This is a genomic window from Sedimentibacter sp., assembly GCF_038562225.1.
In the GTDB taxonomy this organism is placed as follows: Bacteria; Bacillota; Clostridia; order Tissierellales; family Sedimentibacteraceae; genus Sedimentibacter.
The window spans coordinates 57,672-115,342 of the sequence record NZ_JBCFAS010000007.1 but is presented as its reverse complement, the minus strand read 5'-3'; the positions used below and the strand labels follow the sequence as shown (position 1 = coordinate 115,342).

General features: G+C 44.3%; 49 protein-coding genes and 1 riboswitch (1 of these 50 only partly in view). Of the genes, 22 read left to right on the top strand and 27 right to left on the bottom strand.

Annotation, left to right across the window (positions count from 1 at the left end; translation table 11 throughout):
* The 3 genes from AAGU76_RS18950 to AAGU76_RS18940 all read left to right on the top strand — a co-directional run.
* A protein-coding gene (locus AAGU76_RS18950) for a sodium/glutamate symporter (RefSeq protein ID WP_342487090.1) crosses the window boundary here: on the top strand, positions 1-447 show its 3' portion. It extends 942 nt beyond the left edge of the window; 447 of the gene's 1,389 nt are visible here — the last part of the coding sequence; the start codon falls outside the window, past its left edge; it ends in the stop codon at positions 445-447.
* A gap of 80 nt (positions 448-527) precedes the next feature.
* Complete coding sequence (locus AAGU76_RS18945) at positions 528-1,649, top strand: tyramine oxidase subunit B (RefSeq protein WP_342487089.1); 1,122 nt, start codon at positions 528-530, stop codon at positions 1,647-1,649.
* A 72-nt stretch (positions 1,650-1,721) separates the two neighbouring features.
* Positions 1,722-2,624, top strand: coding sequence for a DMT family transporter (locus AAGU76_RS18940; RefSeq protein ID WP_342487088.1), 903 nt, complete (start codon positions 1,722-1,724; stop codon positions 2,622-2,624).
* A gap of 221 nt (positions 2,625-2,845) precedes the next feature.
* On the opposite strand, the gene AAGU76_RS18935 is transcribed toward AAGU76_RS18940, so the two are convergent.
* On the bottom strand, positions 2,846-3,517 hold the full coding sequence (locus AAGU76_RS18935; RefSeq protein WP_342487087.1) for an AroM family protein: 672 nt from the start codon (positions 3,515-3,517) through the stop codon (positions 2,846-2,848).
* Between the two features lie 171 nt (positions 3,518-3,688).
* Between AAGU76_RS18935 and AAGU76_RS18930 the strand changes: the two genes are divergently transcribed.
* The 7 genes from AAGU76_RS18930 (at position 3,689) to pepD (ending at position 12,422) form a co-directional block, all read left to right on the top strand.
* The gene (locus tag AAGU76_RS18930) at positions 3,689-5,287 is read left to right on the top strand and encodes a PucR family transcriptional regulator ligand-binding domain-containing protein (protein ID WP_342487086.1); all 1,599 of its coding nucleotides are present in this window, start codon (positions 3,689-3,691) and stop codon (positions 5,285-5,287) included.
* A gap of 158 nt (positions 5,288-5,445) precedes the next feature.
* The gene (locus tag AAGU76_RS18925) at positions 5,446-6,099 is read left to right on the top strand and encodes an aspartate/glutamate racemase family protein (protein WP_342487085.1); all 654 of its coding nucleotides are present in this window, start codon (positions 5,446-5,448) and stop codon (positions 6,097-6,099) included.
* Between the two features lie 12 nt (positions 6,100-6,111).
* Complete coding sequence (locus AAGU76_RS18920; protein ID WP_342487104.1) at positions 6,112-7,047, top strand: DUF1177 domain-containing protein; 936 nt, start codon at positions 6,112-6,114, stop codon at positions 7,045-7,047.
* Positions 7,048-7,088: 41 nt separating this feature from the next.
* Entirely contained in the window at positions 7,089-8,675 is a 1,587-nt protein-coding gene (locus AAGU76_RS18915; protein ID WP_342487084.1) for an OPT/YSL family transporter, read from the top strand.
* Positions 8,676-8,758: 83 nt separating this feature from the next.
* Positions 8,759-9,823: a hypothetical protein gene (locus tag AAGU76_RS18910; protein WP_342487083.1), complete on the top strand. Its 1,065-nt coding sequence runs from the start codon at positions 8,759-8,761 to the stop codon at positions 9,821-9,823.
* 16 nt (positions 9,824-9,839) lie between these two features.
* Positions 9,840-10,904 carry a hypothetical protein gene (locus AAGU76_RS18905; protein WP_342487082.1) on the top strand — a complete coding sequence of 355 codons (1,065 nt, stop codon included), beginning with the start codon at positions 9,840-9,842 and terminating at the stop codon, positions 10,902-10,904.
* Between the two features lie 72 nt (positions 10,905-10,976).
* Complete coding sequence (gene pepD, locus AAGU76_RS18900; RefSeq protein ID WP_342487081.1) at positions 10,977-12,422, top strand: beta-Ala-His dipeptidase; 1,446 nt, start codon at positions 10,977-10,979, stop codon at positions 12,420-12,422.
* 18 nt (positions 12,423-12,440) lie between these two features.
* On the opposite strand, the gene AAGU76_RS18895 is transcribed toward pepD, so the two are convergent.
* Both AAGU76_RS18895 and AAGU76_RS18890 read right to left on the bottom strand, forming a co-directional pair.
* Positions 12,441-13,949 carry an AroM family protein gene (locus tag AAGU76_RS18895; RefSeq protein ID WP_342487080.1) on the bottom strand — a complete coding sequence of 503 codons (1,509 nt, stop codon included), beginning with the start codon at positions 13,947-13,949 and terminating at the stop codon, positions 12,441-12,443.
* Between the two features lie 8 nt (positions 13,950-13,957).
* Positions 13,958-15,028: a DUF917 family protein gene (locus tag AAGU76_RS18890; protein ID WP_342487079.1), complete on the bottom strand. Its 1,071-nt coding sequence runs from the start codon at positions 15,026-15,028 to the stop codon at positions 13,958-13,960.
* A 393-nt stretch (positions 15,029-15,421) separates the two neighbouring features.
* Between AAGU76_RS18890 and AAGU76_RS18885 the strand changes: the two genes are divergently transcribed.
* From AAGU76_RS18885 to AAGU76_RS18860, 6 genes are all read left to right on the top strand, one after another.
* Complete coding sequence (locus AAGU76_RS18885; RefSeq protein WP_342487078.1) at positions 15,422-16,486, top strand: hypothetical protein; 1,065 nt, start codon at positions 15,422-15,424, stop codon at positions 16,484-16,486.
* 18 nt (positions 16,487-16,504) lie between these two features.
* A complete protein-coding gene (locus AAGU76_RS18880) occupies positions 16,505-17,872 on the top strand; it encodes a hypothetical protein (protein WP_342487077.1) in 1,368 nt (455 codons plus the stop codon).
* 255 nt (positions 17,873-18,127) lie between these two features.
* Entirely contained in the window at positions 18,128-19,522 is a 1,395-nt protein-coding gene (locus tag AAGU76_RS18875; protein ID WP_342487076.1) for a C4-dicarboxylate ABC transporter permease, read from the top strand.
* A 29-nt stretch (positions 19,523-19,551) separates the two neighbouring features.
* Positions 19,552-20,550 carry an ornithine cyclodeaminase family protein gene (locus AAGU76_RS18870; RefSeq protein ID WP_342487075.1) on the top strand — a complete coding sequence of 333 codons (999 nt, stop codon included), beginning with the start codon at positions 19,552-19,554 and terminating at the stop codon, positions 20,548-20,550.
* Positions 20,551-20,553: 3 nt separating this feature from the next.
* Complete coding sequence (locus AAGU76_RS18865) at positions 20,554-21,711, top strand: pyridoxal phosphate-dependent aminotransferase (protein ID WP_342487074.1); 1,158 nt, start codon at positions 20,554-20,556, stop codon at positions 21,709-21,711.
* An 85-nt stretch (positions 21,712-21,796) separates the two neighbouring features.
* On the top strand, positions 21,797-23,551 hold the full coding sequence (locus AAGU76_RS18860; RefSeq protein ID WP_342487073.1) for a sigma 54-interacting transcriptional regulator: 1,755 nt from the start codon (positions 21,797-21,799) through the stop codon (positions 23,549-23,551).
* Positions 23,552-23,639: 88 nt separating this feature from the next.
* On the opposite strand, the gene uvrA is transcribed toward AAGU76_RS18860, so the two are convergent.
* The 7 genes from uvrA to rph form a co-directional block, all read right to left on the bottom strand.
* A complete protein-coding gene (gene uvrA / locus AAGU76_RS18855) occupies positions 23,640-26,456 on the bottom strand; it encodes an excinuclease ABC subunit UvrA (RefSeq protein ID WP_342487072.1) in 2,817 nt (938 codons plus the stop codon).
* 11 nt (positions 26,457-26,467) lie between these two features.
* Positions 26,468-28,459, bottom strand: a complete 1,992-nt coding sequence (gene uvrB, locus AAGU76_RS18850) for an excinuclease ABC subunit UvrB (RefSeq protein ID WP_342487071.1) — start codon at positions 28,457-28,459, stop codon at positions 26,468-26,470.
* A gap of 195 nt (positions 28,460-28,654) precedes the next feature.
* On the bottom strand, positions 28,655-29,506 hold the full coding sequence (gene lipA, locus AAGU76_RS18845; protein WP_342487070.1) for a lipoyl synthase: 852 nt from the start codon (positions 29,504-29,506) through the stop codon (positions 28,655-28,657).
* 2 nt (positions 29,507-29,508) lie between these two features.
* Positions 29,509-30,255 carry a lipoyl(octanoyl) transferase LipB gene (lipB, locus tag AAGU76_RS18840; protein WP_342487069.1) on the bottom strand — a complete coding sequence of 249 codons (747 nt, stop codon included), beginning with the start codon at positions 30,253-30,255 and terminating at the stop codon, positions 29,509-29,511.
* A 189-nt stretch (positions 30,256-30,444) separates the two neighbouring features.
* A complete protein-coding gene (locus tag AAGU76_RS18835) occupies positions 30,445-30,930 on the bottom strand; it encodes a YfcE family phosphodiesterase (RefSeq protein ID WP_342487068.1) in 486 nt (161 codons plus the stop codon).
* Positions 30,911-31,525, bottom strand: coding sequence for an RdgB/HAM1 family non-canonical purine NTP pyrophosphatase (gene rdgB / locus AAGU76_RS18830; RefSeq protein WP_342487067.1), 615 nt, complete (start codon positions 31,523-31,525; stop codon positions 30,911-30,913). Before rdgB ends, AAGU76_RS18835 begins: the two co-directional genes overlap by 20 nt.
* Entirely contained in the window at positions 31,522-32,265 is a 744-nt protein-coding gene (gene rph / locus AAGU76_RS18825) for a ribonuclease PH (protein WP_342487066.1), read from the bottom strand. Before rph ends, rdgB begins: the two co-directional genes overlap by 4 nt.
* A gap of 201 nt (positions 32,266-32,466) precedes the next feature.
* Between rph and AAGU76_RS18820 the strand changes: the two genes are divergently transcribed.
* Positions 32,467-33,240 carry an IclR family transcriptional regulator gene (locus tag AAGU76_RS18820; RefSeq protein WP_342487065.1) on the top strand — a complete coding sequence of 258 codons (774 nt, stop codon included), beginning with the start codon at positions 32,467-32,469 and terminating at the stop codon, positions 33,238-33,240.
* 38 nt (positions 33,241-33,278) lie between these two features.
* Here the strand turns inward: AAGU76_RS18820 and AAGU76_RS18815 are convergent, their stop codons facing one another.
* The 5 genes from AAGU76_RS18815 to pruA form a co-directional block, all read right to left on the bottom strand.
* On the bottom strand, positions 33,279-34,439 hold the full coding sequence (locus tag AAGU76_RS18815; protein WP_342487064.1) for an FIST N-terminal domain-containing protein: 1,161 nt from the start codon (positions 34,437-34,439) through the stop codon (positions 33,279-33,281).
* A gap of 44 nt (positions 34,440-34,483) precedes the next feature.
* A complete protein-coding gene (locus AAGU76_RS18810; RefSeq protein ID WP_342487063.1) occupies positions 34,484-34,720 on the bottom strand; it encodes a hypothetical protein in 237 nt (78 codons plus the stop codon).
* Between the two features lie 19 nt (positions 34,721-34,739).
* Entirely contained in the window at positions 34,740-36,587 is a 1,848-nt protein-coding gene (locus AAGU76_RS18805) for an aldehyde ferredoxin oxidoreductase family protein (protein WP_342487062.1), read from the bottom strand.
* A gap of 145 nt (positions 36,588-36,732) precedes the next feature.
* On the bottom strand, positions 36,733-38,820 hold the full coding sequence (locus AAGU76_RS18800) for a stalk domain-containing protein (protein WP_342487061.1): 2,088 nt from the start codon (positions 38,818-38,820) through the stop codon (positions 36,733-36,735).
* 93 nt (positions 38,821-38,913) lie between these two features.
* On the bottom strand, positions 38,914-40,506 hold the full coding sequence (pruA, locus tag AAGU76_RS18795; RefSeq protein ID WP_342487060.1) for an L-glutamate gamma-semialdehyde dehydrogenase: 1,593 nt from the start codon (positions 40,504-40,506) through the stop codon (positions 38,914-38,916).
* Positions 40,507-40,779: 273 nt separating this feature from the next.
* On the opposite strand from pruA, the gene ric reads away from it, so the two are divergent.
* Positions 40,780-41,499: an iron-sulfur cluster repair di-iron protein gene (gene ric / locus AAGU76_RS18790; protein WP_342487059.1), complete on the top strand. Its 720-nt coding sequence runs from the start codon at positions 40,780-40,782 to the stop codon at positions 41,497-41,499.
* 179 nt (positions 41,500-41,678) lie between these two features.
* Here the strand turns inward: ric and AAGU76_RS18785 are convergent, their stop codons facing one another.
* A complete protein-coding gene (locus tag AAGU76_RS18785) occupies positions 41,679-42,386 on the bottom strand; it encodes a Crp/Fnr family transcriptional regulator (protein WP_342487058.1) in 708 nt (235 codons plus the stop codon).
* A 219-nt stretch (positions 42,387-42,605) separates the two neighbouring features.
* Between AAGU76_RS18785 and AAGU76_RS18780 the strand changes: the two genes are divergently transcribed.
* Positions 42,606-42,785, top strand: a complete 180-nt coding sequence (locus tag AAGU76_RS18780; RefSeq protein WP_342487057.1) for a hypothetical protein — start codon at positions 42,606-42,608, stop codon at positions 42,783-42,785.
* 89 nt (positions 42,786-42,874) lie between these two features.
* Here AAGU76_RS18780 and AAGU76_RS18775 read toward each other — a convergent pair whose 3' ends face one another.
* The 10 genes from AAGU76_RS18775 to AAGU76_RS18730 form a co-directional block, all read right to left on the bottom strand.
* The gene (locus AAGU76_RS18775; protein ID WP_342487056.1) at positions 42,875-43,735 is read right to left on the bottom strand and encodes a DegV family protein; all 861 of its coding nucleotides are present in this window, start codon (positions 43,733-43,735) and stop codon (positions 42,875-42,877) included.
* The gene (locus AAGU76_RS18770; protein ID WP_342487055.1) at positions 43,728-44,297 is read right to left on the bottom strand and encodes a DUF1836 domain-containing protein; all 570 of its coding nucleotides are present in this window, start codon (positions 44,295-44,297) and stop codon (positions 43,728-43,730) included. Before AAGU76_RS18770 ends, AAGU76_RS18775 begins: the two co-directional genes overlap by 8 nt.
* 139 nt (positions 44,298-44,436) lie before the next feature.
* Positions 44,437-47,109 carry an S-layer homology domain-containing protein gene (locus AAGU76_RS18765; RefSeq protein ID WP_342487054.1) on the bottom strand — a complete coding sequence of 891 codons (2,673 nt, stop codon included), beginning with the start codon at positions 47,107-47,109 and terminating at the stop codon, positions 44,437-44,439.
* A 27-nt stretch (positions 47,110-47,136) separates the two neighbouring features.
* Positions 47,137-47,889, bottom strand: coding sequence for an ECF transporter S component (locus tag AAGU76_RS18760; protein WP_342487053.1), 753 nt, complete (start codon positions 47,887-47,889; stop codon positions 47,137-47,139).
* On the bottom strand, positions 47,868-49,556 hold the full coding sequence (locus AAGU76_RS18755; protein ID WP_342487052.1) for an energy-coupling factor transporter ATPase: 1,689 nt from the start codon (positions 49,554-49,556) through the stop codon (positions 47,868-47,870). The genes AAGU76_RS18760 and AAGU76_RS18755 overlap by 22 nt, the downstream gene beginning before the upstream one ends.
* Positions 49,529-50,419: an energy-coupling factor transporter transmembrane component T gene (locus AAGU76_RS18750; protein WP_342487051.1), complete on the bottom strand. Its 891-nt coding sequence runs from the start codon at positions 50,417-50,419 to the stop codon at positions 49,529-49,531. The genes AAGU76_RS18755 and AAGU76_RS18750 overlap by 28 nt, the downstream gene beginning before the upstream one ends.
* Positions 50,416-51,216: a DUF4430 domain-containing protein gene (locus tag AAGU76_RS18745; RefSeq protein WP_342487050.1), complete on the bottom strand. Its 801-nt coding sequence runs from the start codon at positions 51,214-51,216 to the stop codon at positions 50,416-50,418. Before AAGU76_RS18745 ends, AAGU76_RS18750 begins: the two co-directional genes overlap by 4 nt.
* A gap of 4 nt (positions 51,217-51,220) precedes the next feature.
* Positions 51,221-52,369, bottom strand: coding sequence for a prenyltransferase/squalene oxidase repeat-containing protein (locus AAGU76_RS18740; protein WP_342487049.1), 1,149 nt, complete (start codon positions 52,367-52,369; stop codon positions 51,221-51,223).
* 109 nt (positions 52,370-52,478) lie between these two features.
* Positions 52,479-52,695, bottom strand: a riboswitch (cobalamin riboswitch).
* Positions 52,682-53,473, bottom strand: coding sequence for a TIM barrel protein (locus AAGU76_RS18735; RefSeq protein ID WP_342487048.1), 792 nt, complete (start codon positions 53,471-53,473; stop codon positions 52,682-52,684). Its footprint overlaps the riboswitch before it by 14 nt.
* A 148-nt stretch (positions 53,474-53,621) precedes the next feature.
* Positions 53,622-53,804: a hypothetical protein gene (locus AAGU76_RS18730; RefSeq protein WP_342487047.1), complete on the bottom strand. Its 183-nt coding sequence runs from the start codon at positions 53,802-53,804 to the stop codon at positions 53,622-53,624.
* Positions 53,805-53,929: 125 nt separating this feature from the next.
* On the opposite strand from AAGU76_RS18730, the gene AAGU76_RS18725 reads away from it, so the two are divergent.
* On the top strand, positions 53,930-54,931 hold the full coding sequence (locus AAGU76_RS18725; RefSeq protein WP_342487046.1) for a zinc-dependent alcohol dehydrogenase family protein: 1,002 nt from the start codon (positions 53,930-53,932) through the stop codon (positions 54,929-54,931).
* A gap of 39 nt (positions 54,932-54,970) precedes the next feature.
* Here AAGU76_RS18725 and AAGU76_RS18720 read toward each other — a convergent pair whose 3' ends face one another.
* Positions 54,971-55,405: an Rrf2 family transcriptional regulator gene (locus tag AAGU76_RS18720; RefSeq protein WP_342487045.1), complete on the bottom strand. Its 435-nt coding sequence runs from the start codon at positions 55,403-55,405 to the stop codon at positions 54,971-54,973.
* A gap of 339 nt (positions 55,406-55,744) precedes the next feature.
* Here AAGU76_RS18720 and AAGU76_RS18715 point away from each other — a divergent pair, with 339 nt between their 5' ends.
* Positions 55,745-56,119 carry an iron-sulfur cluster assembly scaffold protein gene (locus AAGU76_RS18715; RefSeq protein WP_342487044.1) on the top strand — a complete coding sequence of 125 codons (375 nt, stop codon included), beginning with the start codon at positions 55,745-55,747 and terminating at the stop codon, positions 56,117-56,119.
* On the top strand, positions 56,116-57,576 hold the full coding sequence (locus AAGU76_RS18710; protein WP_342487043.1) for a ThiF family adenylyltransferase: 1,461 nt from the start codon (positions 56,116-56,118) through the stop codon (positions 57,574-57,576). Before AAGU76_RS18715 ends, AAGU76_RS18710 begins: the two co-directional genes overlap by 4 nt.
* Positions 57,577-57,671: the final 95 nt, after the last annotated feature.

Here is a 57,671-nt window from a genome sequence, read left to right as displayed (position 1 = left end):
AAGATAACAGTCATTATTAAATATGCAATTCCGCTTCTTATTTTATCATTGGCAGGAATTGTTTGTACATTTTTGGCTGTAATACCACTTGGTTACCGCTTTATTAAAGATAGTTGGTTTGAACACTCGATTTTCTGTTATGGATATCTGACCGGTGTCTTTGCAATCGGATTTGTTTTACTACGCATTGTAGATCCTGACAACAAATCAAAAACCATTGAGGACTCTGCAATGACTCCTCTATCAGGTTTTTTGGAAATTGCATGCTGGACATCATTTCCAATTATGCTTGTCAATGGCAACGGGTGGACCATAGTTGGTTTGACTTTAGCAGGATTTATTGCATGCATTATAATAGCTGTATCAGGAAAGATGTGGCATCGTGATTCACTTAAAGACAGACAGTTTATAGGAATTTCTGTAAGCAATAAAATAAAAGCTTCATAGTTAATTTAGGAGCTAATTGTTATCAAAGCGAAACATTTGTACTATTCATAATTGACATAAACTTAAAAGAGGTAAGAAAAATGGATGAAACAAGAATTGATTTTCTATATTTAAACGAACAAGATATGATACAGTCAGGTGTTACTGACATGGAGAAATGCGTAGAGGTTATGTGTGATGTTTATCGCCTTATGGGCGAAGGCGATTACCTTATGGGAGGCGGTAACAATAATTCTCATGGTCAACCAATATTTTTTCCAGATGAACCCAAGCATCCTGGCATGCCTAAAAATGGTCCTGACCGCCGCTTTATGACAATGGAAGCCTACCTTGGAGGGAAATACCATGTCTGCGGTGAGAAATGGTACGGTTCAAACAGAGAAAATTTATCAAAAGGACTACCCCGATCAATTTTGATGGTTATGCTCAACAATGTTGAAACAGGTGCACCTGAAGCCTTGATGAGTGCCAACTTAATTAGTTCTATGCGTACGGGCGCCATTCCTGGTGTTGGAGCAAAATATTTAGCTAGAAAAGAATCAAAAGTTTGCGGTCTAATTGGAGCTGGAGTTATAACAAAAACATCTTTTATGTCCATAGCTATCACATGTCCGAGCCTTGAAAAGGTAAAAATCTATGACGTATTTCCTACATCTGCAGAACGTCTTGCAAATTTCATACGCAAAAATTATCCTCATATAAAAGTCATTGAACTTTCAGAATCATTAGAGGCATGCGTACAAGACTCCGATATAGTTCATGCAGCTACGTCCGGTGCTATTGAGCCTGAATTCAATGAAGAGTGGTTAAAAAAAGGAGCCTATATCTCCCTTCCGGCGGGAATCAAATTACCTAAAGATTTTGTCATTAACCGAGCCAGAAACATTGTTGACAACTGGAAAACTTATGAAGCATGGGCTGAAGAATTAGAATATCCTTATAGTTCTCATATTCCACTTTTGGGCTGCTCCTTGCTTGACTACGTGCATGATAAAGTGCTTCCTCTAGAAAAAATTCAAAATCTGGGAGATATTATTGCCGGCAATATTCCCGGCAGGATAGATGATGACGAAATTATTTTATTTGCTCAAGGCGGCCTTCCCGTTTATGATATAGCATGGGCTTGGACCTGCCTTCAAAAAGCAAAGGAAATAGAAACCGGACAAATTTTAAATCTTTGGGATAAGCCTGCAATGGCTTAATATGATAAATTATGTTAAGAACAGCCTGTATTCTAAATACAGGCTGTAATACAATATATGGAGATGAAATTAATGTTAAAAGGTATACTCTCAATGACTGGTGCATCTGTAATCCTTGGTTCTTTACCAACAATTAACAAATATATTCTCAATAGCGGATTGTCATCAGGATGTATTGTTTTTTATTCTATGTTAACCGTCTCACTTTGGTCGTGTCTTATAACAATAGTAAGTAAAAAGTCCTTCAGAGTTTCCCCAAAAAAGTTCTACTTTATGTTCATACTTGGGTCAATGGGTATGGGAGGAACAGGATTCTTGCTGAATATCTCGTATGAATACATATCAGTTGGTTTAACCACAATGCTTCATTTTATGTATCCGAGTTTAGTTTGTTTCTTAATGATTTTCATGTTCAAACAAAATCTTACCTTCCTTAAGGCTGGAGCAATTGTTTTTTCAATTCTTGGAATGCTTCTAATCTTGGAACTCTCTTCAAGTGTAAATTTTATAGGTATAATTACAGCAATTCTATCCTCTATTTCTTATGCCTTTTACATTATCGCTAATGAAAAGGGCGAAATTAATGAACTCCCACTTATTGTTAAATTATTTTACATTTCATCAGCTGCGGCAATAGTTTTTGGAATTCAAACAATAGCATCAGGGAGTTTAAGCTTACCCTCAAGTAGTTTAGTTTATCTCCAATTGTTTGGTCTTTCAGGAACAGGATCTTTAATTGCTTTTTACTTGATGATATCAGGAATAAAAGTATTAGGAGCCAGTACTGCATCATTTTTTAATATGCTGGAGCCTTTAATAAGCTTATTTGTAAGTACGTTATGCTTCAACGAATATTTGAGTACTAAAACTATTTTCGGAAGTATTTTGGTTATTTCTTCAGTGCTTTTTATAGCTCTCGACGGTTTAAATAACATCAAGGAAACGGAAAGTCTAGGTACGACAATTCATTCATAGTGACTTTATACTATAATTTAATTTAATTTGAATAAAATTCTTATATAAATATCTGGATTATTTTTAGACCGCAAAAATGATTATGGCGGATATTTTTCATCAAAAGTAAACTTTAAGGACATTTTAGGCGGCAATGCAATTTAGACAAAATACCTCCCTAGTAATGTCCTTTTCAACTAACGATTTTTTCGCATGTCCGTATGAATTTTGTGCGTCCTGTTTTAAAACATCTCCTGTATTATTCTGAACATCAGCGTCCTGGTGGTCAGCACCATCTTTCCTGTTGCCGCTTCAACCTTCTTCTTCATTTCCCGGGAATATCCGAGGCATTCCATGAAAATGAAGCAGATGTCCTCACCCCTGAGCTTTTCTGCCTCTTCCTCCAGGCTGTCCTCCTGGTACGGTGATGCACCCACTGCTTTCACACATACTCCATACTTTTTCCAAAGTTCGGTTATTCCCTGCAGCTGAGACCTGTCAGGCATCATAACCCCCACATTCCTGCCTCCCGCCAGTCTTGCTGCCATGGAGTGCAGAACCTCTTCGGTCCTAAATAATAGCGTTCTGCTCTGAAATTCAGGAAAAACCTCATTGCAAAGAAGCACAATGATGTCTACATTTTCTTTATCCAGTTCATGAATCTTTTCCTGAATCAGCGGCAACACCTTGTCTTTGGCGATTCTCACCGGCCTCCCGTCTTGCATTCGGCTTACAAGAACCTCATCTTTTTCTCCAGGCGCAATGTGTTCTGCTATGTAGTCGTCATGCATGCCGTCCAGGGCACCCTTTTCCACCAGTACAAACCTTTCCCCAAGCATGGGACTTATTTCATCAGTTATGTCGGTCCTGGGCGATTGCCCGATTGTTACGGTTCCTATTCTTACCTTTTTCATCATAACACTCCTTACTAATAATAATTTAACTGCCGTTATAATTATTATAGACTGTTTTTTTGCTGTAATCGTTTACTTTTAGAAACAATTAAGTGTGCAGATGCATTAAAAGTATTGAATTCAATAAAATTTTCTGATAAAATGTCTTAATTATAATTTTGAGAGGCTGAAATGATTGTATCGGATATTTTTTCATTAAACAAGGATTTCAAGGACTTTAGGCTTTTAGCCGGCAAGGCCGGATTAAACAGGGAAATATTAAATGTCGACATAATGGAAGTGCCGGACGGCGTCTACTGGGTAAATAAAGGTGATTTCATCGTAACCACCGGATACTGCCTTAAAAACAATGACACCACTCTGGAAAACATAATTCAGATGCTTGCCACTAAGGAAGCTGCCGGACTGGGCATAAAAATAGGAAGGTACATCGACGAAATTCCGGAAAAAATCCTCATAATGGCTGAAGAACTGAACCTGCCCATCATAGAGGTTCCCATAGCCGCCAGCTACAACAGCATTGTCCGTCCCATACTGAACAAGATAATAGGTGATGAAAACTATGACTTCTACACTCTCAAGGAATTCAAGCAGGAGCTGAACAGGCTTACAAAGCACAACCTGAACATATCTGCTATCATCAACCTCATATCAAGGTATGTGAGAAACGACATATACCTTTTCTGGGAGAACAATCTTAACCTTGTCAGCGACGACAACAACCTCAAAACTCTGGGTGCTAAAAAAACAATAAGCCAGTACACCACAGAACTCATGTCTTCCGGCGAAAACATGACCATTGACAACAGTTCTAGAACCTATGAAATTTACAAAGTATACGGTATGAACATCGTCATAGCATTTTTGTGTGTTGACTTGAAAAAGGGAGCGTCTTTGACCAATACGGACAAGGAAATCATAAAGGAAGTAATGCCCTTCATCACTGTGTACCTGCTTTCAAACACGAAAAAGGCTGTGCTTTACCACAAGTCGCTGGAAGAATTTTTCTTCAGCATAATCGAGGGCAACTACAACGAGGATGAGCTGAAGCTGAAGGAGGAATCTTCATACAGGAACATAGACTTTTCAAAGAGCAGGTATGTATGGACCATTGAAAGCACAATCACCGATGAAAATGAGTATTTAAGGCTTGAAAAAAAGCTTGTTTCAATATTCCAGATGTACGATAACATATTCTGCCACAAACGGTACAGCAAAAACATCATGTTCATAATTGAAAACCAGAAGCTGCAAAGCAACACAAAACTTCTTGATTCGTTTTACGAGAAGCTGGTGCTGGATTTGAAGAAGAGTTTCAGGGACCAGGAATTCACCATAGGCATAAGCAAAATCTGCAACAGCCTGAAGTACCTGTACTTTGCAGGGGAAGAGGCCAACTTTGCGTTGAAAATAGGCAAAAAACTCAACAAAAATCCCGGCGGAGTGTACTTATACGATGATTACATGATTTACCACCTTCTGTATGAAATATCCGGCCATCCTACTTTGTCCAAACTTTACAAGAACACCATAAAGCGAATAAAGAAGCATGACAGCGAAAACAATTCCGAGCTTCTGAAGACGCTGGAGACCCTTATTGACTGTGACTTTTCAGTAAGCCACACGTCAGACAGGCTCTTTATTCACAGAAACACCCTCTACAAGAGAATCAACAAGATAAACGACATACTTGACAGCGACATAGATAAATCCGAAAACAGGCTCATACTTCAGATAGCTATGAAGCTCAATGAAATAATATCCGAATGACATACCGGCAGGGTCAGGCTTACAGCCAGACTCTGCCGGTGTTTTTTTCAGATATACAAAGTGCACACTTCAAAGACGTCATTTGTGGAATAAGATATACCCATATTAAATTTTTGCTGTGATATATTATATAAAACAAAGAAATAGGAGGTGAACAAATGAACAGATACAAAGTCGGCATTATAAGAGTATTGACCACAGCAGACGAAAATGTGCTTCTTGCACACCAGGAAAAATTAGGCGCAATGTTTCCTCAGTTTGAACTAGAAACCAGATGCATCCATGACCAGTATGAAGGCATTCATGATGATGAAACACATAATATTGCGGTTCCCAAAATAGTGAAGCTTGCACAGGAATGGGAAAAAGACCTTGACGGAATCATAATTAGCTGCGCAGGAGACCCTGCAGTGGACGTTTTATCCCGCCAACTGCACATACCCGTGGTGGGCGGAGGAAAATCAACGGCTGTCTTGAGCCTTGCCGGTTCAAATAAGGTTGGAATCATAGGAATAGAAGACGTTCCACCAAAAAAATATACCGAAATACTGAAGGATAAAATCATATCTTACGAAAAGCCCAGAGGAATAGTTTCCACGAACGATCTGCAGACAGAAGAAGGAAAGCAGGAAATAATCAATTCAGCCCTTCGACTTATTGAACTGGGTGCAGACACAATAGCTTTTGCATGCACAGGGCTCACCACAGCCAATGCTAAAAGCTTTCTTAAGCATCTTAACGTACGAATTCTGGATGCTGTGGAATCCGAAGGTATCATGATGCTGGCAGAATGTATAATCAGGTATCAGTAAATTAATGGAGGAATTATGTTAAAGCAGGTTATTGATTTATTTGAATTGTTGGACAAACCCAGCGCTAACGGCGAAGAGATCGCTGAAATATTCAGGCTGACTGGAATCAAGGATGTTTCCGTAAAAAAATACACGGGCAGCAAAGGGTCCACGGACTTCATAAGCATCAGGATACCGGGTAAAAACGGAAAATGTTCCGGCGGCAGCAGCCCCACGCTGGGGATAATAGGAAGACTCGGAGGTCTCGGAGCAAGACCGGAGCTCATCGGCTTTGTTTCCGACGGAGACGGTGCTCTGGCTGCGTTGTCGACAGGGCTGAAGCTTGCCGTAATGCACAAAAACGGCGATGTTCTTGACGGCGACGTCATAGTGGCAACCCACATCTGTCCAGATGCACCTACAAGGGAGCATTTTCCGGTTCCTTTCATGGACTCCCCTGTGGAGATTTCAGATATGAACGACTCGGAAGTAAGCGAGGAAATGGATGCCATACTGTCCATAGACACCACGAAGGGCAACAGCATAATCACAAACAGAGGATTTGCCATATCACCAACAGTCAAGGAAGGCTGCATACTCAAGGTAAGCGACGACATAGTGCAGATTATGATGAGGGTCACAGGACAGCTGGCAAAGGTGTTTCCGTTGTCTCAGCAGGACATAACCCCCTACGGCAACGGACTGTTCCATCTGAACAGCATTCTTCAGCCGTCAACTGCCACATCAAGTCCGGTAATAGGTGTTGCCATAACCACTGAGGTTCCGGTTGCAGGCTGCGCAACAGGAGCTACCCATCTCATCGATGTGGAATCTGCAGCGCGCTTTGCGGTGGAAGTTGCCAAAGACTTCGGAAGCAGCAAGTGCAAATTCTACGATGAGGATGAATTCAACCTTATGGCGAGACTTTACGGCAGCATGACAAAGTATCAAAAAGGCGGACAGCAATAAAAAAATCATAAAATTGAAATAACTAAATGAGGAGGTATTATATGAACAAAGAAAACAGACGACATCCGTCGGCTTTTGAACCCGGCATACTGCTGGTGAACATTTTGACATCAATCGTCGGCGTCATCATCGGTCTGGAACTAATTGTAAGAATAGGCATCAGCACCAATACATCAATCATCGGTGCTCTTCTGGCAATCATAGTATCCAAAATTCCGGTTAAATTTTTCAGAACTTTTAAGGATGTAAACAGCCAAAACCTTATCCAGACATCCATTTCAGGTGCGACTTTCTCAGCAGCAAACAGCTTGCTGCTTCCCATAGGAATTCCTTTCGTAATGGGAAGACCGGACCTGGTAATGCCTTTGTTTGTAGGTGTTTTTTTTGCAACAGTAATAGACGTAACCATAATGTACAAGTCATTTGACAGTCAGATGTTCCCTGCTGAAGAACCATGGCCGCCGGGAATTGCCACAGCTGAAACAATCCTTGCCGTTGCAAACAAGGGCAAGAAAGCAGTGCTTCTCATCGTAGGAGCAGTTGGCGGTATCGCAGGCAAGATGATGGGCATACCAACAGACCTGTTCGGAGTTGCCTGGATCGGAGACTTCTGGGCCCTTACGGCATTCGGCGCCGGCGCCCTTTTCATAGGCTATGCTCCTGGAGCCCTGGGAATTGATTTCAAATCCATGTACCTGCCTCACGGCATCATGATAGGTGCAGGAATGGTTGCTCTCATTCAGGCCGCAATCATCCTTTTCGTTAAGAAGGACGGTCAGGCCAGTGCCGCAGGCAAGTTCGGAAACAGCATGTCTTCGATGAAATCAGCCCTTTCCAAAGGTTTTGTTGCATACATCATCGTAGCCATGGTTCTGGCTGTAATCTCCGGACTCATGGATGATATGTCAGTGCCTATGCTCATATTCTGGGTTGTATTTGCAGCCTTTGCAGCCATAGCTTCCGAATTGATCGTTGGTCTTTCTGCAATGCATTCAGGCTGGTTCCCGGGCTTTGCAACAGCATTGATCTTCCTTTTGGTGGGCATGCTTTTAGGCTTCCCTCCAATGTCGCTGGCAATTCTCGTCGGCTACACAGCGGCTACAGGTCCTGCTTTCTCAGACGTGGGATACGACATGAAGGCCGGCTGGATTCTGAGAGGCCGCGGACAGGATATTGATTTCGAACTGGACGGAAGAAAACAGCAATTCTACTCCGAGCTTATCGGTATCTGCGTTGCAGGCGTAATGGTGTTTCTATTTGCCAACAAATACTTTGAGCAGGGTCTGTTCGCTCCCGTTGCCAAGACTTACAAGACAACAATCGAAGCAGGCGCAAGTCCGCAGATTGCCAAGTACCTGCTCATGTGGGCAGTTCCCGGAGCCATTATCCAGTTTATAGGTGGACCGTCCAAACAGCTTGGCGTTTTGTTTGCAACAGGTTTGCTGGTTGGAAACACCATGACTGGTCTCACAGTTCTCGGAGCTCTCGCTTTCAGGGCAATAATACTGAAAATAAAGGGCAAGGATGCTCAGGATACTTTGTACATCCTTGGTGCAGGCTTCCTCACAGGAGCTGCGCTTTACAGCTTCTTCACTTCAACATTCAAGCTGATAATGCCTAAAAAATAAATATTGATGCATGGATAGTCCTTGGTCATTGCCGAAATGCGTGATGACAAGGACTTATTCATGGCTGACAACAGGAGGTAACGATGGAATATCCCATAGGAATTGAAATGTCCAAGGACTATCTTTCATTTGAGACAGCAAAGGCTGCCATGAAGCTGGTCCGCGATGTAATGCTCGTGAAGGAAGGTGAGAATGTGGTTTTAACTGCAGACACTTCCTCAGACAGAAGAGTGGTTGAAGCCGTAGCCCAGGCGGTATATACCGTGGGGGCAAACCCGGTGATTCTCTATTACCCCACATCGGGCAAGGCATTTGAAGAGCCCATTAAGCCGGTTGCTGAGGCTGTTTCGGAAACTGATGTATGGATTGAGCTTGCATACTACTGCACCATGCATACGCCCTGTTTCAGAAAGTCCATTGAAAACGGCGCCAGATACACATGCCTTAACGGAATGGATGTCACAATGCTCACAAACACCGTGGGAAAGGTAAACTACGATGCCATGGTTGAATTCGGGGAGTATCTCACTCAGATGGTTCAGGATTCAGATGAGGTTATCATTAAGGACCAAAACGGAACATATCTCACAGCATACAACAGAGGAAGAAGAGTCAAACATTCCGGTCAGAGGGCAACGAAGAAGGGTTTCCCGGTTATGCTGGGCGGTCAGGTAAGCTGGTGCCCCATAGAAGAAACAATTAACGGAACTCTGGTGTTTGATGCTGCTTTGTTCCCACCGGCCGAAATAGGCATACTTCATGAAAACATCAAGCTCACCATAAAAGACGGTTCCATTGTAAACATCGAAGGAGGAAAGCAGGCGGAAACATTCAGAAACTGGCTGGACGGATTCAACGACCCAAACATGTACAGGCTGGCTCACTACTCCATCGGCTTCAATCCTGGCGTAACAAAGGCAACCGGCAGAATAGTGGAAGATGAAAGAATTTTCGGATGCATAGAATTCGGTTTCGGAAGCCAGGGAGCGAGCCTGATGGGAGCATTCTGGAACGCCGCATCCCACACCGATGGTGTTGTTTCAAAACCCACCATCATTCTTGACAGAAGAATCATCGAGGAAGACGGAATATATTTAGACGAAAAATCAAGAGAATATTGCAGAGCCTTAGGGGTAGCGGGCTATTAAAATCAGGAGGAATCAAATGGAATATCCAATAGGAATTGAAATGTCTCAGGACTATTTAAGTTTTGAACTGAGCAAATCAGCTTACACGCTGGTAAAGGACGTAATGCTTGTTAAGGAAGGAGAAAATGTAGTAATAACGGGAGATTCTTCTTCGGACAGAAGGGTTGTGGAGGCCACGGCCAATGCAGTATACACGGTGGGAGGAAATCCTGTCATCATATACTACCCCACATCAACCAAGCTTTATGCCGAACCGGTTAAACCCATAGGCAACGCCGTGGCCTGCTCGGATGTGTGGATTGAATTTGCCTATTCATCCATCATGCTTTGCGAGTCATTTCAAAAAGCCATGCAAAACGGCTGCAGGTACATAAACCTCACAGGCATGGACGTTACCATGATGACAAACACCATAGGCAAGGTTGATTACATGACCATGGTGGAGCTTGGGGAAACCATAAAAAGAATACTCTATGAGGCTGATGAAGTCATCATTCAGGATAAGAACGGAACAAACCTAAAGGCTTACAACAAGGGCAGAAAAATAAGGCACTCGGGACAGCTGGCCACTCAGAAGGGCTATCCGATCATGCTTGGCGGTCAGATAAGCTGGTGTCCCATAGAAGAAACAATAAACGGAACTCTTGTTTTCGACGCTGCATTGTTCCCGCCTACACAGCTGGGAATCCTGTCAGGCAACGTAGTCATAACCTTCGAGGAAGGCGTCGTAACCAAAATTGAAGGCGGCAAGGACGCAGAAGTCTTCAAAAACTGGCTTGACAGCTTCAACGACCCAAACATGTACAGACTGGCTCACTACTCTCTGGGATTCAATCCTGGCGTAACAAAGGCAACCGGCAGAATTGTGGAGGATGAGAGAATATTCGGATGCATGGAATTCGGCATAGGAAGTCAGGGAAGGGCCATAATGGGCAAGTTCTGGACTGCCGCATCACACACAGACGGAGTGGTTTCCAAGCCTTCCATCATTCTGGACGGAAACCCTCTGGAAATCGACGGCAAGTACGTTCATCCTGAAGTTGCTGCCTTATGCAAAAAACTTGGCGTTGCCGGATATTAAATTTGATATAGAATAAAATAGCAAAGGTGATCAGAAAAGATCCTTTGCTATTTTACCGAAAGGGTGTGAATTATGAACAGTATAGACAACGTTTTTATATATTTCAGAGAAATATCAAAAATTCCACGGGAGACGACAAAGGAAAAGCAAATCAGCGATTATCTGGTTGACTTCGCCCAAAAAAGAAATCTTGAGGTTCACCGGGACCAGCTGCTGAACGTGATAATCAAAAAGAAATCAAACATTGAAAATTATTCTGGACCCACAGTAATTCTTCAGGGACACATGGACATGGTTTATGAAAAATCTCCCGACAGCAGTCATGTTTATGAAAACGGAATAGAAATCGTTGAAAGGGATGGGTATGTGTATGCATCAGACAAAACAACCCTCGGAGGAGACAACGGAATAGCTCTGGCTTACTGCCTGGCCATACTGGATTCAGATGAAATAAAGCATCCCCATCTGGAAGTGATAATCACCACGCAGGAAGAAGGCGGTCTGGCAGGCGCCAACGCCCTAAACACTGACAGCTTAAAGGGAAAATATCTCATAAATCTTGATTCGGAAGAGGAAGGGGTCTTTTTCACAAGCTGTGCCGGAGGTGTCAGGAATAATGTTCTCATTCCAGTGGAAAAGGAAGAGATTGAGTGCAGGACGCTTCTTTCAGTCAATATATCCGGTCTTAAGGGCGGTCACTCGGGAATTGAAATAGACAGGGAAAGAGGAAACGCCATTAAACTTATGGGAAGGCTCCTATACAGCATTGACAGCCCTGAAATAAGCATGGTTTCCCTGCAGTGCCCGGGAAAGGCCAATGCAATTTCCAGCAGCGCATCTGTTCTTCTGGCAGTTCCTGACGAAATGACCGGGACAGTAACAAATAAAATAAAGGAAGTAGAAGCATCCTTCAAAAAGGAACTGCAGTTCACAGATACCATAAAAATCGAATGCTTTTCAGCAGCTCCCGTAAGCAGCGGAACTATAAATGCATACACCGGTGATGTGAAAAAAAAGATTATCAACACACTTATGCTTATTCCATATGGAGTTATGAACAAGAGCTATGCAATTCCCGGACTGGTGCAGACATCGGTAAACGTGGGTTCTCTTGAAGAAAGCGAACATTACATTTCAATACTGAGCTCAATTAGAAGCTCCGTCGAAAGCCAGAAGTACAATGTAGCCGACACTATCAGGGTGGTAGCAGAACTTTACGGAGCAAAGTGTGAGTTTTTCAATGACTATCCCCAATGGGAATACAAACAGGATTCGCATCTCAGAGACCTTGCCGTCAGAATGTACGAAGAGATCTTCGAAAAAAAAGCAAGACTGACTGCAATTCATGCGGGCCTGGAGTGCGGCTACTTCGACAGCAAGCTCAAAAATGCTGACATAATCTCCATGGGGCCTGATCTGTTTGAAGTTCACACACCAAATGAACATGCTTCAGTTCAGTCAATAAAAAACGTGTGGGTACTGCTTCTTAAAATATTGGAAAAGCTGGCCGAAGAATAATCTTCGCCAGCTTCTTTTTTATTCCAGTTCGTTGAGCACCCTTGCAACCAATGTCCTGGGGAGGAACACTTTCTTGCCGGTTATTCTTTTTACGGTGTCTTTCATGGCTGCCGTATATCCCATGCAGTCCATGAAAACCACATCCACATTCATGGATTTCAGGTGCTCAGCGGCATAATTGATGTTTTCGAAATCCCTGTAGGGTGAAGCAGCAACTATTTCCAGATCAACGTCTCCCCACCAATGCCTGATTTGCGGTTTCTGGCTCTCATCAGGTATGATGAGCCCGATCTTCTTGCCCTTGGCAAAGCTCTTTGCTATGTCCTGAAGCATCTTCTGCGGTGTAAGCAGTATGTTTTTATGTTCAAACTCAGGAAACTTTCCTGTACAAAGCATTACTATTATATCGTTTTTTTCATTTTCCAGATTGGTTATTGCATTCTGAAGAAGTCCGAGAATGTACTTTTCGGCAATCACCACCTGGGAACCGTCCCTCATTTTGGTCACAAGCACATCATCGTCTTCCTTCGGTGCGAAGTCCCTGCATATCTCCTCATAGGTGAAAGCATCCAGGGCTCCTGCTTCTGTTATCTCAAAATTCTTAGACAGAAGAGGGAATATATCCCTGGTCACGTCCGTCCGGGGAGATTGTCCTATTGTAACGAACCCAATTTTTGTTTTTTTGTTATCACTCATGTCCCTGGATTTGTAGCAGCAGCCAATATGGCTTGCGCACCTTTCGGATGGAAACGAGCATTCCCTCAGCGAATCAGGAAATCCAGAAACATTAATGGCTGTTGACTTTATCTGTTTGAATATTTTTACGGCTTCATCAAGACTTTCCCTGCTTCCCTGGATTTCAAGAGTAACAGCTCCGTTAGCTCCCTTGAGTCCTCCTGAACCCATGGCATATACTTCCACTCCGCTGCAGAGAATTTTAAGTGCCTCGATTTCAGTTATCACTTCACCTGCTATGGGAAACAAGCCTACGGACATGCCATATGAAAAACTCTTGTTCTTCCTTCCCGTCTCCTTTATGGTCTCTGTGAGATTTCCCGGAACCATCTTCTCAATGCCTGCAGGAATGATCACCTTGGCACCTTCGGAATAGAATCCTCCCAGCGCATTTCCTATGTCTCCGCCTCCCGGGCTTCCTGCCATTACTGCCGCATTGCCGAAGGCATCTATGGCATTGGCAGAAATCACTATTACATCTCCCCCGCCCATGGAGCATATGTTTTCTCTGAACCTGCTGTCTACATTTTCAAAGTTTTTGTTCTCAATCATTATGGAATGAGGATGTTTTGCATCTTTCATTGCTGCCACTGTTCCTCTTTCGGTCACTCTTCCGGAAATCCTCAGAGGGATTCCTGTTATCTTTTCACTTATTCTTGATACCGTGGTTCCTCCCTTGAGCAAGACTTTGCCGCAGTCCAGCGCCTGCTTTAAATCCCTGTGCTCAACCACTGCCAATGCTATCAGTTCCTTTGATTCTTCCACAGTTAATGTAATCTGTATTTTTTCCATCTATCCTCCTAAAAACTATACTTTATAAGTTCCTTTCCCGTCACTTTCTCTGCTTCCTCAAACAAGGATTTCTGGAACATTCCTCCTCCGAGCTTTATGTTGCTCCTGGGCACTTTCACAAGGACAACGTCCATATCTTCGCCTATCTCTGCGCTTGTAACAGGAACACCTGTTTTGGCGTCAAGGGTCGCTATGAGGTCCGGGAAAGTTGCCAGCCTTACGCCCCCGGCATCAACGGTCATGTATTCGTTCCAGAATGTTGTTTCATAAGTTGTACCGCCCTCTTCAATAAGAAGACTTCCCACGTCAAATCCTCCTGTTGAGGTTAGAGTGCACCTGATTACGGTACCCCTGCAGAGCACTTCAGCATTAACAAGATTTGAAAGCTTGTTCAGAATAACTTCCACATCTCCCTTGTTTTCAACAATTATTTCTCCTATTTCCACTGCCTGCCCTATGGCTCCCACTGCTCCATGCTGCTGTACATATGATTTCTGTACAGGGTTTCTCAGAACACATGCCAATCCTCCTGCTTCAACAGCAGCCTGTCTCACCAGCCTGGAGGTTGAAGAGATGCTTCCTTCAGCTATTAGTTCAATGTTTCTGCTGCCTCTGCCCCCTGCAGCAGCCTGGACTGTGACGAACCCTTCGATTTCAGTGAGCCCCATGCTTCCCATGGTTCCCGTAGGATGTGCCCTTCCGTTGCATGGAGCGTCTATCATGGGTATATTAGTAAGGGATGACAAAATCCAGCCGTTGGTAGTGGATGTGCCTCCGTTTTCATTTGTGATTATTCCCTTGATTTTCTTATCAGATTTGGCTTCAAACAGCTTTAAAGCTTTCTTCCAGTGCTCTGCAACCACATGCTTCTCCCTGGATGAAGGAGCTCCCACCATGGATGCGGTTATGACAGCATCATCATCCTCAAACTGGGACAAAGGGGCAAAGCAAATAGATTCACTATGCTTTAAGGCTTCCTCCAAAGCATCAATTCCTTCCTGCAAAGAGCCACCTCCGCCTCCGCCCAGGAAAAGCCCTCCGTACACAGCGTAAATTCCGTTATCTCTTGAAATTTTCATCTTCAAATCCTTCTTTATATTTTTTAATTATTATATATTAAATAAGCGTGTCCATGAGTATGCATTTATCCAATAAATTGCTCCAATAATTATGATATTTGCCATTATGTCCGATAGCATCCCGTACGATTATATATGCAACTGCACATACAACGTCTATTAATTATGTTAATCTACATATTGGCTTTTGTGCTATATTACTGAAAAATTAGTTTGTCAATCGAAACAATTTCTACAGACGGAATTATATAATTGCCTTATCCCCTCCATTAAAATTAAGGCAATGGAAACCAGGAATCCTGGTTTCTTTTTTGTTTCCGACCCTATTTTGCTTTAACATAATTATATATCATTCATATAATACACCATTAGTCTATGCAAGGGGGTTTTAATTTGAAAGAAAAGCACTTTTTTGCCGGCAGCAACACCGCCCACGGCTTTTTCAGCTACTTTGACAACATCATAAAAACTGACGAGGCAAAGCGAATCTACATCTTAAAAGGCGGCCCGGGTGTAGGAAAAAGCACATTCATGAAAAAATTTGCTGCCGGAATGCTTGAGAAGGGCCACTCGGCAGAATACATCCACTGCTCCAGCGACAACGAAAGCCTTGACGCGGTTGTCATACCCGAGATAAAAATTGCTCTCATGGACGGCACAGCACCGCACACCGTCGATCCTGTCCTTCCCGGCGCTGTTGACGAGATTTTGAATCTGGGTATTTTCCTGGACAGCACAAGGCTTGAAAAGCACAGGATGCAGATAACACAGCTCAAACAAAACATATCAGCCTTTTACAAAAGCGCCTACAGATTTCTTGAAGCAGCAGGCATTATTTCCGAGGAAATCAATTCCATCTACGACCAGCACATCGATCAGAATCATTTCACAGATTTAAAGAATCTTTCCACAAATCAGCTCTTTGGCAGCGATGAACCATCAGCCAAACCCGGAAAAATGAGAAAGCTTTTTTCGGAAGCCTACACCGCAAACGGATATGTGAGCCACACGCAGTCACTTAGCTCCGGCAGAAAAATCTGGGCAGTCGTGGGAGAAAACTCAAACTGCAATTCAAAGTTTCTCTTCAACATTGCAGAAGAAGCAATAAAAAAGGGCTGCGACACCGAATGCTTCTTCAGGCCCCTTGAACCCGACAAGCTCCAGCACATCCTCATTCCCAGCAAGAACCTCATGATCATAAGCGCTGAAAACCGCATGAGCATGGGCTACGATCAGGTGTTCGACCTTCACCAGGCAATGGACACAGAAAATCTCAAGACAAGAATTTCAGAAATCGAAAACAACCTTCACCTGCAGGACCTGCTGGTTAAAAATGCCCTTGAGAAACTGTCTGCCGCCAAGAAGGCCCATGAGCTCCTTGAAGTTTTCTATGTAAACAGCATGGATTTTAACGGTGTAAACCAGTTGTTTGACAGCATGATTTCACGTCATACATAAAATTCAAGGAGGTTTATTATGGTTTTAACATCGATGCACTACTTGTACATGGCGATGGTGGTCATCATTCTGGCTATCATGCTCATGAAAAAAGACATAGTTATCCCCTGCATCATAGGTATATTTGCAATGGGATACCTGTATTCCGGCAGCGTTGTGGTTGCTGTGCAGTCAATATTCAACACCCTCATTTACGCAGGAAATGAATTTTGGAGTATTATTGTAATTATATCACTTGTAGTGGCAATGTCAAAAGCTCTGCAGGAAATAGGGGCAGACGTACTCATAATGTCCCCCATTAAAAAGGTTATGGTCAATCAGACAATGGCTTTCTGGGGAATAGGCCTTACCATGATGGTCATTTCCTGGCTTGTATGGCCCAGCCCGGCAGTTCCGCTGGTTGGTGCAGTTTTGCTTCCTGCAGCCATGAAGGTTGGCCTTCCTGCAATCTACGCAGCCGTAGCCATGAACCTGTTCGGTCACGGAATCGCCCTTTCCAGCGACTTCTTCATCCAGGGCGCCCCAACCATCACTGCAGCCGGTGCAGGAATAGACGTAACGGAAATCATATCTGCATCCATTCCCATCTGGATCACTATGTCAGTTGTCACGGTGGCAGTAGCCTTTTTCATGATGAAAAGGGATATGAAGAAAAACTCCCTTGAAAACCTTAATGTTGAAAATCTTGAACAAGCAGAGCCGAAGCCTCTTGGAAGAGCAGCAAAGGCTATTGCAATATTCACGCCTCTGGCATTCATATTCGACATTGCAGCAATGCTTAAAATGGACCTGGCAGGCGGCGACGCCACAGCCCTTGTGGGCGGCACAGCCATCATCATAATGCTTGTGACAGTGCTGACCAGCTTCAGCATCAAGGACGGATTTGAACTTACCGTTGACTTCATCAAGAAGGGCTTCGCTTTTGGAATAACAGTATTTGCTCCTGTAATTTTCATAGGAGGCTTCTTCTTCCTTGGAAATCAGGGAGGCGCTACTGCAGTGTTCGGTGAAGGCGCTCCGGGCATTCTTAACGACATAAGCATATTCCTTTCTGAAAGCGTGCAGATGACTAAATTTTCAACCATATTAACCCAGACTGCAGTTGCCATAATCACAGGTCTTGACGGATCCGGATTCTCAGGACTTCCGATTGTCGGCACGCTGGCATACACCTTCTCAAACTTCATCGACATCAACATGGCAGGACTTGCTGCGCTGGGCCAGATTGTCACCGTTTGGTTTGACGGCGGAACCGTAATACCCTGGGCAGTTATACCCGTTGCCGCCATATGCAACGTTAACCCCCAGGACCTGGCAAGAAAGAACCTTATCCCCGTATTGTGCGGCATAGCAGCAGCGATGCTGATTTCAATGATAATACTGTGACAAAGAAAAATAAATATGCTTCAGCGCATAGAGCCCCAAATCGGGGCTCTTTCATATTGTCAATTTGACAATGTTTCCTTGCCGCCTATAATCGGATTCCAGCCCCTTATATTGTCAAAATGACAATTATATTGCTTCATTATTCTCATTTTAGGAATTTTTTGTGCTGAGTGCAGCAAAAACGTTGAAAATCAGCAACCTTATCCTTGGCACATTTATTGCTAATACCAAAGAAAAAACTAAAAGGAGAAAAACATGGTGGATGAAAAAAAAGTAAAATCATTTAAGCTCCGGCTTCCGGAAACAGCAACACTGCTCGTACTGATAATATTGATCATGGCAATGCTTACTTACATTGTACCTGCCGGCCGCTTTCAAAGGGCAGTTGATGAAGCAACTGGCAGGACACTTGTAGTTCCGGGAACATTTGCTTATATGGATCAAACCCCTGTAGGCTTCATGTCATTACTGTCGTCTGTATACAGAGGAATGGTAGGCGCAACGGAAATAATGTCTTTTATATTCGTAGTTGGCGGAGTATTCGGTATACTCACAAAAACCGGAGCCATTACTGCTGCACTGGGTAGCTTGATCAAAAAGTTCCAAGGCAGGGAAAATATCTTGATTATTATTATCATGACAGCTTTCGCTGCAGGCGGCATGTCTTACGGCATGGGCGAAGAAGTCATACCCTTTGTAACCATATTGGTTCCCATTGCAATTAAGATGGGCTATGACCCGATTGTAGGTGTTTCCATGGTAGTGGTTGCACTTTACAGCGGATATTCAGCCGGTCCACTGAACCCATTTAACACCGGAGTTGCACAGGGCATATGCCAGCTCCCTCTGTTCTCAGGCATAGGCATCAGGACTGTCCTGGGTATAGGAGCACTGGCCATTGCAATTGAACACACCTTGAGGTATGGCAACAAATATAAGAAATCCAGACTTGGCGAAATAGGCTCTCACGAAATTCAGTTTGCCGAGGAAAGACCTGTCAACAGCACCGACAGATTAATACTTGTCATTCTCATTGTTACAATCATCGTGCTGGTATTCGGCGTTTTGAAATATGAGTGGTATTTCACCGACATAGCTGGGCTCTTCATGCTCATGGGCATAGTCATAGGACTGATTTATTTCAAAGGCAATCTTGAAGAATGTATAAATGAGTTTATGGTTGGAACAAAGGATATTGCTGTAGCTGCCATATTGGTTTCTCTGTCCAGGGCAATACTGGTTGTGATGGAAGAAGGCAACATAGCGGACACCATGATATACTGGATGTCCATTCCTCTGTCAAGCATGAACAACATTTTTGCCGCATGGGGCATGTACCTTTCACAAGGCTTTGTCAATTTCCTGATACCTTCCTCATCAGGGCAGGCAGTTGTTGTAATGCCTATCATGTCCTCGCTTAGCGACCTGATAGGAGTGTCAAGACAGACTGCAGTTCTTGCATTCCAATCCGGTGACGGTTTCTGGAATATGATTACCCCCACCCACCCCATCCTTATGGCATCTCTTGGATTGGCAGGAGTTTCATTCAGCAAATGGTTCAAATTTTCTTTTTGGCTTGTGGTTAAATGGTCGATATGGGTGATTATCATTCTTACATATGCAACGCTGACTAACCTGGGACCGTTCTAAAAAACAGAAATAAACTATTGGAGGATTATATGAAAAACATTAAATTGATTTCAAGAGACCATATAAAAGAAAAACTAAACATATCAGATACCATGAATATTATGGAAAAGATTTACAGAGCACATGCCGGCGACCAGGTTCTAATGCCGTCCAAAATAACCCTTGATTTGGGTGAGAGCAATGAATGGCCCCCATATGGAGGCTCATACAACGCAATGCCTGCATACCTGGGAAATGATTTCGACATGTCAGGAATCAAGTGGGTGTGGGGCTTTAATGACAATCCTAAAAAAGGACTGCCTTATATCAGCGCTGTAATCATACTGAACGATCCTAGAACCGGTGAAGTTCTTGCCATAATGGACGGCAGCTACATTACGGACGTAAGAACCGGTGCATCTGCCGGTGTTGCAGTGAAATATCTGAAATCAAAAAACGCCCGAAGTGTCGGTATAATCGGAGCAGGGGTTGTTGGCCGCATGAATCTGAGAGCAATAAGCACAGTAATGGATATTGAAGAAGTAAAAGTTTATGACCTATATTCAAGCGCTAGCGAAAAATATGCAAAAGAACTGTCAGAGGAGTTGAACCTTAATATCACTCCAGTTAACTCCTGCATGGATGCATGCATAGGATCAGACGTAATGGTTACCGCCACCATAGCAAACGAACCGCTCATAATGAAAGAATGGCTGAAAAAGGGTGCGACCGTCCTATCGCTGGGCTCTTTCCAGGAACTGGACGAGAACATTCCGCTGACTGCAGACAAACTCGTAGTAGATAACTGGAGTCAGAATTCACACAGGGGCGAGCTGCTTAAACTGGTGCAGAGAGGATTAATTTCTGAAAAGAACATCCATGCTGAGATACCTGACATAATTGTAGGAAATAAAAACGGCAGAGAGAATGACGATGAAATAATCTGTGCCTGCATAATAGGAATGGGTTCAACCGACATCGGCGTTGCATCCCATCTTTATTCAGCACACTTCAAGAACTGCAGCACCGAAACATTCAGCTTGAGGTAAGATATGAAAGACAATTATATTTCAAAACGTTATTGGAAGGACCGGTCAACGCCTATGGGAAAGGTTGATGAACTGGCAAAAGAATTTTACGATGTAATTGATTTAAGTCTCGGAGATCCAGATCTTACAACTCACAAAATCGTGATTGAAGGAGCAATGAAAGATGCAATGGCAGGTCATACGAAGTATACCGACTTCAGGGGAGACCCGGAACTTCGCAGTGAAATATGCAAATTCTACCTTGATGAATACCATGTTGAAGTTTCAGACAGTGAAGTCTTTGTGGCTGCAAGCGGATGCCTTGCCATGTACCTGGTGCTGGAAGCCATACTGGACGACGGTGACGAAGTAATAATACAAGCCCCCTATTTCACTCCATACCCCCAGCAAGTAGAGCTTGCAAGAGGAATACCTGTTCCACTTGACACATTTGAAGAAGAAGACTTCAGAATCAATGAATCAAGATTGAAGAACCTTATTACGGAAAGGACAAAGGCAATAATAATAAACACTCCGAGCAATCCCACCGGTATGTGCCTATCCGAAGAAAACCTGCTTCAGATTGGTAAAATTGCAGCTGAACACGATCTTCTTATTATAGCTGATGACATTTACGGAGCTTTCAGCTTCGAAAGCCCGTTTGTTCCCATGATAAGTCTGAAGAAATTCAATGAGAGGCTAATTACCATCAACAGTTTCTCAAAAAATTTCACAATGACCGGCTGGCGCATAGGAAACATAATAGCACCCGAGAAAATAATCAAGACAATTCAGCTTATAAATGAAAACGTATTGTTTACTGCTCCTTCCATATCTCAAAGAGGTGCCATATATGCCCTTAAAAACAGGGAAGTCATTCAGCCTCCCATGATTGAGGAATATAAAAATAGGGTGATGTATTCCGAAAAGAGGATTAACACAATAGGCTGGATGTCGGTTCTTCCACCCAAGGGTACATTCTACCTGTTCATCAACATAAAGAAGACAGGTCTCAGCTCCGAGGAAGTAAGCGACATAATACTTAGAAAGGCCCATGTACTGACCATACCGGGAATATCATTCGGAAATTGCGGAGAAGGTTATATACGTATTGCATGCACCACAGGAATACCAAGACTGAAGGAAGCATTTGACAGAATAGAAAGCATTACTTTTGACTAGAGCTAAAAATAAGGCTGAACTGGTAAAACAGTTTGGCTTTATTTCTATATTGTGTTAAAATTGATTCAGTGTCGGGAGGTGTAAAATGAGTGAACTTATTTCAATCCACGAATATGTACATAAAACAGCCAAGATAATTGCCACAGTATTAGACATGGAAGTTCTGATCAGTGACAATAAAATGCGCATACTGGCCGACAGCAACATGGACAGCTGGGGCTGCACTGAAATGCTCAGCAATGAAGCTGTTTTGTCAAAAGCAATGAAGGAATGCCGGATGATAATGCTTAAGGACAGGGATTCCGAATATGAAGGATGCAGGAATTGTGAAAAAAAGCATGTATGTGACATCAAATCTTTTATTGCATTTCCAATAGTGAAAAACGATGAACCTATAGGCGGTATCGGCATATATGCAAACAAAAGGGAATCTCAGGACAGGCTGATTGGGAAATATGAATCATTCATGGATTTCATCTCAAAAATGTCTGACATGATAGTGAATAAGCTTGAGGAAAAGCAGGAGAACACTGAGCTGAAAGCACTGCACAAAAGGCTTTCGCTGATGGTGGAGTCCATAGATTCTCCTCTTATAGGAATAGACGAATCAAACAACATAATAAACTGCAACATGAAATTCAAAAGCATGTTCAGCCTGGAAGAGAAAAACTATGAAACATTCCAGGAGCTGTGTGATATTTTGGGCAGCAACGAGCTGAAGACTTTCACCGTGAACAATCATGAATGTTTTCAAAAACAAATGACTTTTTACATTGGAGGCAAGAAAACAAGCGTCTTTGTGAAGTTTGACCCTATTGTCATAGACAGGTCATATAAGGGAGCGCTCATTTATTTTAAAAAGACGTCCGACCTTTATGACGAGGTCAACAAAATCACAAATAACTTTTCCCATATTTACTTTGATGACATCATATGCAACAGCAATGTGATGAAAAGACTGAAGAATGATTCCATAAAATTTGCCCAGGGCTCATCCACTATACTGATACAAGGCGAAAGCGGTACCGGTAAAGAGGTGTTCGCCAGAGCAATCCACGGAGAAAGCAGTTTCAAAAACGGACCCTTTGTAACCGTAAACTGCGCCGCCATTCCGGACAACCTCCTGGAGAGTGAACTATTCGGACATGAGGAAGGTTCATTCACCGGATCTATGAAGGGCGGTAAAATAGGCAAATTCGAGCTGGCCAACAAGGGTACCCTTTTTCTGGATGAAGTCGGCGAAATGCCTATTCACCTGCAGCCTAAGCTTCTCAGAGCAATTCAGGAGAAAAAATTTCAACGTATCGGATCAAATAAGGACATCCTTGTGAAAACCCGAATAATAGCAGCTACGAACAGGGACCTTGAAAAGATGATTGATGCCGGAGAATTCCGCGAAGACCTTTACTATCGTCTGAATGTCATTCCTCTGATCATTCCTCCCCTGAGAGAGAGAAAGGAAGACATTTCAGTCCTGCTTAAATATTTTCTGAACATTTACAATGATATCCTCGATAAAAACATCCGGAGCTTTTCACCGGAAACGGAGCAGTTTCTTATTAATTACAAGTGGCCCGGCAATGTAAGGGAACTGCAGAATGTGGTTGAATATGCCGTAAACATTGCCAAGGATGACATCATCAAGGCAGAAGACCTTCCGAAAAGACTGCTGTCAGGAAAGTCCGGCGAAACAACCGTTATAAAACCCATAAAGGAAATTGAGCGTTTTTATATAGACGAAGCTTTGAGAATATACGGCGATGATCTGTCCGGAAAAGAAAAGGCAGCCAGAGAACTGGGTATAAGCTTGTCGACTCTCTACCGCAAATTGAGGGAATGAAAGCATTTAAAAGGGGATTTTGCACCAGCAAAATCCCCTCCTTTAATTTCTTAATTCTTCACTCTTAATTATTAATTGCTTTAGTTAATCACTTGTTTTTCATTACTTTCTTCAGATACTGGCCGGTGTAGGATTTTTTCACCTTGGCCACCTCTTCGGGAGTTCCCTGGGCTACGATTGTACCGCCGCCGTCTCCTCCTTCGGGACCTAAATCCAGTATATAGTCGGCTGTCTTGATGACATCCAGGTTGTGCTCGATTACAACCACTGAGTTTCCTGCATCCACAAGCTTGTTGAGCACCTCCACCAGCATATGGATGTCTGCTATGTGAAGGCCTGTGGTGGGCTCATCGAGAACGTAAAGTGTTCTTCCTGTTCCCTTCTTGCTCAGTTCATAGGCAAGCTTCACACGCTGAGCCTCTCCACCGGACAATTCCGTTGAGGGCTGACCCAGCTTGATGTATCCCAGTCCCACATCCTGCAGCGTCTTGATCTTGTTGTATATCTTTGGAATGTTCTCGAAGAATTCTATTGCTTCATCAATTGTCATATCCAAAACTTCAGAAATGTTTTTACCCTTGTACCTCACTTCCAGTGTTTCCCTGTTGTATCTCTTGCCCTTGCACACATCGCAGGGAACATACACATCAGGAAGGAAGTGCATTTCTATTTTTAAAATACCGTCTCCATGGCACGCCTCGCACCTGCCTCCCTTGACATTGAAGCTGAAGCGTCCCTTCTGGTAGCCTCTTTCCTTTGCTTCAAGCGTCATGGCGAACACGTCCCTGATATAGTCAAACACACCGGTGTATGTGGCAGGGTTTGACCTTGGCGTCCTTCCGATAGGTGACTGGTCTATGGTAATTATCTTGTCTAAATGTTCAACGCCCAACATTTCGTCATACCTGCCAGGACGGTTTGAGTTGCGGAACAGCTTCTGATGGAGGCCTTTTGACAGTATCTCATTTATGAGCGAGCTTTTGCCAGAGCCGGACACTCCTGTGACACAGCACAACAACCCAAGGGGTATCTTCACGTCCAAATTCTTAAGGTTGTTTTCCTTTGCTCCTTTGATTTCTATGAACTTCTCAGGAACCCTTCTCACTTCGGGAATCTCGATTTTCTTTTTGCCGCTTAAATACTGTCCCGTAATGGAATTTTCATTGTTTTTGATATCCTCGAACGTGCCGCATGCAACAACCTCTCCTCCGTGAACACCGGCTCCCGGACCGATGTCCAGAATGTAATCGGCATTTTCCATGGTTTCTTCGTCATGCTCCACCACGATGAGGGTGTTGCCTAAATCAGTGAGATTTCTCAGTGTCTTTATGAGCATGCTGTTGTCTCTCTGGTGAAGGCCTATGCTGGGTTCGTCCAGCACGTACAAAACTCCCACCAGGCTTGAACCTATCTGAGTTGCCAGCCTTATTCTCTGCGATTCCCCTCCCGACAGCGTGCCGGCGCTTCTTTCCAGCGTCAGGTACGTAAGCCCCACATCCGACAGAAACTGCAGTCTTGAATTAATTTCCTTGATTATCTGTCCGCCTATGATTCTGTTAATGGGGCTCAATTCCAATTCATCAAAGAACTTCAGGCTGTTTTTCACCGAAAGCTGGGTTACCTGATAAATATTTTTGTTTCCAACCTTTACTGCAAGGCTTATGGGATTTAATCTGGCACCGTGGCATTCGGGGCACAGGCTTTCATACATGTACTCCTCTATCCACTCACGCATTTCAGGAGACTTTGTTTCCATGTATCTTCTCTGAAGATTGTTCACGACGCCTTCGAATTCCCTTGTGTACGTCTTGTAGCCCTGAAACTTGCTGTTGAACTCTACAGACAGTTCCCTGCCGTTGGTGCCGTACAGAATTTCATCTATGAATTCCTTTGGTGCTTCGGAAAGGGGTTTCGATATGTCAAACCTGTGTTGGTCTGCTATGGTTTTGAATATCTGGTAGTAATATCCTTCCTCATCGGCTCCGTAAGGCGCGATTGCCCTTTCAGCCACGGTCTTTGAATAATCCGGTATTACCAGGTCAGGATCTATCTCTCTTTTGACTCCCAGTCCGTTGCATGTGGGGCATGCTCCTATGGGATTGTTGAAGGAAAACATCCTTGGTGAAATTTCACCGAAGCCTATACCGCAGTCCGTGCAGGCAAACTTCGTGCTCATAAGCAGCTCTTCCTGTCCCATGACATCAACAAGCACCATTCCCCCTGAAAGCTCAAGGGCGGTCTCAACAGAATCCACAAGTCTTTTCTGTATTCCTTCCTTTATGATTAGTCGGTCCACAATAACTTCTATGCTGTGCTTCTTGTTCTTGTCCAGATTCAGTTCTTCTTCCAGCTCCATGATTTCGCCGTCCAATCTTACTCTCACATAGCCGTCTTTTTTTATGTTTTCCAGAAGCTTTTTATGTGTTCCCTTTGCTCCCCTAACCATGGGAGCCAGAATCTGTATTTTTGTTCTTTCTTCGTATTCCAGAACCTTGTCTGTTATCTGGTCGATTGTCTGTGTAGTGATGGGCTTCCCGCAGTTGGGGCAGTGGGGAATTCCTATCCTTGCAAACAAAAGCCTGTAATAATCATATATTTCCGTTACGGTTCCAACCGTTGAACGGGGGTTTTTGCTGGTTGTTTTCTGGTCTATGGATATGGCCGGGGACAGTCCTTCTATTGATTCCACATCAGGCTTATCCATCTGTCCAAGAAACATTCGTGCGTAGGAAGACAGACTTTCCACATAGCGCCTCTGTCCTTCAGCATAAATGGTGTCGAACGCCAGCGACGTCTTTCCCGAGCCGCTGACTCCGGTGAAGACAATGAGTTTGTCCCTGGGAAGCTCCACGCTGACGTTCTTCAGGTTGTTTTCCTTGGCTCCCCTAATTATTATTTTATCCATTGTTCATCCTTTCACTCTGCAACTAATTCTATATTGTTCTGCATCTTTATATCCTTTATTTCATCCCTCAGATGGGCTGCTTTTTCAAATTCGAGGTTTTCAGCAGCTTTTCTCATTTCTTTCTCAAGCTCTATGATGTAAGCCTGAACAGACTGAATATCTCCTGCGCCTGCCTTGGTCCTGTAAGGCTTCTCATCCTCTGCTGCCTTGGTAGCCTCTATGATGTCACGTACTCCCTTGATGATTGATTTAGGTGTGATGTTGTGTTCCTTGTTGTATTTGTCCTGGATTTCCCTTCTTCTGTCTGTTTCCCTGATTGCCCTTTCCATGGAGCCGGTCATCCTGTCAGCATACATGATGACTCTGCCGTCAGAGTTTCTTGCGGCTCTTCCCACTGTCTGGATGAGCGATGTTTCCGAGCGCAGGAAGCCTTCCTTGTCGGCATCTAGAATTGCCACCAACGAAACCTCAGGAAGGTCAAGGCCTTCCCTCAAAAGGTTTATTCCTACCAGCACGTCGAATTCACCTATGCGCAGGTCCCTGATTATTTCCATTCTCTCCAGCGTGTCGATGTCCGAATGCAGGTATCTTACCCTTATGCCTGTGTTTTTGAAGTATGTGGTTAAGTCCTCTGCCATTTTCTTGGTGAGGGTTGTAACGAGAACCCTTTGGTTCTTTTCTGTGGACTTCCTGATTTCGTTGATGAGGTCGTCAATCTGGTTGTTCACCGGGCGCACGTAAATAGGCGGATCCAGAAGTCCTGTAGGACGAATAATCTGCTCTGCCACATTCTGCGAATGCTCTGCCTCATAGGGTCCCGGTGTGGCGCTTACAAACACAACCTGGCTGATGATCTTTTCAAACTCGTCAAACTTCAGAGGCCTGTTGTCCAGTGCCGATGGCAGACGGAAGCCGTAGTCCACCAGCGTGGTCTTCCTTGCCCTGTCTCCGTTGTACATTCCTCTTACCTGAGGCAATGTAACGTGGGACTCATCTATGATCATCAGAAAATCTTTCGGGAAGTAATCCAGCAGAGTAAAGGGCCTCATGCCGGCTTCAAGGTTGTTTATGTGCCTTGAGTAGTTTTCGATGCCGTTGCAGTATCCCATTTCCTGAAGCATTTCCACATCGTAGTTTGTTCTCTGCTCCAGACGCTGCATCTCAAGAAGCTTGTTCTCGCTTTCGAAACACTTCAGCCTGTCTTCGAGTTCTTCCTTGATGCTCACAACAGCCCTCTTGACGTTTTCTTCCGTTGTGGCATAGTGTGTTGCAGGGAATATGGAAATGTGGTTTCTCCTGCCAATAAGTTCTCCTGTGACTGTGTTGATTTCCGTTATCCTGTCTACCTCGTCTCCGAAGAATTCCACCCTGATGGCATTTTCTGAGGATGATGCAGGAAATATTTCAAGGGTGTCTCCCCTTACCCTGAACGTTCCTCGGGTGAAGCTTATGTCGTTTCTTTTGTACTGTATCTCTATGAGCTTTCGGATGGTCTCGTCCCTGCCCTTTTCCATGCCCGGCCTCAGTGATATAACCAGGTTTTCATAGTCCATAGGGCTTCCCAGTCCGTATATGCACGAGACGCTGGCAACAATGATTACATCCTTCCTTTCAAACAGGGATGCCGTTGCCGAGTGCCTGAGCTTGTCGATTTCGTCGTTGATTGATGCATCCTTCTCTATGAATGTGTCGCTGCTTGGAACGTACGCTTCCGGCTGGTAGTAGTCGTAGTAGCTTACGAAGTACTCCACGGCGTTGTCCGGAAAGAACTCCTTGAATTCCGAGCACAGCTGTGCAGCCAGCGTCTTGTTGTGAGCCAGCACCAGTGTTGGTTTTTGAACCTTCTCAATGATGTTGGCCATGGTGAATGTCTTGCCGGAGCCCGTAACCCCCAGCAGCGTCTGATATTTGAGTTTGTTATCTATTCCCCTTGCAATTCTTTCAATAGCCTCCGGCTGGTCGCCGGTGGGCTTGAATTCGGATTTTATTTTAAATTCTCCCATAACCGCCTCCACGCAGCAAAACGTATGTTCGTTTCATTATATATCTTTTGATATCCTAAGTCAACTATTATAACGATTCAATTTAAATACATACAATAAAAAACTGCCTTACCATTATACCCAATTTTTTGGTATTGAAAAGGCAGTTTAAATTAATAATCAGTACAACCATAAATTATATAAACATTATTTGTTTCATGCTTCCAGGGCCTTGTCTGCATGGTAGGAGCTGCGGACCAGCGGTGCGGAAGCAACGTACTTGAATCCCATTTCTTCTGCCCTCTCCTTGTACATGCTGAAAATGTCCGGATGGATATATTCAACAACAGGGTGATGCTGCGGGGAGGGAGCCAGGTACTGTCCGACTGTCAGTATGTCACAGCCGACAGACCTGAGATCCTTGAAAACCTCAATGACCTCAGACTCCTTTTCTCCAAGTCCGACCATGATCCCGCTCTTGGAAAGAATGGTTCCATCCATGTTTTTTATGTTCTCAAGCAACTCCAGTGAACGCCTGTAATCAGCCTTGGGGCGAACTTCCGCATAGAGTCTCTGCACGGTTTCAATGTTGTGATTTATTATTTCAGGCTTGGCAACAACCACCTTTTTCAATGCCGCCTCATTTCCTGCAAAGTCGGGAATAAGCACTTCCACTGTCACACTGCTGTTCAGCTCTTTTATTCTTTTTATTACATCTGCAAAATGACCGGCTCCTCCGTCCTCAAGGTCATCCCTGGTAACGGAAGTAACCACCACGTGCTTCAGCCCCAGCTTTCGCACAGCCTGAGCAACATGTTCAGGTTCATGAGGGTCTACATTTTCCGTCTTTCCCTTGGTGACATTGCAGAATGTGCAGTTGCGGGTACACATGCTGCCCAGTATCATGAATGTTGCTGTCTTTCTGTTGTAGCATTCCATCAGATTTGGACAGTTGGCATGTTCGCATACGGTATTAAGGTTAAGTGTCTTAAGCAAATCATTGACATAATTTATGTCCTGCGAAGACTTCACTTTAATTTTCAGCCAATCCGGATATTTTCTTTCCATAGTTACTCCTCAACGCTTATATTTTCAATTCTAGATAAAAAATGTGATTTTTCCTCAAAACAGCATTCAGCTTCAAACGTCCTGCAGAAGTATTCAGCCACCTGGTTGTTGATCTTTTCAAAATCCATATCATGCCCCAGAATCTTTTTAAGTGATGTAACGCCTCTGTCGGTGATTCCGCAGGGGTTTATCCATCTGAAATGTTCCAGGTCCGTATTCACATTGAATGCAAATCCATGCATGGACACCCATTTTCTCACAGCCACCCCAACAGCTGTGATTTTGTCGTTTCCAACCCAAACACCGGTATATTTTTTCTCATCCCTGTATGCTTCTACAAAATATTGTTCCCTGAGAAGGTGTACGAAGACATCTTCCATTCTCCACATGAATGAACGCAAGTCGCTTCCGTAATTTTTAAGGTTCATTACCGGGTATCCTACAATCTGCCCCGGACCGTGATATGTCACGTCTCCGCCCCTGTTGACCTCATATACGTCTATGCCGTTTTCCTTCAGCAGTTCCCTGGGCAGAAGTATGTTCGAAGCACTGCCGCTGCTGCCGATTGTAAGCACCGGATCGTGTTCAACCAGAAGCAGTGTGTCTTTAATTTTTTCCTGCTGTCTCAAGGCGAGAAGCTTCTGCTGCAGGGTTAAAGCTTCTGCATATTCAATTCTTCCAAGTTTCACTGCATCTATTTTCATATGATTCCTCTTGCAATTAATGATCTTGCCTTTATAAACCAACACAATTATAGTAACATTTATTTATTATAACAAAAACATCTGCATCTTTCTACATAAATCTCAGAAAAAAAAAGAGGGTTACCCCTCTCGTTGACGAAAAAGTAATTTTTGAACGTGTCATTCTGAGGACGCAGTCCGAAAGATGCCCTAACCCTATTTTTCAGGTTCAGCCTGACGCTCAGGATGACAAAATTAGTTCTGCAGAAGAATTATCCTTCCTCTGATTTCAGAGTCCGTAAATTCCACTACGCCAAAGCTTGGTTTCCCGTCCCTGGGAAACACTGTGCTGCCGGGATTGAAGTACAGAACATTGCCTATGAAGTCGTTCTGGGCGCCGTGGGTGTGTCCGTACAGCACCGCGTCTGCTCCATTATCCTCAGCATATGCTTTCAGAGCTTCAATGTTCAGCTTCACGTTGTGAAGATGGCCATGAGTAATCAGGACATTTCTCCCGCATATTTCCCTTAAGAGAATCTCCTCTTTGCCGCTGATGTCGTAGTCACAGTTTCCCGGCACCTGATAGACTGTTGAAATATTCAGTTTGTCCGCAAATTTCTGTGCATCCTTGTACTTATCACCGCAGTGAACCAATATGTCGAAGTCTCCATATTTTTTCATCTCATCCATGTGGCTGTCAAATACCGCTCCGTGGCTGTCGCTAATTACCAGTACCCTCACTTGCTTCCTCCAGCTTCTTCTTTAAATTCATCAGAGCATTTGCCCTGTGACTTATCTTGTTTTTTTCGTCTTCGGACATTTCAGAAAATGTCTTGTCCGTTCCGTCAACAACGAAAAGAGGGTCATAGCCAAAGCCCTTGTCTCCTCTTTCTTCTAAGGCTATTCTGCCCCTACACTCACCTTCCGCCATTATCCTGCTGCCGTCTTCCATGACCACTGCCATGACAGTTCTGAATGTGGCGGTGCGCTTTTCTGCAGGTACATCCTTTAGATTTTTCAGCAGCAGGTTGTTGTTGTCCTTGTAGGAAACAGGTTCTCCGGCGTACCTTGCGGAATAAACTCCCGGTGCTCCGTCCAGAGCGTCCACGAACAGCCCTGTGTCATCTGCTATGACTATGCCGCCCACAAGCTTGTGCAGCTCTTCTGCCTTCTTGAAGGCATTGCCTTCAAGAGTATCCATGTCTTCCTCAACATCAAACTTCGTGTATCCCAAATCATCCTTTGACACCACTTCAAAAATCGTATCTTTAAGTATGTCCTTTATTTCACTTACCTTATGCTTGTTCCCGCTGGAAAGTATTATTCGTCTTTTCATTTTCCGATTGCCTCGCTTATTTCTTCTCCCAACGCTTCCCTCTGGATTTTATAAAGGTCCTGACATCCCTTTGTCGCCAGCGAAACAAGGTTCATGAACTGATCGTGGGAAAACGTCGCTTCCTCTCCCGAACCCTGCACCTCAACAAATTCACCCTTGTTGGTCATCACTATGTTCATGTCAACCTCAGCTGCCGAATCTTCCTCGTAGCAAAGGTCAAGAATTGTTTCACCGCCGCTTATTCCAACACTTACTGCTGTCACAAAGGCCTTGATGGGCATTTTTGATATGAGTCCTGCTGCTGCCAGCTTACTGAAGGCATCTGACATGGCTACAAAGGCGCCTGTGATTGAAGCAGTCCTTGTTCCTCCGTCTGCCTGAATAACGTCGCAGTCTATCCACAGCGTCCTCTCTCCGATTGCTTCCATATCCACAACGCTTCTGAGGCTTCTGCCTATGAGCCTTTGTATTTCCTGGGATCTGCCGTCTATTTTACCCTTGTTGACATCCCTTTGTTTCCTGGTCATGGTTGAGCCCGGTATCATGGAATACTCTGCGGATACCCATCCCTTGCCTGTTCCCTTTAAAAACGGAGGGACTCTTTCTTCAACCATTGCTGTGCATATTACCTTTGTGTTTCCAACTTCTATTAAAACTGATCCGTCCGGATGCATCAAATAGTTCCTGGTTATTTTAACATTTCTCAGTTCATCGTTTTTTCTGTTGTCTATCCTAGCCATAATTGCTCCTTTTATTGTTTCTTAAACTATTATACCCTAATTATACAGCTTTAACAATAATAAACAACCAAATTTGACAATCCGAAATTCCTGCCCGAAGCCAAACATTCCATTGTATTGACTAATGCATTTTATGATAGTAAAATATAATCAGCATATTGATAAAAAATTCATTCAACAGCTTATTCCAAAGGAGAACGTATGGCTATGGAAGATAAGAACAGCAATATACAGGTGATCGACAGAACGCTGGACATAATCGAATTACTGTCAACAGAACAAAAGGGCATAGGCGTAACAGAAATATCAAAAAAAACCAACCTGCACAAAACGACTGTACACAGGATTTTATCTTCCCTGCACGCAAGAAATTATGTGGAGAAAAACAAGAACGGGGAATACAAGCTGGGATTGAAGCTCATAGAAATAGTCGGCTGTCATATTAATGAACTGGAACTCCAAACAGAAGCACGCCCCTACCTGATGGAACTGTCAGCAAAATATAACCTCACCTCGCACCTGGGAGTGCTTGATGGAGAAAATGTCATTTACATCGAAAAGCTGGAGACATTCACCAATATGAGACTGTACACGCAAATCGGCTACCGGGTGCCTGCCTATTGTTCATCACTCGGAAAATGTTTGCTGTCTTCGCTGTCTGAAACAGAGCTTGAGGACATTATGGAGCAGTGCAAATTTGAACGGTATACCGAAAATACCATTTGTGACTTGAAAGAATTGAAGAAAGAGCTTCGGAATATCAGAATTCAGAAATGGGCAATGGATGATCAGGAACAAATTGTTGGACAACGCTGCATCGCTGCTCCCATTTACGACTACAGAGGAGAAGTTATTGCTGCTGTCAGCGGCAGCGGCAACCTGGAGCAGCTGCCGGATGAAAAAATAAATGACATAGCCGGCTACATAGTTGTCATTGCAATCGAAATATCCAGAAGACTGGGTTACAAAAATTAAAACATGGCTGCTGCATATATGTGCAACAGCCATTAGTCTTATTTTGAAAATCCCGTAAAGGACAACATAAGTCCTCCGCATGTATTTATGCCGTCCTGTTCGTACCCGTATTCACCGAATGTAAATTCTGCAATAAATGGCACATTTCCAGCTGCTTCTTTGATTTCCTTTACAGCTTCATCTATTCTGTTGTCTATTCCTGCTCTCCTGCCGCCGCAGTGAACCAGGTGATAGGCTCCTGCATCTGTTCCAAGTTTTTCCTTGAGCTCGTTTAATGTCTTTCCGGTGGATGCAATAAGCTCATCCGCTGAACCTTCCATATAAATTACGGCAGTGTTAACAGCAACGTTGTTTCCAAGATTCATGGTGTTGTCTTCATTTCCGTTCATTGGGTGCCTTATGGCTACAAGGTCGCCCAGGCGGTCCTTGACTCCTATGGGAGCACAGATTGATGCTCCCAGCAGATTCATGCCCTGCAGGTCTTTTACATCTTTGCCGCTCCACTGGGCATACTTTTCCAGAGCCGGCACGCCGTCTATTTCAGCCAATACTCTGTTGCCTATAACTTTTGTCACTACCCCTGCTTTTGCAGTTTCCCTGTAAGCACCCGTAAACTTATTGGCGAACGTCTTGCCTGTATAGAAGAATGCAACCGCAACACCGTCTGCAAATGAACCGGTGTCTGTGAAAAGTTTCCATTCTCCTGATATGGAGTTATCAGCTGCGCTTCCTCCAAAGAAAGGAACTCTTCCGATAACTCCGGTAATGCCTTTCAGATAAAATTCCTCTTCTCCGGGAGGAGCAACCATGTAAAAATAATCTGGAGAATCTGTCCTGCCTGCATTTTCAAGGGCTCTTCTGGCTGCTTCAGAGCCTGTGCTTACTGCATCGTTCATTTTGGGAACGCCTGCCACACCTACTGTCATGTCATCATCCATGGCCATAATTCCAACAAAACAATCGCCTGTAATAAATCCTTCAGGTGTTATTATTCCTGTGAATGATGTGTTTCCAATTATAGGCACTCCGTTCATAGCTTCCTTTGCACCTTTAATCAGTTCATCCTGATCATAGTTCACACTGCTGTACATAAAAGCGACCTTTGGTTTTCCCAGTCCCTCTGTTGCTTTCACTCCTGCCGTTTTTCCTGCCTCAAAGGCATTTGATGATGTGTATGAGCCAACGTTTGCTTTTAACATAATACTTCCTCCTTATATTATTAATCCATATTGATTATCAGATATTAACCACCGGCCAAAAGCGGAAGAACAGTCAGAGTGTCGCTGTCCTCAAGTATGTAAGAGGTGTCCCGCCTTTCATTGTTCACATATACCGTGTATCTTACGCTCGTTTCCCGAAGAGGCGATGAATCAAGCAGTTCTCTGATGGTTTTTCCCTTTCCGTCTGTTATCCAAAATCCTTCTTCATTTTTTTCCGGCATCATGTTGGTCAGGACACCGAAAAACTTTACCTTTACCATAATCCACCCCTTTATGCAGCTAAGGCAGCATTGAAATATATTCTTCCAGCCCCAGCTCCTGAAGAGCCTTTGCTGTTGGTATTCCGTTTTCATCCCAGCCTCTGAGCCTGTAATAGTCATCAAGCATCTTGCTGAAGCCTGCAGGACTTTTTCCGGCCCTTCCTCCGATAACTGCAGCCTGAAGCATTTTTGGCGGAAGCGTATCATCCTTGCGGTTCATTCCGTCTCTGACATTAACAAGCCTCTGTAACGCAATACCTCTTTCCGAAGTCCTAAGAAGCTCCATGTTCGAATATTCCAGCCCTGTGGCTGCCTTCAGCTCCCTGCCTATTTCGGTTACTGTAAGCCCGCCGTTATTTACCATGAATTTGCACATGGTCAGGTTGTTGTAAAGCATGCTTGTGTTTTGATAGATATATGCGCAGTAACCTGCAGTGCTTTCGTCAAACCTTTCAGGGGGAGAATCCATTTCACAATCAGGATAGAACAATCCCAAGGCGCTGGCCTGAGGATTTCCGCGTTCATGGCAGGCCCCCCTGGGGCTTGTTGCATAATTTACTGCAAGTCCATATACAGCCCTTGGATCATGGGCAGGTAAATCAAGATTTTTTACTTCAACAGCTATACCGGCAGATTCCTGACCAATTGTTTCCACCGCTCCCCTTATTCCCTTTTTAAACATACTTCCGATTCCCTGAAGATTTGCCAACTTATCTTCAAGATACAACAGCGTCTCTTCATCGTTCCATCTGGGAACCATTCCTATTTCTTCAGCGCTAAGAAAACCTGCTTCATAACATTCTATAATGAAACCTATGTACGCACCCAGAGATACCGTATCAATTCCGCTTCTGTTTGCCCTGTCATTTGCAACGGCTATGGCTTCCAGGTCGTCCAGCAAAAGAGATGAACCTAACATTCCAAGGGTTTCATACTCCGGTCCATTTCCATCCAGTATGCTTCCGTCCTTTAGCTTCAGGTTTATGTGTCTGTGGCATCCTACAGGACAGTTCTGACACGGCAGAGGTTTCACGTTTAAAAGCTCTGTGTACCTGGGTGTTCCTATCATTTTTGCTCCATGATGCCAGACGTCTCCACGCCAGTATTTAATCGGAACATCTCCAAGCTCCTCCAGGGGAACCATTACATCAGGAGTGCCGCCTCCTCCTTTTGCTGTTTCATGAAGTCTTACAAAAAGATCTTTGGCTAATTTCTGAGCTTCCTCCAAATCAGCAACTGGAACCTGTTTTGTGCCCCACACTGCTACAGCCTTTAAATTTTTGGAACCCATTATGGCTCCTGCTCCGCCTCTGCCTGCAAAAGAATGTCCGTCGCAGCTTATGCATGCTATGGGATTCATTTTTTCTCCGGCAGGTCCGATGTTTATGGCGTTGATTCGCCTATCACCCAACTCCTCCTTTATCATCAGGGAAGTTTCCACCGTATCTTTTCCCCATATGGAAGATGCATCCCTGAATTCAACCTTGTCGTCATTGATGAAAACATATACCGGTTTTTCGGATTTACCCTCAATGATCAAGACGTCATAGCCTGCCTTCTTCATCTGCGGAGCCCATGCTCCTGTACCTGCAGAATCAAGAAAAGAACCGGTCAGCGGTCCCTTAGTCACAACAGTCCATTTTGCATTGCCGGGAAAGTTAACGGACTGCATAAAGCCAAGAGAAAAAATTATCTTGTTTTCCGGAGACAGGGGATCTATTTTCGGCTCAACTTCATCCAGCAGTATTTTAGCTCCCAGTGCGGCTCCTCCCAGCAGCAGTTTTATGTATTTCTCATCCAGAGTTTCTGTACTGTACGTGTGGTTTGTCAAATTAATTCTCAGAATCGTTTTCCAATAGCCGTACATATGGTAAAACCTCCTTTGCATAATCATTTTATCAATTATACTGTAAATCCTTCAACAATTCAATCAGGCCGTTCCGCATGGCGGACCGGCAGTTCCATATAATGGTACAAAAAAAGGCGTATGAAGTTATCATACACCTATATATTTAGATTGTTGTCTCATCAAACTTTTTAAGGTTGTACAGGTTGATGATGTTGATGAGTTTGACCGAATACTGTGAATCCGTGGCATATCCGCACCTTCGCAGCGCCCATGCGCCCTGTGTGCTGTCAAACATCACTTCCCTGAAGGGAGCATACCTGCTTTTTGTCAGCAGCAGATCGTTGTGGTCTGCCCATGACTCGCTGGCATTCTTGTAAGCCCTGAACTCGGCATCTATTCTAAACGCCACCCCGTTGTACTCCTCCCACGTGTTGGAGGTTACGGAACCCGCTGAGCCTGAGCCCTTGATTCCAAACAGGTTGTTGGAAAACTGACCGTCATACTTGTCAACCGGAACGCTTTGTCCCCAGCCTGTCTCCAGTATGGCCTGCGCAGTTTGAAGCGCAGCAGACATTCCTGTTGTTTCTTTTGTTTCCTGGGCAAGTTTGGAAGCGAACTCCATGAAGCTGCTTTTTTCAACTATGGGCTTCGCTGTGTAGAGGGTGCCCATGTACACTGTAAATGTCACATCTTCGGTTTTTAACGTGTTTCCCTTGTAGGTTCCTTCGGCTCTTATGCTGTAGCTGCCGTCATCACCTGCAGCCGGTGTGTACGATGACTGATCCAGAACCCTTGAGGCTCCGGTTTTGTTGTTGGTCAATACGTACTTGATGCTGTCCGGTGTCACGTTGCTTTTCACGTTGAGAGATAGTGTTCCTGAAACCACCTGTCCCGGTCCAACTCCCTGCAGCAGAACTCTCGGTGTTCCCTTAACAAATACCGTCACAAGACCGCTGGCATATCTGTTTCCTGCCGTATCCTTTACTCTAACGTAAATCTGCCTGTTCCCTGCCATGTCAGGTCCCGGGAACCAGCTGTAGCTTCCGTAGCCTGCCTTGTACAAAACTGTTTCTGCGCCTGTTGCAGGATCTACCGACACATATTCCGTTTCAGACACGTTGAAGTTTCTCGATGTGCTCAGAGTGACGGAACCATCGATTGTCTGTCCCTGTACTACTCCGCCTAAATTGATTTTTCTGGCCACATTAACCTTCACGTTCACGTATTCGCTCTTGTATTCATTGCCTGCAGTATCGTAGGCTATTACCCTCACTGACATGTTGCCGTTATCTTCCATAACCGGTACCATGGTAAAGCCGCCGATGGGATCAAGTCCCGGAGATATGTAGTAGGCGTTTGTGTCGGGGTTTATTATTTCATATTTTACGTATGCAGCGGAAAAATTCATTTCTGTTGCCAGCGGCACACTGTTTGCAGTTATGGTCTCTCCTTCAGTGAGACCGGTTAGTGTGATCTGGGGATTTATGCTGACAGTCACAGGTACTGCATGTCCTGCCAGAAAATTACCGCCGGCGTCGTAGAACGCTGCCACAAGAACCTTGTCTCCGTTGTCTTCCATGGAAGGCATCCACTTGTAGGAAACATTAAAATCCGTTCCCTTTGCAACAATAAAGCCTCTGGAAGTTTCGCGGCTTAAAAGCAGGTATCTGATTTCAGATGCTCCTTTTGGCGGCGCATCAGGAATCAATGTATTTAGATACGTGGTTCCTTCAACCAGCTGTCCGGGCTCTACCGATGATATTTCAACATCAAAAAACGGAATAATTTCCGCAGGAACCGAAGAATCCACATATACGGCTCTCTCGTCGTTGTTCCATTCAATTCCTGCCCCAAGGGCGTTGCTCACCAGCCTGATGGGCACAAAGGTTCTGTCGTCCTTTATGATTGGAGCAACATCCAGCACGCTGTAGGATTCTTCGCCGCCCTGAGAGAATTCCACCAGGTGGCTGTCTATGCGAAGCTCAATTTCTTTGCCGTCCTTGGAAATATGTACTGTTCTGTTTTCATTGTCCCATGTTACTTCGGCCTTTAGATTTTCGGCAACAACCCTGATGGGAACCAGCGTCCTCCCGTCCTTAATGAACGGGTCAGTATCCGATTCTACCTTTTGTCCGTCTATAACCAGCTTTATGGGCGTATCGGCGTAAACCCTGGGAATCGGATTCAAAGCAACCGTTGCCGTCACCAGCAGCGACGCGAATATGTACTTATGCATGTTTCTTTTCTTCATTTGATTACCCCTTTATTTCTGTGTTACTTAAATTATACCACGGAAACATTAAGCGAATATTACAAAAGGGTAAGAATTACGGATTGTATTGCATTAAGCAAGATATTCCTTTATTACTCTTGGGCTCAGCCAGCGAATGAGATTAAACTTTGAGCCCGCCTTGTCATTTGTTCCTGATTTTCTTGAACCTCCAAAGGGCTGCTGTCCAACAACAGCACCTGTGGGTCTTACATTGATATAGAAGTTTCCGGCTGAGTGAATCAGGGTCTTTTCCGCCTCTTCGATTGCCTGCCTTTCTTTTGCAAACACAGCTCCGGTTAGACCGTAAATCGATGTTCTGTCGCAAAGTCTTAAAATTTCCTCATAATCTTCATCATTATAAACATATATTGTTAAAACCGGTCCGAATATTTCTTCTTCCATGGTCTTGAAGCGTGGGTTGTCCGTGAGAATAACAGTGGGCTGTACAAAGTATCCCCTGCTGTCTTCGCACTGTCCTCCTGCTATTATTTCAGCATCATGAGAATTTTTAGCATAATATATGTATGATTTTATCGTTTCATATGATTTCCTATCGATTACCGCACCCATGAAAGTATCAACTTCCTCGACATCTCCAACTTTCAATTTCGCTGTCTTATACAGAAATTCCTCCTTAATATCAGTCCATACTGTTCTGGAAATGTATACCCTTGACGCTGCAGAACATTTTTGCCCCTGAAACTCGAATGCACCGTCCACAAGCCCCTGTATAAGCAGACTTCTGTCGGCGGAAGGATGAGCTATTACATAGTTCTTGCCCCCCGTCTCTCCTACTATTCTTGGAAATGTCCTGTACGATGCTATGCCGGTACCGATTTTTGTCCACATATCCTGAAACACTTTCGTGGAACCGGTGAAGTGCAAACCGCACAGATGCTCGTTTAATAGCACTGCATCACTTATATCTCCTGAGTCACCGGGAATGAAATTGATGACTCCATCAGGAAGCCCGGCTTCCTGGAACAATTTGAACACAACGTATGATGAATATACAGTGTTTGATGCAGGCTTCCACACAACTGTGTTTCCTGCAATTGCAGGAGCTCCTGGAAGATTGCTCGCTATTGATGTGAAGTTGAAAGGCGATACTGCAAACACGAATCCCTCCAACGGCCTGTACTCAGTCCTGTTCCATATTCCTTTTACTGATATGGGCTGCTCCCCGCTGAGTTCTACCAAACAGTATGCGTTAAATCTTAAAAAATCTACAAGCTCGCATGCAGAATCAATTTCAGCCTGTTTATACGTCTTGCTCTGTGTCAGCATTGTTGCAGCATTAAGTCTTGCTCTCCATGGTCCGGATGCAAGTTCAGCAGCCTTAAGAAAAATTGCAACCCTCTGCTCAAGCTTCATTCCTTCCCATGTTTTTTTTGCCTTCAATGCTTCCTCTACTGCTAGTTCTGCTTCTTTTCTTCCTGCTTTGTGATACTGGCCTATCACAAGGCTGTGATTGTGAGGAAGAGCACATTTACCGATATTTCCTGTCTTAATCTCCTTACCTCCAACTATGACGGGAATATCCAGGAATTCATTCTTTATTCTTGACAGCTCCTTTTCAAGTTCTGCCCTTTCCCAGCTGCCTGCAAGATAGTTCAGAACAGGTTCATTTTCAAACTTAATATCCCTTATAGTACTGTTGCTCATTATTTCTCCTTGTGTTTAGTAATTATTTTTTTATTATTTCGTTCTATATTACATCTCTTTTGAATTTTTAGCAACTATTATTTTTCATTATTTTATTAACTCGTACTTTTAGTAAAAATAATTTAGTTATCACTTCAAATAGAAAAGAATTTCTTTCGGGCAAATTGAAAATTTGATTTGAATCAATGAATTTGACGTATAAATGTTGTATCATTCGGGTATGGATATGAAATAACTAACAGGATAATAATCTAAATATTACAGTAGGATATTATGAATAAATTCAACAGCACACAAAAAATAGGAAACATCGCTACGGAATTCCCGAAATCAAAAGACTTGTTCAAAGAATACAGAATAGATTTTTGCTGCGGAGGTGAACGTCCTCTGATTGAAGCCATAGAGGAACAGCATCTTGATGAAGTGGAAGTTGTGGGAAAACTAAACAGCTTGTATGAAGCATTTGCCAATGAGCAGGATTCGGAAAAGAACTGGCAGGCAGCACCTCTGAGCAGCCTGACGGAACACATCGTAAACACGCACCACGCGTACCTGTGGTCTGAACTTCCGAAAATCAGCAGGCTGTCCACCACAATCCTAAGGGTTCACGGAGGAAGCCATCCGGAGCTTTCAAGAGTTCACAAGCTGTTCCACACGCTTAAGATGGAGTTGGAGCTGCACCTTTCTAAGGAAGAAGAGCTGCAGTATCCTGCAATCAAAAAATTTGAAACTTCCGGCAGTTCTCATGACCTTAAGGAAGCGGTCAGAGTCATACGCGAACTTCAGGACGAACACACCGGAGCAGGAAACATACTGAAAGAGCTGAGAACCATAACAAATGACTTCACAGCCCCCGAAGACGGCTGCGAAACATATGAAATGACCTATAAAAAGCTTGAAGAGCTTGAATCCGATGTTTTTCAGCACATACACCTTGAAAGCAACATCCTGTTCCCAAGGCTTTTCGAGCTGGAAGAAAAAGCAACTCAATAAAACGAAATCTCCTGCAAAAGGAGATTCCGTTTGATGACAAAGTATATTTATGGACGTTGTCATTCTGAGGCGTAGCCGAAGAATCTCATGTTTTCAATAAAGATGGGATCCTTCACTATCGTTCAGGATGACAATCGGGGTATATCAATAGTATGAATCTCCTTTAAGGGAGAACTTTTTCATTTCATAAGCTTCAGAGCATCTGCATCCAATACGATAATTTTTCTCTGGCCGCTCAGCCGTATGATACCCTCTTCCTGAAAAACAGACAGCTTTCGGCTGAGGGTTTCCTGAGAAGTTCCTATGAGGGATGCCAGATCTTTTTTGCTGACAGGCAGCGTCAAAGTGATTTCCTTGTTCTTGTCAGCATCAGGATTTTTATCAATTTCAAGCAGCAGGTAATTGGCTATTCGCTGTTCCACATCCCTGAGCCCTATCTGTTCAATAAGCTCTTCAGATTCTTCTATTCTTCTGGTGTAGGACTGCAGAAACTTGATTGCCATTTCAGGTTTCCTAAGCAACAGCTCCTTTACCGTCCTGCCGTTAATTATGCAGATTTCCGAATTCTCAAGCGCCTCTGCATTGTTATTCATGACCGTGTTGGAAAACATGGAAAGTTCACCCATGAACCCGCCGGGTTCAAGTATGCGCAGTATCTGTTCCCTGCCCATGGCTGAAATCTTGTATATTTTCACCGAACCACTGTTCACCACAAAAAGGCTGTCGAAAGAATCTCCTGCCATAAAAATGCTTTCTCCCTTTTTGTACTTCCTGTGAACTGAAGCGTTCATTATGCTTTCCTTTTCTTCCGGATCCATATCGTGGAATATGGGCACGTTGTCAATGCACAGTCTTCCATGCCTTGCACAGCAGGTACATCTATCCATATTGAACCTCCTTCTCATTGTTGTACTACTACTATATCAACTAACCGGAAGTTTTGCAAGCAGATGCATTGGATGTCTATGTCATCCTGCAGCAGTATAGTTTCATCCCTAATTTTTTACAATATAAAACTTACATTTTACACTTTAAATGAATTACGTTTACAAAACTGTCATATAGTTAAATAAGACCGTAAGGACAATAATTTCAAGGGGGAACCTATGGGCATGTCGCAGGAGGAATTTAAAAACACTTTATTGAAGGATTACGCAGAACTGAAAAAACAAAGGGATAAGGAGTACATGGATTACGTTTCAATTGCCAGGTACAGGAGAAACCAGCACCGGAAAAAATACTTCAAATTCTGCAATGAAATGAGTGGTTCAGCAGCTTCAAGATGATTGTGCCCATATAAAAGGGGGAATCCAGAACGGTGGATTCCTCCTTTTTACTTAACAACTGCAGTCTGATACTCTGCCCGATTTATCAATCAATCATCAAGGTCAAAACACCCTATGCCTATGAGTCCCGGGCCAGTGTGAACTCCCAGAGCCGGAGATATCTGACCTTCCATGAAAATTGCCGCACCTTCTATATACGGCTTCATTCTTTCCTTGATATTTTCAGCCTCTTCCTGGGCATAGCCGTGGCAGACAGCCAAGTAATAGCTTTTCTTGCCCTTCAGCTTGTTCTGTACAATTTCCATGAGCTTATTGATGCTTTGCTTTCTTCCTCTGACCTTTTCAACAGTGTAATAGATACCGTCTTCATCGCAGGCTATGATGGGCTTTATGTTGAGCATGCTTCCAATCATTCCTTCCACCCGTCCAAGCCTTCCTCCCTTCACAAGATAATGGAGAGTCTGAAGGCTGTAGTAGATGTGTGAGCTTTGAATTTTGTCTTCTACTTTCTTAACGATTTCGTCGAAGCTCAGATGCTTTTCGGCCAGCTGTGCTGCATAAACAGAAAGAAAGCCGGAACCAAGCGCTATGTTTTTCGTGTCTATGACAGCCGTCTTGATGTTTTGAAATTCGCTGCAAACCGTCCTGACGGCGTTGTAGGTGCCGCTGAGCCCTGAAGAAATCACCGGAATTATTATCTCCGTGCACCCGTCCGCCGCAATCCTTTCTATCATTTCTCGTATTTCCCCCATTGTGGGAAGGCTTGTGTGTGGTATTTCGTTGTGCAGGTTTTCATATACCTCTTCTGGAGTGATATCGATTCTGTCGTGGTATGATTTGTCCTTGTAGTTGATGCTTAATGATACCTGGTAGATGTTGAATCTGTCCAGCAGCACTTGTGGAATGTCAGAGCATGAATCTGTCATTATTGCGATTTTGTTTTCATTCATGGGCTTCTCCCTTTTTATTTGGTGTATTTGCATTTATTTTTGTTTCAATTATTTTCATTGTCAGCATTCTGTTTGCCAGTGCGGTTGTTATTGAAGAAATGGCAAGCCTGTCATATTCTATGTGCACTTTTTCCGTTTCATAAACTTCCTTTTTTTCAACAATAGGCATAAAAACTCTCTTCATGGCATCCTCCAGGGCTTCGCAAAATGCATCATAGGCCCCTTCACTGCCATACAGCGATGACTGGAGCTGAATGCCGTTTTTGATTTCCGAAATGGGCAGTATCTGCTTAAGAATTGTTATCACAATCATCTGAACCGTATGCAGCCTCTCGTACTTCTTCTTTACAGGCTTGGGAATCATTCCCCACTTCACATAATTGTTGACCATGCTCTTGGTTATGAGATTGTCGTTGTCCAGCTTCATGAACGACAGTTCATCCTTCACTATCTGAAGCAGCTGGTCGCAGTATATGGGAAACTTCGGCAGCTCCTGCCATCGGGTGAGCCTCACCTGGCTCATAAGCCTGCTGTATTCATATAAATCCAAGTTATCTTCCATATGTCTACCTTTTTCTTTAACGATTTTATGTAGTTATTATAACTACTTAAATAATAGGCTATACAGGGTCAATTGTCAATAAAATAATAAGGGGCTCCGGAAAAATCCGGAGCCCTGAGATACAATTGAAATCATTCAGTTACTTGCTTATTAAGTTCATATACCTGTACATTACTGCTGCTACTTCTGCCCTAGACATTGGTCTGCTGCCTCTGAATGTGTTGTCTTCATAGCCGTTCATAAGCCTTTCTCCTGCGGCGTACCTGACACCTTCAACAGCCCAATCCGGAACATCTGAAGCATCTTCGAAGCTTAAGCTGCTGCTTGTTTCATCACCGCTGAGCCTTCTCAGCATAACCGCTATTTCGTACCTGCTGATGGTATCCTGCGGTCTGAAGTTTCCGTTTTCGTCACCCTTGACAATTCCGTTTGCAAAAGCCTTGGCTACATAGCCATCATACCACTGTGAGCTGTCCAGGTCGGCGAAGGTACCTGTTGCTGTTCCGGCATCACCGTAGCCCATGGCTTCGGATATGATCTTTACAAATTCAGCACGGGTTATTGATCTGTTTGGTTCAAAGCCGTTTCCTGTTCCGTTTATTATTCCCATTCCTGCAAGAACCTCAACTGCTTCCTTTGCCCATGCCATATGTTCACCCACATCGTCAAATGATACTTTTCTTTCTGTTTCAACAACTGCAAATTTTGAGAAGTGATCAGTCCTGAATACCACAAGGCCTGTCTTCATGTCTATGACGCATGGAATGACCACCCACCTGTCGTCTGACTGGCTGTAGTAAGCAGCTGTCAGTCTTTCTGCATGGGTGTCATCGTCCAGGGCTATTCTGATTCCAATGACAGCAGGTTCATCAAACTTTGTGCCTTCAGGTCCGAACTCGTACACAGAAGATTTTATCCTTACGGCAAATTGTTTCGGATAATCCTTTTCTACAAGTTCGCTGACAGTTATGTTTGTGTTTTTGCTGAGGGAACCTTCAGCCATCAGCAGCGAAACTTCACCGTCGGAGTATGCAGACTCTTTGCCTTCATACTTAAGTGTCCATGAGGACTTGTTGTCTGCCAGTTCCTTTGAAACCTTTGACGCTTCTTCCGCTGTCATTTTGTTTTCGGAGTTAAGAACGGTATTTTCATCCCTTATTTTTCCGGCATAATCACGCAGCGAATCTGAGGTTTCAGTGCTTTTTGCAGCGGTTGCTGCTAGTGCGGAAGAAGAAGGCCAATCGGGTATGCCGTCCATGGATGACTTGCTGTACCACCACAGTACCTTGTCTCCGCTTTTCACGGTCTTGTTCACAGCCAGAACATTGGGCAACCTGCCGTTAACCGCATACATCCATCCGTTGAGGCCCTGGTTTTGTTCGCCGTCTATTTCCTCAACAAATCCGTAGGTGTCTCCGAACTCCCAGTCAAGCCCGGTTGCATCCAGCGCACTCATGGCCGTTCCGCCAAATTCATCGCTAGCTGAAACCGTTACGCTTTTGGGTCCGTATATTACGTCTCCTGATTTTCCGATGACTGCCACTTCAACCTTGTAACCCACTGCTGCTGTTATTTCGCCTATGGACAGGGCAATATTTGAAGAGCAGCCTCCATAGGACACTGTCATTTCAGCTGTTCCTGTTTTCTTTGCACTGACGGTTCCTGCACTGCTTACTTCCGCCACGGTTGAATCGGAAGATATCCATGATGCTGAATCCGTCACATCCAGGACAGAACCGTCAAGCTTAACTGCGTATGCCTTCAGCTGCTTTGTGCTTCCGGCACTCAGCTGGGCAGAATACACGTCCGGTTTCACAGCTATGACGGAATCTGATGATATTGATGCACCAAGCTGCAGATAAGCGTCAAGAGCCCATGTGGTGCTCGAAATGTTTCCGAAGTTTCCGTCTGAAAAACTATCCCCAGCCATATAATCAACCGGGCTTTTGCCTGCAGAGCTAACTAGAGCAGAAACATCCTCTCCCAGAACATTTGCTGTGTAAATCATCTCCGAGGTGTCTGTTGTAATATCATCCCAGCCGTCCACAAAACTTCCGTCCGCCTGCTGGCGGCTTTGCATCCATGACGTTGCGCTGTCAATGGCTGCTGAAATTGCAGAAGCAGTTACTGATGTTGTGCCTTGAACACCCTTAAGCACCCTTACCGCCTGAGCAGTGGACATGAAATCCTGGTAATCCCCCGAAGGCCATGCTCCCGAAAAATCCTGAGCGTTTAACACATACAGAGCCGCCTTGTCATCATTGAATCCGTAACCTGACAGTGTGCCTTCCCTTCCAAACAGGTCGTAGGCGGGAAGGTTGCTGTATACGCTCCATGCTCCGCTGTCAAGTTCTCCTGCTTCGTTTTGTCTACTTTTCAGCATGCCTATAAGAGCTGCTGCCCTTTCAGTTTCTCCCAGGGCCTTAGCAGCCAGGTAATCCTGAGCAACTCTCTTGGCAGATGCATTATCTTCTTTTGATATTGTATCATCCAGCAGCTTTACCACTTCATCGGCAAAATTTGTTCCGCTGCGTTCCCAGCTGCTTAAATCAGCTCCTGCCTTTGCCAGTATGTATGCGTCGTAGGAGCTGAAGGTATTGTATCCTCCTCCGTCCACCGCTGTTCCCATAACGTAGTTTTTGTAACTGCTCCTGACAGCTTCAAGCGCATACCTGTCCAGGGCTTCATCTTGAGAAGCTGTCACTGCCCCAGCAGATGATATTCCAAAGGGCATTCCCGCCAATAGAAGCGTGATTGCCAGGACAAAAGACATTGTCCTTTTAAAATTCTTGAATCCTTTTTTTAATAACATGTTCTCCTCCTTGTTGTTTAAATATATTTAACCTTTCCTCATCATTCCGTACTTCAGCTTTATTCTATCCAGCCTTTCAATCATTGGTACCGAAAGGACGTGCATGAAGAAGACCGTTGAGAATGCGTGGATTGTGTCGTAAGGTATTCCCGATATGTATGCCGCCATCAAAGCTGATTTGCTTATTTTGCTTGTATACATGGCAACGGATGCAAAATTCATTATTCCCCCATAGATCATGTACGTTGAAAGGCAGCCGAATACGCAAAGATCAAATTTCCTTTTTTTCAAAACCCCTGCCTTATGCAATGTTCCCGCAGCAAATCCTATGAGCCCGAGACTTATCATCTGCCACGGCGTCCAGGGCCCCTGCCCAAATATGAAGTTTGATGCAAAGGCAGAAAGGGCTCCGGTTACAAAACCTGACTCAGGGCCGAACACCACTCCTGATATGGCCACTATGGCTATCATGGGCTTGAACGCAGGTATCATGAAAAACATTGCCCTGCCTGCAACAGCAGCAGATGACAGCACTGAAATCACGATTATCTCCCTTGCCTGGGGCTGTCTGTTTTCAAACATCATGAAAAATGGTACCAGGACGTAAATGATAATCATGAGACTTATGAAGTAATACTTCCTGTCATTGAGAAAACTAACTCCAAACCATATGGTGACCGGTATGAGCACTGTGATGATGAAAGCAGATACTGCCGTCCGCAGGCCTTTTGCCTTTTTTCCAGAGGCTTCCCCTTTGGTTATGAACAGTTTTTCCTGCACAGTTCAATCACCTCCCCGGCCGTTACGGTATTTTTGAATATGTTTCTTGAGATTCTGTTGGCAGCGGTTGTGTAGAAGCTGTTTCCGGAGAAAAATTTTTCCGGTGTGTCCGTTGCTACGATGGTGCCGTTGAAAAACAGCGAGCACAGATCCGCATACTCAGCACAAAATTCTATGTCATGAGAAACCATTACAATGGTTGTTCCATCCTTTTGAAGCTTTTTCAAAATTTGAGCCAGTTTGTTCTTGAAGTGGCTGTCAAGAGCCTTTGTTGGTTCATCCAAAAGAAGTATCCCTGGTTTGAGAAGAAGTATCTTTGCCAGGGCCGCCTTTTGCTGCTCTCCTCCGCTTAAGTCATAGGGATGTGAATGCATCAATCCTCCCAGCTCCAGCAAATCTGCTGTGTTTTTTACTTTTGCTTTTTTCTCCTCAGCATCAATGCTGCTGTCCAGAACCTCGTACAGGTCTCGTTCAAGCGTCATTTCTGAAAACAGGGACTGCGGGTTTTGAGGAAGCACTCCAAGGTTGTTTCTGAAAAGTTCCCTGACACCCAGCTTTCTTATGTCCTTTCCGTCTATGAGAATCTTTCCCCTGTAAGGACGGTTGAGCCCCCAAATGAGAGAAAGGGCTGTGGTCTTTCCGGTTCCGTTTCCTCCCACTATGGCATAAAACTGCCCCTTCCTGACCTTCATGGACAGGTCTTTGATGATGTCTTCTCCGTCTCGGTCATACCTGAACCATGCATCGCAAATCTCCACCGCTGTTTCTTCGTCGGAGTTTAATTCATCCCTCTTCAGGGACAAATCATATTTTACTTCTCTTTTTTCAAACAAGGTGTCCATCCATTCCCGGCCTTCCCTGGCAGTCAGGGGCAGGTCCTCTGTGACTGCGCCAACATGGTGAGAAACCTCTGCAGCTATCCTTAAGGCTGAAGGCATGGCCATAGACATGTGGTGATTTTCGCTTACAATCTTGCTGCCTGCCTGGCGGGGCGGCCCGTCAGCTATGACTGCTCCTCTGTCCATTACAACTACCCTGTCGCTTATGGAAAAAACCTCTTCAAGCCTGTGTTCCGACATGATTACGGTGGTGCCGATGTCCCTGTTGATTTTCTTAACGGTTTCAAGGAAGTCATTGGCGGCGATGGGGTCCAGCTGGGATGTGGGTTCGTCAAGTATGAGCACATCCGGCTGCATTGCCATTATGGATGCGAGGTTAAGAAGCTGCTTCTGTCCTCCCGACAGCTGTGAAACATCCTTCATGAACCAGGTTTGAATCCCAAAGAAGCTTGCCATCTCAGCCACCCTCAGCCTGATGGTCCTGTTGTCAAATCCCAGACTTTCAAGTCCGAAGGCCAGCTCATGCCAAACCTTGTCCGTCACTATCTGGTTGTCGGGATTTTGCATCACATAACCTATTTTTGAGGTTTGCGTCCTTTCATCGGACTCCTCAAGGATTCTTCCCCTGAAAAACACCTCCCCGGATTTTATGCCGAAGGGCGCCAGGCATGTTTTCATGTGCCTCAGCAGCGTACTTTTGCCGCATCCGCTTTTGCCGCATAATGTAACAAACTCGCCTTGTTTTACAGTCAGATTTATTTTTTCAAGAGCCGGGCTTTCCCTGTTGGGATAGGTAAAGCTCAGATTTGTGATTTTAAATAGCTCCATTTTATTTCCTCCGCAGCGTCAATGATCAGGGGCATAAAGCACAAGGCCATGAACGAAGCATGCACTGCCAGTGCTGCCCCTGAAACTGTTGCAAACTTTACCGTCGGGTAAAACCTGATTTTTAAAAATCCAAGAAAAGCGCCCATCATAAAGGCTGTTGCCAGCAGCGCCATGGCAAGGGCAGCTCCTGCATCCCTTCTGTCGAAGCGATAGTTTGAAAAGCTGGTCCTTCCCTTAAGCCCGAATCCCCTGGACTTCATGCTGTCTGCCGTTTCAACGCCGTTTTCAAGGGACCATGTAAGCATGATTGAAAGTATCTTAAGGCCCCCTGACGCCCTTTCAAGAATTCCTCCACTTGCAATGTCCCTGCCAAGACACTTTTGACCGTTTGAAACAACCTTTGCCTGTGCTTTGTATCTGGGAACAAACCTCAGCACCATGGACAAAGTCAGGGATAATGATGGCATTAAACGTCCGAACAGGTAAATGAGCTTATCGGACGTTATCACATGATTAAAGCAGCCAAACCACATGATGACAGTTCCAAGCATGACGGATGAAACTGCTCCATAAACGCAGGATTCAAGCGTCAGAGGATTTCCACTTGGGAAATACCACAAAACCGTGGCTCCCTCGTGAACGAAGAGAGGATTAAACACTGCTGCAACCACCATGGCAGGCATCAGGAAAAGAAGGTTGAACTTCAGCGCCTTTCTTTTGTTCAGCTTCGCCGAATATGCAAATGAACTTGCAAAAGATATGAGCAGCACCGCAGGATGCAACGCAAATATTGATACACCTATGACCAGAGTGAAAAATGCCAGATTAATCAGCGGATGATAGGTGCTGAATGTGTCTTTCATTGCTTTGAACCGTCCTTTCCGTCAAAAGCCGCCCCCACATCTCTTCCCAGGTCGCAGGTGTACCTCCATTGGATCACATCATTTTCAGACAATTTGTACTGGCTGCTTCCGTAATTGGGAGACTTGCCGTTTACCAGGTAGACCCAGCCGCTCAGCTCACCGCAGTCAAGCTCGTAAAAATTTCCTATTCCTTCTATGTAGTCTGAGTTATACAGCGGATTCATTGAGTATTCCATATGAATCCTGTTGTTTTTCATTTCCCTCAGAAGCACGTCAAATACGGTCTCACCCTGGTAGAACACAACCTCACGGGCTCCATATATAATTCCGTCCTCCGGTAAGATGTCCTCCTTTTCCGGATTCAGCCTGTCCATGTTGTCAAGTATGGTTTTGCAGTCCACAGACAGGGTGCATTTTAATTCTTTTGCAGCATCTGATTCATCGGCTTTGGAAGCTTCAGCTTCTGAAGGTTGGTTCACGGTTTCATTTTCAGCCTTGGCACCGTCATCGTTTTTACCATCCACGTCATCCGAAGGATCGGCATCCTTAGACGGTTTTGCAAGGACATTTTCAGCTGCAGGCGTTTCATTGTCATCATTCAGTTCCTTGTCCTCCGGAAGCACATCCTGCTTTCCTGTTTGAGTTTCAGGCTGTTCAGAATGCGCCACTGCTGCTTCCTCGTCTTTCGCAGTCGGTGTATTGCTGTCCAGGCCTTCAGCTGCCAGCTGTAACGCCAAAGCTGTGCACACTCCCAGAAAAAAAAGCAATAAAACTATCCAGATTTTCCTGTTCTTCATATTGTCACCTTCTGCCTTGTACAGCTGCAACCCTTAAAATCATACCTGCCAGCCTGGCTGCAGCTTTTCTTACTGCTGATATCTCTGGTGAGATTTCGCTGTGAAATTCCTTTTGGTCCGGATTCTCAAGGCTGTCATGCTTTGAAGACTCATTGTACGGCCTGTTCACATCGCTCATGTCGTACAGATTTGTTTTGCCTGATAGAAATCTTTCATATGCGGCAATCGCATAGAATGCTTGGTTGGTTGCAAGCTCATCCACTGGTGTCCCTTCCGTATGCATGAAACCTCCGGCAGATTTTTTGTAAAACTTGTTTATGAGATTTGACACCACAGTATTTCCGTTCTTGACGAACCTCACATCTCTGGCAGGATCTATACCCAGGGAACACAGGGCCACCAGAACCTGGGATGCGCTTTCAGAGTTCTCGTATCCCCATGATTCAAAGCCTCCGTCATCTTTCTGCATGCGGGAAAGAGCTTCAACAGCCCTGTCTGCTGCTGCCTTCACATCTTCTCTGTCCATGTAGCTTGACAGAGATTGCAAAACCATGGCCGTCACATCCGGGTCAGCATTGCTTTCGCCCATGGACCACCCGCCGCCGGGAAGCTCCCTGGAAACCATCAGATCCACCAGCTTTTCACGGGAAGTCAGGTTATTGACGCCTTCCGCTTGAGGCACAGCGTACCCTCCCGCATCAAGGGCAATAAGCGCCCATACAGCACCGTTTATGCCCTGGCTTACAACCTTGTCATAGTCCGACAGTTTTTCCAGCAGATTGTAGCCCGCTGCATCAGCAGGGTCCTTTCCAAGAGCGGTCAAAGCCAGAACAGCGCTTGAGTACTCTGAATACTTTCTCTGGTTAAGCACTCCTCCCCTGGACTTGAGCTTTTCTTCCAGGCTTTTAACATAAATGTCATAATATTTGTCAGGAACATCCTTGCCGGAGCGTGCCAGGCCAATGACTGACCATGGATTTTCTGCCGAAGAGATGTTGTTCATAAGACTCAGGGACACGTTGTCCATAACTGCCCCAATTCCGTTGTCCGCAGCGGTTGCGGCCATGGCAGGCAGCATAAAGCTTTGTGCCGTAACAAGACATAAAACGATGCTTATTGCCCTAAAACACTTCATGTAATTTTTCTTATTCATGTTCTCCTCACCTTTTTTTGCAAAATAAAAAGCACTTGCCGATATTTGTTCGGCAAATGCTCAACATTCTTATATAACATATATATCCGCACTGTTCCTACCAGGAAAACAGCCAAGAGCAATTGTCGGCAAATATCCTGACTTTGCTTCATAGCTTCCTTCGCCTTCCCATCATAGACAGTGGCTGCCGCTTTAGCGGCTGAAGTTTGCTCAGCGTACACAGTGACCGGTTCGTGCGGGATTCTCACCCGACTTCCTTGCATAATAACAATCATAGTATTCAATTTCTACAATTTTAACATAAAGCCAAATTCATTTCAATATGTCATTTATGACATTTTTTTCATATATCCAGCCGTTGTCCTTCAGCCACCGAACTGATTCATTACATTGGGAGTTTTCAACGGTAAATGTAAGACTGCTGCGGGAATTTTTCGTAAGCTCTTCCAATACCCTGTTCATGTCAATGTGTCCGATTCCCAGAGGCCAGTGGTAGTCGTCGGACATGTCGTTGTTGTGAAGGTGGGCATGACCCAGCCATGGGCCGAGGGTTTTTATCCACTCCGTCAGTTCCAGCTTGGATTTGCAGAAGGCATGACCTATGTCCAGGCATGCTGTCACCCTGCTGTCATTGATTCCTTCAATGATTTCAGCCAGCGTTTGGGGCTCATCCTCCAGCACATTTTCAATCATGATGCCGAAGTCTACAGGCTTGTCGCTCATAAACTTCTTCCAGAACTCCACGGACCTTTCCTTGAACCAGCTTTTGAAATAGAAGAAGGGAACATAACCTGTGTGAACAACCATCCTTTTGATGCCCAGATCACGAGCCAAAGCATAGGACTGCTCAAACCTTTTAAATGCCAGCTCCACTGCCAGGGGATCCACTGCAGCAGGGAAAAGCTCGTTGAATGGAGCATGGAAAATGTGTCTGTCTGAAACACTCATCTTTTTCCTTACCCTTAAATCAATCTCCTTAAAAATTTCCCCGTCCATGTTGGATGCGGTGCAAAATTCATCCACCTCGATGCCAAGCCCGTATTCACCTGCAACCTGTGCAGCATCACACGCGATTGTACCCACATAAAGTCTGTCGTTAATCATTTTTTCTCCTGACGTTACATATTCCAAATCATGAAATGTACTTACATTATATATCAGCCTTAGAAATAAGTCCATACGAAGCTTTGATCTCCGGCTGCCGCAAATGAAAAAGCCCCGGATACCCGGGGCTAAAAGTTACATCTGACTATTATTCGCATACCTCTGCCTTTGCACATTCGGAAACGCCTTTTTCCATGGTTCTTGCACATTCTGCAACGGACTGTCCGCCCTTGTTAACAGCCATTTCTGATACCATGTTGGCAGCATAGGCCTGTTTTGTGGATCCAAGCAATATAACTGAAGCTATAAAAACATATAGTAATTTTTTCATTTTTCCCTCCGTTTTTTATTTAATTATATTCAATGCATGTGTAGAATTTATGAAGCAAAAAAAGTATTAAAGAAAAATAAATTGGGTATAAGAATAACATAAAAACAAATAAAAGGAGTATGACAATGAAAGCAATGGTATTGAACAAAACAGGGGGTCCGGAAGTTTTTGAACAGACAGAGATTCCAAAACCTGAAACGAAACCGGGATACGTGCTTGTAAAGGTGGCAGCAAGCAGCCTTAACCCCCTTGAAACAAAAATCAGATCCGGTCTTACACCAGCCATCATTCCTCCATTTCCGGCGGTACTTAATGCTGACTTTGCTGGTGTGGTTGAAGATGTTGGAGAAGGTGTAAGCAGGTTTAAAAAAGGAGACCAGGTCTTTGGATTCGTGGGAGGAGTAAAGGGCGAATGCGGAGCACTGGCCCAGTACACGCTGGTGGACCAGGACCTAATGAGCCTGAAACCCGCCAACACTGACTATGAAACGGCTGCCATGTATCCTCTCGTGAGCATAACCGCCTGGAGGGCAATAATGGAAAAATCGGAAATCAAACCAGGCTACAAAGTTCTCATACACGGTGCCGCTGGGGGTGTGGGGCACATGGCAGTTCAGTTGGCAAAGCTGCAGGGAGCCATTGTTTACGCCACTGTATCCGGAAGCAGAAAAGCTGAAATAGCAAGAAAATTTGGAGCTGATTACACAATAAACTACAAGGAATCAGAAGTAGAGCAGTATGTAGCCGAAAATACAAACGGCAAAGGCTTCGATGTGGTTTTTGACACAATCGGAGGAAACAACCTGCTGAACAGCTTCAAGGCAGTCAAAATAGACGGGCTTGTCTGCACAACCAACACAAGGGTATCTCTTGACCTGGCCATGATGCACAGCAAGGCAATCGGCCTCAAGGCCATATTTATCGTGCTGCCTGTCCTGACCGGAAGCAACCGTCATGAAATAGGAGACATCCTAAACCAGGTTAAAAATCTTGTAGAAGAAGAAAAAATAAGCATCCTGAAGGACAGCAGCAGCTTTAAGTTTTCTGAAATAGGCAAGGCCCACGAATACTACGAATCCGGAAAGGCTGCAGGGAAGATCTCTCTTGTAAATGATTTGAATGGATAGCAAAGGCCCTAAATGCATGAGGGCCTTTAATATTTGATATCATATTATGAAGTTGTTGCTTATCTTTTGCATGTGCCATTCGACCAGATCAGCCAGGGTTATGTTGTCAACCACATTGTTGATTGCATCATCAAGCCTTCTCCAAACTTCTATGGTGACACAGTTGTCAGTCCTGTTGCATTCGCTGCAGTCTTCAACGCAGGCAACCGGAGAAAGGCTGCCTTCCGTAAGCCGCAATATCATGCCGACCGTGTATTCCTCAGGTGATTTTGCCAGCTTGTACCCTCCCTGGGCACCTCTGACGCTCTTAACGTAATTTGCCTTGCTTAAGGCAGTCACTATCTGCTCAAGGTATTTTTCCGATATTTCCTGCCTTTCAGCTATATTTTTTATTTTGATATATTCGCCGGTGTTGTTCAAGGCTAGATCCAGCATAAGTCTGAGCGCATAGCGGCCCTTAGTAGAAATTTTCATCTGTCCATGGCAAAGTTGTTGCACTTTGCCAACTTCACTTCCTTTCAGCAATAGAATTTTCGGAAAATAATTTGCAGATCAATGGATGTACTATAATAACATAATAATTTCATACCTTGCTTGTATGATTATATATTTTTTTCAACTCAACGTCAATAATATAACAGTCCTATTGTTAAAATAGGTGTATGAGATTCTTTGATCAACATAGGGATTTCATGATCAACATTATTGTTTGACTTATGGTTTTCATAGTATTATAATATCTTTAATATTAATCTGATGGGAATTATAATATTTCCATTGAGACTAAAAAATAGATGCAAAGGAGGTATCACTTTGTACAATGATATAGTGCTGGATCATCTCTCAGACCCAAGAAACGCCGGTGAAATTGCCGAAGCTGACGGCATAGGACACATAGGAAATCCTGTGGACGGCGACAAGGTAACAATTTATATAAAAGTGGACAACGATATCCTGACAGACGTCAAGTTCAAGACGTTCGGCTGCGGTGCATCAATTGCTGCAAGCAGCATGCTTACTGTAATGGCAAAGGGCAAAACCATCACTGAGGCCATGGAAATAACAAATGAAGCTGTGTCGGAAGCCCTTGGAGGTCTTCCTCCTCAAAAGCTGCAATGCTCGAACATAGCAGCTGATGCGCTTCATAACGCAATAGATGACTACAAAAAATCAAAGGTGAGCTCATGATACTTACAAAAGAACAAATAAACAGACACATGAGACATATCATCATGCCTGAAATCGGAGGCAAGGGACAGAAGAAGCTGCTGAACACAAAGGTGTTCACATACGGTGAATCTGTAGAACAACTGTCTTTTCTTCTGTACTACCTGGCAGCTTCGGGAATAACACGTATATACTGCTGTCTTAAAGACATCGGAGGATATGAAAATCTGTTTGACAGCATAAAGGACTTCAACAATGACATTTCCATAGAGCTAGTTGACGAGCAATCCCTCTTAAGCGGCGGGTGCGGATTGGACGAAACCACTGAGTTCTCATGCAGTGTCATATTGGGAAGCGCCGAACTGGTGAAAAATGTTAAGGAACATGTCATGTCACAGCCTGTGGTTGTGGCCCTTAGCAGCGGATGGAAATGCACCCTGCAGACATTTGACAGCATTGGCGGTTTTGAGAGTTTTGTTGAAAATTTAAAAGGTATAACATCTTCTAAATCCTGCAGCAATGACGGCCTTCAGTTTAAGCTTGGCACCGCCGGGGCGGCCCTGTCAGGTGCCCTGTGTGCCGTGGAAGCAGTCAAGCTTTGCCTTAACATAGGTGAAGTTCAAAGGAACCTATTGTATATGGATATTCTTTCCATGGAATTTGAAACTGCTGAAGACGGAGAAACCGGGATGTTTTTTGACAAACTCATGAAAGAGGATGAACCTTTCCTAAGCCATGAGGATGAGAAAAAGTTGTCCGACGCCAGGGTTCTGATTGTGGGAGCCGGCGGTCTTGGTTCTCCTGCAGCATTTTTGCTTACCATGGCCGGTGTGGGAACCATAGGTCTTGTTGACAACGACAAGGTTGAAATCAGCAATCTGAACAGGCAGATACTTCACACTGTTTCACGCCTGGGCATGTCAAAGGTAGACTCGGCTGAAGCTTTCCTGAAAGACATAAATCCATTCATAAATATCAACAAGCACGATGTTCCTTTGGACGAGGACAATGTCATGGAGCTGGTCAGGGAATATGACCTGGTAATTTCCGCTGTAGACAACATACCTGCCCGTCTTCTGATGAACGATGCCTGCCACTTCTTAAATAAACCGCTAATTGAATCAGGAGTGCTGCGATTCAACGGAATGAACACAACTCTTGTTCCGGGCGAAGGCCATTGCTACCGCTGCATATATCCGGAAACTTCAAGAGTAGGGCTGACCTGCGCTGAAACCGGTATTCTGGGACCCGTTCCCGGAGTAATGGGATTCATTGAAGCAGCAGAAGCAATAAAATTAATCATCGGTCATGAAAATATCCTTAAAAACAAATTGCTCATGTACGATGCCTTAAACTCAGAGTTTTCTATTATCAGTATAGAAAAAAATCCGGACTGCCCGCTGTGCGGCACTGACCCGACCATCCATAAGGTCAAGCAAACGGATACGGAATGCAAAACTTACGGTCCAAATAAATAATTATTAATATAAAAATTGGGTATTTGACTATATATGTCGCTCAAAGAATTGCTGTGAGTTGATTTTTATACATTTATTCGATATTTAATCACTAT

Coding starts and splice junctions, on each gene's coding strand:
- AAGU76_RS18945 (WP_342487089.1), top strand. CDS start 528: ATGGATGAAACAAGAATTGATTTTCTATATTTAAACGAACAAGATATG.
- AAGU76_RS18940 (WP_342487088.1), top strand. CDS start 1,722: ATGTTAAAAGGTATACTCTCAATGACTGGTGCATCTGTAATCCTTGGT.
- AAGU76_RS18935 (WP_342487087.1), bottom strand. CDS start 3,517: ATGAAAAAGGTAAGAATAGGAACCGTAACAATCGGGCAATCGCCCAGG.
- AAGU76_RS18930 (WP_342487086.1), top strand. CDS start 3,689: ATGATTGTATCGGATATTTTTTCATTAAACAAGGATTTCAAGGACTTT.
- AAGU76_RS18925 (WP_342487085.1), top strand. CDS start 5,446: ATGAACAGATACAAAGTCGGCATTATAAGAGTATTGACCACAGCAGAC.
- AAGU76_RS18915 (WP_342487084.1), top strand. CDS start 7,089: ATGAACAAAGAAAACAGACGACATCCGTCGGCTTTTGAACCCGGCATA.
- AAGU76_RS18910 (WP_342487083.1), top strand. CDS start 8,759: ATGGAATATCCCATAGGAATTGAAATGTCCAAGGACTATCTTTCATTT.
- AAGU76_RS18905 (WP_342487082.1), top strand. CDS start 9,840: ATGGAATATCCAATAGGAATTGAAATGTCTCAGGACTATTTAAGTTTT.
- pepD (WP_342487081.1), top strand. CDS start 10,977: ATGAACAGTATAGACAACGTTTTTATATATTTCAGAGAAATATCAAAA.
- AAGU76_RS18895 (WP_342487080.1), bottom strand. CDS start 13,949: ATGGAAAAAATACAGATTACATTAACTGTGGAAGAATCAAAGGAACTG.
- AAGU76_RS18890 (WP_342487079.1), bottom strand. CDS start 15,028: ATGAAAATTTCAAGAGATAACGGAATTTACGCTGTGTACGGAGGGCTT.
- AAGU76_RS18880 (WP_342487077.1), top strand. CDS start 16,505: ATGGTTTTAACATCGATGCACTACTTGTACATGGCGATGGTGGTCATC.
- AAGU76_RS18875 (WP_342487076.1), top strand. CDS start 18,128: ATGGTGGATGAAAAAAAAGTAAAATCATTTAAGCTCCGGCTTCCGGAA.
- AAGU76_RS18870 (WP_342487075.1), top strand. CDS start 19,552: ATGAAAAACATTAAATTGATTTCAAGAGACCATATAAAAGAAAAACTA.
- AAGU76_RS18865 (WP_342487074.1), top strand. CDS start 20,554: ATGAAAGACAATTATATTTCAAAACGTTATTGGAAGGACCGGTCAACG.
- AAGU76_RS18860 (WP_342487073.1), top strand. CDS start 21,797: ATGAGTGAACTTATTTCAATCCACGAATATGTACATAAAACAGCCAAG.
- uvrA (WP_342487072.1), bottom strand. CDS start 26,456: ATGGATAAAATAATAATTAGGGGAGCCAAGGAAAACAACCTGAAGAAC.
- uvrB (WP_342487071.1), bottom strand. CDS start 28,459: ATGGGAGAATTTAAAATAAAATCCGAATTCAAGCCCACCGGCGACCAG.
- lipA (WP_342487070.1), bottom strand. CDS start 29,506: ATGGAAAGAAAATATCCGGATTGGCTGAAAATTAAAGTGAAGTCTTCG.
- rdgB (WP_342487067.1), bottom strand. CDS start 31,525: ATGAAAAGACGAATAATACTTTCCAGCGGGAACAAGCATAAGGTAAGT.
- rph (WP_342487066.1), bottom strand. CDS start 32,265: ATGGCTAGGATAGACAACAGAAAAAACGATGAACTGAGAAATGTTAAA.
- AAGU76_RS18820 (WP_342487065.1), top strand. CDS start 32,467: ATGGCTATGGAAGATAAGAACAGCAATATACAGGTGATCGACAGAACG.
- AAGU76_RS18815 (WP_342487064.1), bottom strand. CDS start 34,439: ATGTTAAAAGCAAACGTTGGCTCATACACATCATCAAATGCCTTTGAG.
- AAGU76_RS18810 (WP_342487063.1), bottom strand. CDS start 34,720: ATGGTAAAGGTAAAGTTTTTCGGTGTCCTGACCAACATGATGCCGGAA.
- AAGU76_RS18805 (WP_342487062.1), bottom strand. CDS start 36,587: ATGTACGGCTATTGGAAAACGATTCTGAGAATTAATTTGACAAACCAC.
- AAGU76_RS18800 (WP_342487061.1), bottom strand. CDS start 38,820: ATGAAGAAAAGAAACATGCATAAGTACATATTCGCGTCGCTGCTGGTG.
- pruA (WP_342487060.1), bottom strand. CDS start 40,506: ATGAGCAACAGTACTATAAGGGATATTAAGTTTGAAAATGAACCTGTT.
- ric (WP_342487059.1), top strand. CDS start 40,780: ATGAATAAATTCAACAGCACACAAAAAATAGGAAACATCGCTACGGAA.
- AAGU76_RS18785 (WP_342487058.1), bottom strand. CDS start 42,386: ATGGATAGATGTACCTGCTGTGCAAGGCATGGAAGACTGTGCATTGAC.
- AAGU76_RS18780 (WP_342487057.1), top strand. CDS start 42,606: ATGGGCATGTCGCAGGAGGAATTTAAAAACACTTTATTGAAGGATTAC.
- AAGU76_RS18775 (WP_342487056.1), bottom strand. CDS start 43,735: ATGAATGAAAACAAAATCGCAATAATGACAGATTCATGCTCTGACATT.
- AAGU76_RS18770 (WP_342487055.1), bottom strand. CDS start 44,297: ATGGAAGATAACTTGGATTTATATGAATACAGCAGGCTTATGAGCCAG.
- AAGU76_RS18765 (WP_342487054.1), bottom strand. CDS start 47,109: ATGTTATTAAAAAAAGGATTCAAGAATTTTAAAAGGACAATGTCTTTT.
- AAGU76_RS18755 (WP_342487052.1), bottom strand. CDS start 49,556: ATGGAGCTATTTAAAATCACAAATCTGAGCTTTACCTATCCCAACAGG.
- AAGU76_RS18750 (WP_342487051.1), bottom strand. CDS start 50,419: ATGAAAGACACATTCAGCACCTATCATCCGCTGATTAATCTGGCATTT.
- AAGU76_RS18745 (WP_342487050.1), bottom strand. CDS start 51,216: ATGAAGAACAGGAAAATCTGGATAGTTTTATTGCTTTTTTTTCTGGGA.
- AAGU76_RS18740 (WP_342487049.1), bottom strand. CDS start 52,369: ATGAATAAGAAAAATTACATGAAGTGTTTTAGGGCAATAAGCATCGTT.
- AAGU76_RS18735 (WP_342487048.1), bottom strand. CDS start 53,473: ATGATTAACGACAGACTTTATGTGGGTACAATCGCGTGTGATGCTGCA.
- AAGU76_RS18730 (WP_342487047.1), bottom strand. CDS start 53,804: ATGAAAAAATTACTATATGTTTTTATAGCTTCAGTTATATTGCTTGGA.
- AAGU76_RS18725 (WP_342487046.1), top strand. CDS start 53,930: ATGAAAGCAATGGTATTGAACAAAACAGGGGGTCCGGAAGTTTTTGAA.
- AAGU76_RS18720 (WP_342487045.1), bottom strand. CDS start 55,405: ATGAAAATTTCTACTAAGGGCCGCTATGCGCTCAGACTTATGCTGGAT.
- AAGU76_RS18710 (WP_342487043.1), top strand. CDS start 56,116: ATGATACTTACAAAAGAACAAATAAACAGACACATGAGACATATCATC.